The sequence below is a fragment of the Mangrovivirga halotolerans genome (assembly GCF_026241165.1).
Lineage (GTDB): Bacteria > Bacteroidota > Bacteroidia > Cytophagales > Cyclobacteriaceae > Mangrovivirga > Mangrovivirga halotolerans.
Map to the genome: position 1 here is coordinate 115,343 of NZ_JAPFQN010000010.1, position 57,671 is coordinate 173,013.

Below are 57,671 nucleotides of genomic sequence, written 5' to 3' on the forward strand. Positions count from 1 at the left end.
GGAAACTTGAAATAAACTGCCTTAATCGTGAAAATATCAATGTCAATTTATCTGATGTTATTTGTTTTTATAGCTTCAGCACAACAAAATACCACTGAATTAAATAATGAAGAATCTAAATTTCAATTCAGAGCGGTAACTGAAGTTGGTTTTATTTCTGTTCTTTCTCATAAGGTTAAACTAGGTGAGACCGGTACCTATTTTGACTATGTTGATAATGGAGGTCAGGATGTTCTTTTTCCTACCGTAAGGTTTTCCCTCGAGATGGATTGGAATAATAGAAATACCATTATTCTTCTTTATCAGCCTTTAAAAATAGAAACACAAGCACTGTTGAAGGAAGATCTTGTGGCAAATGGAACGACTTTCCCGGCTCTAACGGGTATTAAAAGCTTATATAACTTTCCTTTCTATAGAATTAGTTACCTAAGAGATTTAACTAAGAATAACGATAAATTTATTTTTGCAATAGGAGGATCTTTACAAATCAGGAACGCTACTATATCATTTGAATCAACAGATGGTACCCGTTATACGGATAACAGGGGAGTAGGCCCTGTTCCCGCTCTAAAAATCCGTAGCAGGTTAAATTTAACTGATCGATTTTATTCTGAACTAGAAGCTGATGGCATGTATGCACCGATAAGTGTTTTAAACGGTAGTGATAATGAAACAGTAGGAGCAATCCTTGATGCCAGTTTAAGATTGGGGGCCTATGTAAACAATTCAACTAATCTATTCTTTAATCTTAGATATTTAGGTGGAGGAGCTGAAGGATCAGACAACGATGAAAAATGGCCCGGTGACGGATATGTGAAGAACTGGCTGCATTTTTTTAATGTCTCAGCTGGGTTTGTTCTCCATCTTTAATCTATATTATTTTCAGGAATTATTTTAAAACTAGTTAATAGGACTTCTGTTGATTTCCTTAAAATCAGGAATGATAAATTTATCATCGGGAATAGATGTTTCTTCATATTCAACTGCTAATTGTACAATATGGCTCATCATACCTTTCTGTTCAATTTTTAGTGGTAAACATCCTATTTCATTAAGAATCTGTTCCCAATGGCCATATTTATGACCTTCATAGAAAGAAGCATCCATTTTGAAATAGTCACTGTTATACCAGATAGTCATTTGGCCCATTTTAGTTTTAACTATGATGCTCTTGCAGGGGATTCCTAAAATAGTTTCTGTCAGGTCAGATTCAATGATCTCAACAAACTCGTCCATAGATTTTTTACTATCGAGAGTGGTTGCGGTTTCAGAGTTTACCTGCCATGAATATAACAGACCATCCTCCGGATTGAATGCCTGGAAACCTTTTTCCTTTCCAGCATCGATCTCAGAAATGTAATTACCTTTTTTATAAAAATATTTTTGTAACATGTATCCTCTCTCGCCGAAAGTTTCTCTGATTCCTTTTTGCCATGCACTATCTGGAATCAATTGAGGATTAGGATTAAGTGCTTCCACTTGAAATGTAATTGAGCCTTCAAATGACTGGCCTGATATTGATAGATTTACTACAACAAAAAGAGTAAAAAGTAATTGCTTTATCATTTCCTTTAAAAAGTTATCAATTTTAATACGCAATAATAGTTTATTATAACCATTTTGAACTTAAAACACATGAAATTTTAAGTTTGAATAAAGTTTAGAATTGTTAATGCAGTGTATTAATTAGATTCAGGATTAATTTTTTTTTAAGGGTGAAATATAATGGGGCTTGAGTTTCATTTTTATCATGTGAAATTGATTATTTATTTATCTGGTTTATTGTAAGTTTTGAGAAATAATATACGGTACCGTAATCCTGTAAGGGTAGTGATTAATTCAAAGTAAAAGTTGGAATGCTTATTTTTTAACTTTAAATTATAAGAAACCTTATCACACATTATGAAAAATATTACCACAATATTTGGTATGGCTATTTTTGTCATATTAATCGCATCATGCCAATCAAAAGAAGATCAATCAGAAGATAATCAATCCGAAATGGAAGTAGATTCTATTCAGATTCAGACCGGAGGTATGATTCTGGGTGGCAAGTACGGAGGGAAGGAATTTGCTATTGCCCGGGGTAATGAAATTGATATTATGATGGATATTATCAAGAGCTATAACGAAATGGACGCTGAAAAAATCTGGAAATATTCTGCTGATAGTGTAGCCGTACTGTCATTTGACGGTACAAAAACGAAGCTTACCAAAGAAGATATGACGGGTTACTTCTCATCTCTTGATTCTGTAACATGGGTAGTTGACGCAATGGTTCCTGTTGAAATAGTTAATGAAGATGTTGTAAAGATTATCGTTTTAACTCGGGAAAAGGCCTATATGAAAAATGGCGATGTGATGAAAATTAGACTAGTCGAAGAATTTACTTTTATAGATGAAGTAATGGCAGAAGTAAGACAGTGGACTGCAGACCTTAATGAAGAAATTGAAAGTACTCCCTCCTATGGGGATCCGGGTGGTGCTATGATATTTACAGGTGAATATGAAGGGAAAGAAATGGTAATTTCTTCGGGTAATGAGATGGATCAAATGATGAAAATCATAGATGATTTTAATGATATGGATGCTTCCTCACTTTGGGAAAATTCAGAAGACACTGTCATTATGTACGCTGAAAATGGTAAAGTTATCAAGCTTACTGAAGATTATATGCAAGGTTTTTTTGATAGTGCTGATTCAATAGATTGGGCTGTTAGTAAGATAATTCCACTGGAAATTAAAGGTACTAATGTTAAAAAAGTAATTGTTGATTCCCACGAAACGATGAATTTAAAAGAAGGTGACCAATCAAAAATAAGGCTTTTTGAAGTGTTTACATTTAAAGATGGGAAGTTGGTTGCCGTAAGTCAATGGACTGGAGAATTTGAAAAAGATATGTGATGCTTTAGTAATTGAATATAAGGCTGATGAGTTTTTATCATCAGTCTTATATGTTTTTAAGATAATAATCAATTATTAAGAAAATAGAATCAGGTTTTCAAATGAAATCTTTGATTTCTATTCCTTCCATTCAATCAAGGGAGATTTATAATAATTAATATTCATTCTTTTAAGAAATTCTGCCTGATCTGCTAATCTTGATTTATAGTTTTTCCAATCCCTGTTTTCTGGTGTTGTCCATGATAGTTCTGAATATCCTATAAGTCGTGGGAAAGCAAGGTATTCCAATCCATCGGTGGAGTCAAAAGTTTCTGACCATAAAGGAGCATCAATGCCAAGAATATACTTTTCAGATAAATATTCCTCCGGGTCCCAAAGGTATGCAGAATCTACAGGAATAAGTCCTGCCCAGTCATATCCGATTTTTGTGAGAGAATCATATTTCATGTCCAGATATGCTTTATTAGCAGGAGATAAGATTACTTTCAGGTTTTTTTCTACTGCCAGTTCTGCATTCTTCAGATCATTCCAAAACTGGACTATAGATGTAGAATCCAGGTCAGCATTGGCCACTTCATCCCAACCAATCATTCTTTTATCATATTTCTGGACGATGTTTTCAACTCTATTAATAAAATAGAGATAATCCTCTTTTTTCGTCACATGGCTTTCGTCCCCACCAATGTGAAAGTATGGCCCGGGTGTTATTGATGAAATTTCCCTGATTACATCATCAATAAACGAATAAACGGTATCGCTTCGCGTATCGAAAGTACTGAAGCCTACTTTAGTGCCAGTGTACAGTTCAGGTTTCTGGCCATTTCCATTTAAAAATGGGTAAGAGGCAGATGCTGCATTAGTATGCCCTGGCATATCTATTTCTGGCACAATAGTGATATGGTGAGCTTCAGCGTGAGCTACAATATCCTTATATTGTTCCTGTGTATAAAACCCTCCTTGTCCACCACCAACTTCAGTACTTCCCCCGAATTCAGTTAATCTAGGCCAGGACTTTATTTCAATTCGCCATCCCTGGTCGTCAGACAAATGTAAATGCAAAATATTTATCTTGTAATAGGCCAATATTTCAATATATTTTTTGATATAGTCAGCTTCAAAGAAGTGCCTTGAAACATCGAGCATGGTACTTCTATATTCGAACCGGGGTTCATCTGTGACCTTCCCTCCAGGAATGATCCATATATTGTGGTTTGCCAAGGAATCATTAGGATGCTCGGGAATAAGTTGCCTCAGGGTCTGTATCCCCCGGAAAATTCCGGTAGCATTATTGGCTGTAAGTTTTATGGTGTCTCTTTTTATTTCCAGCTCATATGCTTCTTCATTATCAGATTTAATATTCGATCTATATATTTTTATAATTGACCTTGTATCATCTTTTGGAGAGGAGGGAACCGTTAAACCAGTTTTCAGATTTATTTTATTTATTAAAAATTCTGCTGCTGTTTTAAATCCAGTGTTGTCATTATCAATTATTAAAGCAGAATATTGATCCAGTGCAAAAGCTTGATCTGATGGGGTAACATCTAATGGCTTTGGAATAATTGATGCTTCAGTAATGTTAGTTTTGGGTAATGTTATTTTCTTTTCTGATGAGCAGGAAAAGATGATAGGTAAAAGAAATATGATTAGGAATCTGACTCTCATTTGATTTTTATAAATAGAATTTAACAATATCGTAATTTGACTTTTTTGAAAAAAAGAAAAACTGTACATTAAATCGATAGTTAATAATATTAACGATTTATATGTACAGTTTATAATACCTTATCTATCTTTTGAAAATTTATTCCATTGTATCTGAAGAGTGTTCATTGTTTTTTGAAAGGTCAATCATACTTTGGTTTAACATTGGAGGAGGAATAATATTCCCACTAAAATTTACCTGGTCAAAATAAATTAGAAAACCTGCTTCTTTAGCTGCTTTTTCTAATTTATCTGAACTCTCTTTATCAGGGAATTTCCATACAGCCATAAATTGATAATCCATTCTTTCATCTCCAGTATTATTATTTATTGCTGTGCCCAGTATCTCAGCTCCATTTTTTAGAGTGCTCATCAAAAGAGGATTTATTTTTTCTTCAAAAAACAGGGCTCTTTCTTTCGGACTTAACTCATACCATGCTGGTTTGGCTTTCCATATTTCTGTTAAAATATACCCCCCTTCTGTTTTTTCATTTTCCTGTGCCTGAGCAGTAATACTGTAAAAGAATAAGATTCCAAATAATAGTACTAATTGTTTCATGATTGGTTATCGGTATTTGTTGATTAATAGAAATAATAATTAAACTTATTAAGTTTTTTTTTGACTCAATTATAAATAAACTTCTATATCGTAATAATATAATTAAATTTAAATAAAAGTCAACTTTTAAAATTCAGAGTTCTATTTATAGTATTGATTCGCTTTATAAGATATTTATGGTGGCTTTATTTTTAGTGTTGGAATTGTTGCCAATAAATAGGTCTATTTCTCCCGATTCAAGAGATAATCTCCCTTCATTGTCGTAATATTTGAAATCTTCATAATTTAATTTGAATTCTATTCTTTTATTTTCTCCAGGTTTCAGTTCAATTTTGTTGAACTTTTTTAGTTCTTTGACAGGACGTGTAATTCTCCCGACTTTATCATGGGCATATAGCTGAACCACTTCTGAGGTATTTCGGTTACTGGTATTGGTAATTTTAACTGAAACAATAAAGTCCTCTCCATTTGATATTTCTTTATCACTTATAGAAATTTCTCCGTATTCAATTTCTCCGTAAGACAATCCGTATCCGAATGGGAATAAGGGTGCATAACCAAGATCAAGATAATGAGATTCATTTCCCAGGCTGCTTTGCCAGGCTCCAACAGGAATATCTTCCATGCTAACAAATTTGTCTGGATTTGCTGGTCTACCGGTTCTTTTATGATTGTAAAAATAGGGTAACTGACCTGCTGCTTTCGGCCAGCTTACAGGCAACCTTCCTGAGGGCTCGGAAATACCATATATCATATCTTTTAAAGCTGGTCCACCCATAGTTCCCGGATGCCACATCATTAAAACGGCATCCAGCTCATCAATGTAATTTGTAATATTAATAGGTCTGCCCGCCATTATTACAAGGATCAGAGGTTTATCTAGTTTATATAATTCCGTTAATAACTCTTCCTGTGCTCCGGGTAATTTAATACTTGCTCTTGAATGAGCTTCCCCCGACAAAATTGCTTCCTCTCCACCAATGAATACTATTATTTCAGATTTCCTGGCAGCGGCTATTACTTTATCTAAATTTTCTATGTTTTTATCCCGGCTATAACTCAGTCCCTCTACAAATAACGCCTCTTCCATTGCTTCTTTGGGGGTTATTGATGGTTCTCCTTCTCCATCAAAAGTCCAGGTACCTAATTGTTCACGACCTTTATTAGCAAGTGGGCCGGTTAAAAGTATTTTGGCGTCAGATTCCAAAGGTAGAATTCCGTTATTCTTTAAAAGCACGGTACTTTCAATTGCAGCTTTTTTAGCTTTTTCCAGGTTTTCTTTAGCATAGAAAGTTCCTGGGTGGTTTTCAGGAATATAGGGATTTTCAAACAATCCCATTCGGAATTTGATCCTGAGAATATTTTTCACATAAAAGTCAAGTTGTTCTTTGCTAATGATCCCCTCCTTGATTAGATCTTTTAGATATAACTCATATGCTCTGGAAGTCATTTCCATGTCAAGCCCTGCACGTGCAGCCAGCTCAGCAGCATGTTTTCTGTCTTTTGCAAAGCCATGGTCGATCATTTCAGTTACTGAATTCCAGTCTGATACTACAAACCCGTCAAATCCGAGTTCAGTGCGGAGTATATCAGTTAATAACTTTTTGTTACCTGTTGCTGGAATGCCATTCACTTCATTGAAAGAAGACATAAAGGTGGCTACATCATATTGGACAGCCTCTTTGAATGGAGGGAGATAGGTATTATAGAGTTGTTCGGTACTAATAATTGCGGTATTATAATCTCTGCCTCCAATTGCTGCTCCATAGCCAATAAAGTGTTTTGCGCATGCCGCTATTCGGGTAGGATCAGAGAGATCATCTCCCTGAAATCCCTTCACATAAGCTTTGGCTAAAACACTTGCCAGGTAGGGATCCTCCCCGGGAGATTCAGCAATTCTACCCCAGCGACTATCTCTGCAAATATCCAGCATAGGAGCAAAAGTCCATCTTATTCCAACGGAACTTGCTTCGAGGGCCGCAACTCTGCTTCCTTCTTCGACAATTTCGGGGTTCCATGATGCGGCCTGTCCAAGTGGGATTGGGAAAATTGTTTTGAATCCATGTATGACATCCCTGGCAAATATCAATGGTATTCCATGCTTGCTTTCATTGACTGCAATTTGCTGGAGCTTTCGCATATTTGCTGTGTCCATAACATTTAAGAATGCACCGATCTCTCCATTTCTTACACTAGAAAGTAATTCTTCTGGTAGTTCGCCTTTCTCACTGCTACTGGTGCCTCTTAATGCCAGTTGACCTATCTTTTCTTCGATTGACATTTTGTTTAAAATACTGTCAATCTGCAACTCAATATCATTTCTCTGTAATGATTTAATATTGGCTGAGGAGTTATTACAACCTGTAATTGATAACAAACTAAATAAGACTGTGAGTATAACTTTTAGTTCTCGAAAAGGGCTTTTCATTGCGAAGATTATTTTTATTCTGAATTTGAATTATCTTTTCCGAAAGATAGAAAGGTATCTCTGATCGAATAGTGGGCTATATATCCAAAAGGCATGGTGGATATTTCAATCTTTTATATTTTAAGAAGTATCAGGAGTGAACTTTTTGGGAAATCAGAGAGATTTTATCCACTAAGCTTAAAAATATGGGTGGTTAAAAGCGGCTTCCTGAATTACGAAAAGTGATGAGCCAAGGGTATCGGTAATCATATCATACCAGGAAAAAACCCGCCCTTCACATATACAATTGAATACATCTATTGGAGCTAGAAAGATCACACCATTTGACCCTAATACATTTTCTTATTTACTCCGGCCAGATACAAACCGTAGTAGGCAGGGTATTTTTCCACGCTTTTATATTGCGCTAAACATTAAAAGAAATAGTTATCTAAATGAAAATAAAAAAATATTTTTTTCATTTAGATAAAAAGTAAATACCCTGGAAGTTAGTTAAATATTAAATGTTATTCTTCCTCCAGTGTCGGTAAATTAAACTGACTGAAGGCACTTTCTTGTTTCATCAATGCCTCAATCTCATCACTTTTTCTTGGAGCATCGTCTGATAAAAGCTCAATGTTATCAGCAGTGATTAGATAATCATCTTCAATTCTAACCGGTATTCCCCACCATTTTTTATCACAAGGACTTCCTTCTGGAATATATATTCCTGGTTCGATGGTAATAACCATACCTTCTTCCAGTACATCATAGGTGCCCATGTCATGAACATCAAGACCGATATGGTGGCAGCACCCATGAGGATAATACCAATGTCTTCCAGTCGCAGGATTAATTAATTCTTCCTGGTTAAGGTTTTCTACAATTCCAAGTTCAAGCAAACCTCTGTTAATAACAGCTAAGGTTGTATCATAAAGTGCTTTAAAAGGTACCCCCGGCTTCGCTATTGCCATTGCAGCTTCCTGAGCTTCATATACTAGATCGTAAATTTGCTTTTGTTCTTTGGTGAATTTTCCATTTACAGGAATAGTACGGGTTACATCAGCGGTATAGCCGTGGTATTCTGCTCCTAAATCCATGAGGATTAGCTCGCCGTCTTCAATAGAAGGATTATAGTTATCGATGTAATGCAAAACACAACCATTATGACCAGCACCGACAATGCTTGGATATCCTTCGTATTCTGCTTTGTATTTCTTAAATATATATTCATGCATGCCCTGAACTTCCAGTTCCGACATTCCCGGTCGCATTGCTTTCATCACTTCTGATTGACCTAAAGCGGATATTTTAACTGCTTTTCGCAAAAGATCTATTTCTTCCTCTGTTTTTATGCCACGCATAGGGGCTAAAAGCTTATCTAATAATTTCGTGTTCAGATTGTTAGGTAAATCTTCCATATGCAGGGTAGGGGGCTGCTTATCGGGATGCTTAACCTTGGTTTTGAATTGGTCGATCAGATCATAAAGATCTCCTTCTTCCCCTGTGTTTCGTACATCATCTTTAAATTCATAGAATAAAACATGATCGAACTGACTGAAATCAATTGAAAAGTCTTTAAAGTCTGGGGTTTGTTTAACCATAGACATTTTAAGTTTTTTCTTGGCCTCTTCCGGACTGATTCTCTCCCCATCATACAATTCCATTAATGCATTTCTACCTCTTACAAACAGCAACTCATTTACTTTTTGACCATTGAACTCCTGCTCTTCTGAAAAGATCATTAAAAGTGCATGAGGTGCCCTGTGTCCGGTCAGATAATAAAAATTCGGATCCTGATGATACTTGTAATTTACATCATTAGCCCGGTTTCTTATTGGGTTGGAGAAAAAGACAGCAACACTGTTTTCAGGCATTTTCTGTCTGAGAAGCGCTCTTCTTTCTTTATGGAAATCAGAAGAAAGAAAATCTGTAGGCTTTTGCGCACTAATACTAATACTTATCAGGAAAAGAAGAAAAAAGATGGGTTTATTCATTTTGTTCATTTGGCTAATTGTATGCAGGATAAATTAAAGAGATCGAATATACCATATTATTTGAGAGGATGCAATTCCGAATTTTGGTTTTAAAGGCTGAATTTTATTTAACCGGAATCAAGCAGATGCACTCCGGTGTAAAGATGACTCTACCCAAATTTTAGAGTATTGTGGTGTTGCTATTATTTTATTAGAAACCTTGTATAGCTTGGATATGGTTGTAATAAACAATTTTGGAAGAAGAGTATTAATTAAACATTGGGTTATTGAAAAGGCAAGATTAAAATAATTTCAACTGATATATGGTAGATAGTTCTGGTAACAATACTCGAAACAGTTAGAAACTTAAGGTCAAAAGTAAATAATTAGTTAGCGTTGTTTTTAATGATTAAATGTCTGCTTTTTAGATGTTTAAATTGGATAATTTTTTATATTTATTAAATATTACCACTTAAAATCTTACCACAAATGAGCCAAAGAAAACCAAATGTCGTAATATTTGGATTAGCATTGTGCATTTCAATAATAGCATGCAATTCAAATAAAGAGGATAATGCCTCTATTGTAGAGTCATTGGAGCCTTTAGTAACGGAAACATTTAATCCGGTAGAAAGAGGGGAGTACCTCGTAAGCACTAATGGCTGTCATGATTGTCATTCTCCTAAAATTTTTACCGAAGAAGGAGTTAAGGTAGATCCGGATAGGGAGTTGTCTGGTCACCCTTCTAATGAAAAATTACCACCATATGATGAGGAGACAGCCAGGGGGTATGTTTTATTTTCTGCCGGGCTTACATCTGCCACGGGTCCGTGGGGAACATCATTCGCAGCCAATTTAACACCAGATGAAACAGGATTAGGTAATTGGACAGAAGAGCAATTTTTAACCTGCATTAAAAAGGGATTGTTGAAAGGAATGGAAGGAAGCAGACCATTATTACCACCTATGCCATGGGAGCATTATAAGAACTTTACAGATGAAGATTTAAAGTCAATATTTGCTTATTTGCAAAGTCGTAAACCAGTAAGCAATATTGTGCCTGATCCCATACCTCCTAAAGGAAAATAGACAATCTTTTTGTCCAATACGAAAAGAGAGAACGAAATTAATCGTTCTCTCTTTTATATTAAGTTAGAATGAATCTTATCTTATATTTTATTCTTCAGGTACCGGAAAACCTCTGTCTCGCATTAAAGCATCAATTTCAGCATCCCTTCCTCTGAATAGTCTGTAAGCTTCAGCAGGATCCATTGAATTTCTTGGAGCAAACAGGTATTTAACCAGTTTTTGAGCCATTCCTTCATCATAAAAACCACCCGGAGCTTCTTCGAAGGCCTCAGCAGCATCTGAAGTCAATACATCTGCCCACATGTAGCCATAATAAGCGGTAGCATATCCTTCTCCCGAAAATACATGGCCAAAATGTGGTGTGCGATGACGCATTACTAATTCTTCTGGCATATTGAGTTCTTCAAGTGTTTCTCTCTCAAATTTATCAACATCAATATTTGCCGGATCAGCGAGATGCAGTTTCATATCTATTATCGCTGAGGCTAAATATTCAGTAGTAGCAAATCCCTGGTTAAAAGTTGCAGCATTTTTAATTTTAGTCACTAATTCCTTTGGCATTGGTTCGCCTGTTTCATAGTGAACCAGGTAATTGTTGATTACTTCATCTGTTGATAACCATCGCTCTAATAACTGAGATTGAAACTCTGTATAATCTCTTACTCCGCTATTTAAAGTTGGGTATTTAACATTTGAAGAAAAGAAGTGTAATGCATGACCAAATTCATGGAAGAATGTGGTTGCATCGTCCCATGAAACCAAAACAGGTTCTCCCGGAGCTGGTTTGATAAAGTTAGAATTATTGGTTGCCAGAACATTTTCTTTTCCGTCAAAAGTAGTGTGACTTCTGAAAGTGTTTGCCCATGCGCCAGATCGTTTTCCTTCTCTGGCATAAGGATCAAGATACCAAAGGCCGATATTTTCACCGGTATCTTTATCAGTTACTTCCCATACTTTTACATCTTCGTGATAAACCGGAACTTTCCCTTCAGGAACAGGAGTGAAATTATAGTTGAATAATCTTCCAGCAACATAATGCATTGCTTCTGTAAGATTGTCTAATTGCAAGTATTGTTTTACCTCATCTGAATTTAAATCATACTTTTTCTTTCTGACTTTTTCTGCATAAAAGCGATAGTCCCAAGGTTTAATAGTGATATTATCACCTCTCTCATCAGCAATTGCCTGCATATCTGCTACTTCTTCCTCAACCCTGGCAATGGCAGCAGGCCAGACAGCCATCATTAAATCCATTGCGTTTTCTGGATTTTTCGCCATTCTGTCTTGTAACCTCCATTCTGCATAATTGTCATAACCAAGAAGTTCTACCCGCTCACGACGTAACTTTAATATTTCTGCTATGATTTCATTATTATCATACTCATCGGCATTGTCTCCTCTTGAGTAGTAGTTGGTCCATACTTTTTTACGCAAATCTCTCTCCGTTGAGAAAGTTAAGAAAGGGTCCATTGAAGATCTTGTGTTGGTGATAGCATATTTGCCTTCATGTCCTTTGTCGGCTGCAATCTTTGCTGCAGATTTAATAAATGCATCAGATAACCCACCTAATTGGTCTTCAGTAAGGTAAGTCACATAATTTTCTTCATCATGTAAGACGTTGTTTGAAAATTTAGTGTAAAGCCCTGATAATTCTTTATTTATTGCCGCATATCTTTCTTTTTTCTCAGCGTCTAATTCTGCACCATTCATTGCAAAACGAGTATAAATAAGGTCTACTACACGTTGCTGATCTTCTGGAAGCGGATCCTCCAGGGATGCATCATAAACTGCTTTGATTCGCTGGAATAGCTTTTCGTTTTGAGTGATTTTAGATTGATATTCTGAAAATAATGGAGCCAGTTCAGTTTGAATTTCTCTGAATTCAGGAGTTGACATATTGCTACTTAATATGCCGTAGTAAGCAAAAGCACGGTCTAATTCCTTGCCCGATCTTTCCATTTCTTCGATGGTATTTTCAAATGTAGGATCATCGGGATTATTGGCGATAGCCTCAATGTCTTCCAGGCTTAGTTCCATTCCTTTCAGCATGGCCGGCTTTACATCTTCTATTTTAACTTTATCAAAAGCCGGCACACCACCATAAGGCCCTGTCCATTCTTTGAGCAAAGGATTGTTAATATCGGTCATTTCTGTTTTTTCGGTTTGATCGGCTTCCTGGTTACAACTAACCATAGCTACCACACCAATTAAGATCAGTACAAGTTTTTTTAATTTGGGTAATGTAGTCATCATCTGTTTTTTTATTACAAATCCGAAAATAACATGTTTTGATTAGAAAAAAAACAATGGTGCCGGGGGTAATCCTAGTTATAGTGAAATGGGACTTGCTATTTTGAATAAAAATTTAATGGTTGAGATTTCAAAATCGGTTAATTAACCTTTAAACTTTGGTTGTCGTTTTTCAATAGTTGCTTTAAAAGCCTCAGTCAGATCATCAGAAAGTAACATGGCAGCATTCCATGTAGCCATATAATTCAATGAATCTTCCACTGAATGATCCCTTGTATATTTCAAAACTTCTTTTGTTCCGCGAATTGATAAGGGAGATTTTGATGCAATAGTATGAGCGATCTGCTTCACATATTCCATCATTTCTTCTTTTGAAGAATAGCACTGATTAACCAATCCAATATTTTGAGCTTCTTTACCCGTAACCTTTCGTCCTGTGTAGGCCATTTCTGCTACCATGCCCGGAGAAATAAGTTTGGGCAGACGTTGAAGTGTTCCGACATCAGCTACCATACCTAAATCAATTTCTTTAATAGTGAAGTATGCATCATCACTACAATATCTCATGTCACAGGCAGAAATTATATCCACACCACCACCGATACATCCTTTGTGGACAGCAGCTAAAACAGGCTTTGAGCAGTTTTCAATAGCAGTAACAGTTTCCTGAAGTGTTAGGACCATGCTTCTGATCTTTTCACTCCTTCTTCCGGAACATTCTATTTCTCTCAACTGGCTTACAGACATTAATAATTCCAGGTCTATACCTGCACAAAAGTTATTTCCTTCACCTGAAAGGATAATAGCTCTTGCATTTTCATTGCTGGATATAGAATTGAAAATATCTTTCATTTCCAACCAGGCCTCCATGTGAAGAGCATTTGACTTCTCTGGCCTGTTAAATGCTACATTAGCTATTTTGTCTTTTATTTCGACTTTAAAATATTGATGTGTCATGAAGTTATCTTTTATCCGGTTAATGTTATTTGGATTTCATTTAAAATAGTTGATTTTGATTTGTAAACAAAAAGGTCAATATAATTTGAGAGTTGATGCGTGAGGATATGAACCGGGGCTGTTCAAAACTTTTGATAGAGTCGTTCGGACAGTGAACGATCCAGGGTGTTTAGTTGACCTACTAATGTAGAGATCACTTATCTACTTAGTCAGCTGCATGATTGCTTATTTTTTTATAATCGTGTTTAATATCAGGTATAATTACTGATTTTTCTTCTAGAGTGATGAATAGGATTTTGCTTTAAAAATCAAATTTTTCCAATTTGTTTACAGTTCTGATTTTTCCAAATTCAAGAGCAAATAAAACCATAAAAGCTGTGTAATATGAATTAATGTTAACCTGAAAATCGAGTCCAAACCCAAAAAAGTTGACAGGGTTAAGTTTAAAACCTGTTTTCATTACAAATCCCACAGTAGAAAAATTATCATATGTAGTTGTTCCACCTAATAAACCTCGGCTAATATATGAATCTTCTCTTTTTACTCCCCACATTGTAGCAAATCCCCCTTGCAGTTGAAAACGAAAAAAATTCTCACCAAAATATGTTCCTCCCATAATGCCAACTTGATTGAAATACTCATCAGGTGAATCACCTAATATGATAAACTCCTTAAAATGGTAATAATCAATTGACAGCATAGTCTTTTTTAATGTCAAGTTAAATTCAATTCCCCCACCAAATCCTGTGGTTGAATTACCATAATAGGATCCGTATTTTGGACTAAAAGCATATTTATTAATTGTGTTTTGACAATAGATTAGATTGCTTGATACAGCAAATAAAATTAAGATTATTAGCAGCTCCTTAAACATGTCCCCTCCTTTGATTATTGAATAAATCAACCGAGGTAAAGATGGATTATTAAAATTTAGACATTCTCTTTATAGTAATATAATTTACAAAAATTATTTTTATTGAGCTAAAGAATTGATCTGTATAGGATCTTAAAGGAATTTGTTTCTAATAAGATTAGTAAATAACTATTGAATATTAAATGCAGCATAAAAACCTTTAATAAAACTTTCAGGTCGTTTATGCTGCATTTGAAATAATTTCCTTATTCGTCAGATTGGCTCAGTTCAACATCTGTTATTTCTGCAAAACCAGTTCTGTCATAGTATAAAAAGGCGTGAGTGATCTTTTTATTGTCATTAAACATAAATACAACATGTTGCCTTGTTGAATTTGATTTTTCACCTAGTGTCAGGTTTATATCATTATAAGCTAACACTCCTGTTCCTTTCACATTATAATAATTGTTTCCTTCATTAATTTTCAATGGTAAGAGTGAATGGTTGGTGAAACTTAATGATTGGGCTCCTGAAGTTTCTTTCCACTCTTTCCACCAGTTTATTAAGTTTTCTTTTCCTGAAATTGTTGTCCGGCTGTCCGCATTTCCATCCGGCCAATACCATTTCACATCATCAGCTAAATGATTTCCGAAAGCATCAAAATCAAAATTAGATAATAAATCAAATTGTTCTTTTACTATATCTGCATATTCTTCTGATGCCGCTTCCAGCATTGGAGTTTCTTCTTCTACAACTTCTTGATTAGCTGTTGTTTCTGTATCCCCATTATCATTATTTGGTTCTGAACAAGAAATAAGCAATAGGGTGCTGATCATTAAACCGGTAATATATACCAGTTTGTTAGTTAGTTTTTTCATGGTGTGGTCAATTTAATGGCTATTTGTTTTAATAATTTACTAAATATTTCTTTTGTATTGTTAGTTATAAATAAATTATTATCGCCTAAAACCTTTTAATTGAAGATGCGAGTTAGTTTTATTTAGCCTTTTGCTCGCTAAGAGGATATCAGCAAGCAGAAGTTAGTTTTAAGTTAAAAACTACATTATACTGACCGTTTCAAAAAAAATAACCTTGAGGTTTGAAATTTAATCTTTATTAAGATTTAAGGACAGATTTGATTGTCGCTTCCATCTTTTCCGGTTTAGTGGTGGGAGAGAAACGTTTTATGGGCTTGCCGTTTTTATCAATAACAAATTTTGTAAAATTCCACTTTATCTTGCTGCCTAAGAAGCCTCCAAGTTCTGATTTAAGGTATTTAAATACAGGATGAGTGCCCGACCCATTTACATCAACCTTAGAGAACATTGGGAAGCTTACTCCATAATTTAACTGGCAAAATTCCTGTATATCGTTCTCATTTCCGGGTTCCTGACCGGCAAATTGATTACAAGGAAAGCCAAGGATTACCAACCCATTGTCTTTGTATTTTTCGTATAGCTTTTCTAATCCTTCATATTGTGGCGTTAAACCGCATTTACTTGCTGTATTAACAACTACAACAGCTTTTCCTTCAAATTCACTCATCGATACTTTTTGTCCGTTGATGTTTTCTGCTTCGAGTTCGTAAAAAGATTTAGCCATGATTTTCTTTAATTGCTTTTTTGTTAAACAAATATTTCCATGCTCCGGTTGACCAAAGTGCCCATAAAATTAAAACTGGTTGAAAAAAGAGTCTGATAAGTCTTTTTCGGTCTGTATCTAATCCGAAGGCGTCAGTTCCATTAACATATTGAGCAATATTCCCTGGAAAGATAAGGATATAAAATATAGCTAGAGCTATTCCCGCCTCAATTCTGTATTTTTTCAGGAAGATCATTGACAAGCCAAGTAATAACTCGACTATTCCTGAAAGAATGACTACAAGGTCTTTAGATAAAGGTATCCAGTTTGGCACTTGAGCCTGGAATTCTGCCCGGTCAAATGTTAAATGCCCTATTGCTGCGAATATCATAAAAAGTCCGAGCAATATTCTAAATACTTTTTGTGTTGTAGATGTATGTATGTACATATCGCTTGCAATTATATCGTGTGCGATACAAATTTATGAAAATGGTTTTATTATATAAAGTTTTCAGGGAATTTATTGGCTGGAAATACAATTGCCTTCTCATACATTCCCATTACAAATGAGGGCGATAGACTTCGCTTTAGGGGTCATAAATATTGGTTGTTTTAATCGCTCTTGTTTAAGGAAGCGTATCGGGGGAGGTAGTGAGAAAAGAATTTGTAATGATATATTGTATATTCTTAAATAATGCAATGAAAATTATAAACGTAAAAAATGCTACACGGATAAAAGAATTTTAAGTTCACTATTTTAACATGGCTCAGCAAGGATGGCCTGGTTGCAATGACTGTAAAGCTGTAATAAGTATTATTGAATTTATTAATGTTTGTCAGATTTTATTACATACATTTCAATTTGATTATCTGAATTACGGTACAATAAAGAAGTATAAAGTTTGTTTTGATCGATTCGCATGGAAGTGTCCAATACTTTAAGTGGACTATCTTTATAATATATTTTGATGCTATGTTTTCCGGTTTTTAATGTATGTGATTCAGAAGGATGGGGGTACTTTACTTTTTTTATTGTCTTAGTTTTTCTCTCTTTATTAATTTTAGCTGAAAGATCTGTTAAACCAGGAATTGTATGAATAAATCTTATTTTAGATTTCCCTTTCTTAACTGAAAAATAGTCATTTAAAATTATTAGTTGGGGAAGATACCCATTTGAAGTTGTGCCTTCTGCCCCGGCTACTATGTTATGCATTTTTTGTTTGGAGGTTATTTTATTTGCTTTCTGTTCTTTTAAGACTTCACCTATTAAGCACAAGGTATATTTACCCTTTCCCATTCCAATTTTTTTGTTCAGTATTAAATTATTATTCTCTTTAATTGTCAGATTATATGTTCCTGGTTCTGTAGATAAATATTCTGTTACTTTTTTAAAGTTTAGTTTTCCCTTCTCAACTATTCCTTTTTCATTGGAGATAGAGTATTCAATATTATTGCTTTCAGTAATGAACTGAGCAATACGAAATTCTGATATATTCTTTTCGCTTTCACCGCCGGAACATGAAAGAAATAATAAAATGGGAATATATATTCTTAAACTTTTCATTTTCTATTTTTTGCTGCTGTTTAAAAGATAGGGCCTGCCGAGTACAATTAATATGATCAAAAACATAAGAATACCGACTGCAACAGGCTTTGAAATAATAAGACGGAATATTAATACTATACCAGTTATTATTGCCGTAATGATCCCTAAAACAGGTACCCAGCGATGTTTTTTTGATTCTTGAAATGCTAAGAAATTAACTATCCCAAAAGTGACAATAAAAATTAAACTTGCAGCCTCAACAAGTGATGAAAGGGAGCCTGTTACTGCTAGTATTCCTGAAAGAGAACCAAGAAAAATAATCGATCTGTCGGGAATACCACTATCATTTTTATGGTCAAACCACTGAGGGAGTTCATTTTTGTCAGCAATATTTTTAGCCAGGTTGGCTGTAGAAAATAAAGTTGAGTTTATCGCTGCTGCTGTCGCAAAGCCTGCTGCTATCGTCATTACTATAATTCCGGTAGTACCAAAAGTTTTCTCTGCCACAATCGATAAGGCGATTTGTTTAAAATTGATCATTGAAATAGCCCCACCCAGCATTGTAGCGCCGACTGCAACCAATATGTAAAGAAAGACCACGAAGCCAACTGCACTTAATAATACAGGCATGAAATTTTTTTCAGGTTTTTTTATCCTGTCATACTCATAGCTTAATAGCTGAAAGCCTTCGTAAGCCATAAATATAGCCGCCCCACCTATAAGTGAGGACCAGACGGGTCTGGGTTCTATTCCCGCTACCAGCTCAGCAGGATTCCATTGTGAGATTCCATAGACAGCCAATATGAGCAGAACTAGAAGGTTAACACTCACTATAGTGATCTCTACGTTAGTCATTTTTCCCACTCCGGCAAGATTTAGTATTATTAATCCTGCCACAATACCTGCTGCAAGTATTCTTATCATTATCCCACCCCCATGAAAAGAATAAGCCACATAGTGACCAAATGCATATGCATAGACTGATATAGTAAGAACATAGCCAACAATTAATAGCCAACTTAAACTTCCGGCCAGCTTATCATCATTAAATTCTTTAAGAAATGTAAAAGCACCACCACCTTCATTAAATTTATTGGAAAGGAATACATAACTATAGGCAGATGTAATGGCGATAATGCCAGTAATTAAAAAAGATAACCAGGTCCATTGTCCTGAAACTGCTATTACTACACCCAATACAGTATAAATCCCGCCTCCCACCATCCCACCAGCAGTTAATGCCCAGACAGATACAGGTTTTAATTTATTGTTTGAATCAGCCACCTGAGTTTAATTTTAAAGTATGTAAATCAGTGTTTCAGTATATTTTAATTTACTAAAACTAGTATGCTCATAAAAGCGATGTGGCTAATAAAATAAGAATCCTATTTTTAGATGATAGGATGGATATTCCTATTTTCATTCTGTTGATGTTTCATTCTTTTGCTATAAGGAAAAGCATGAAATTGGTGATTGTTAGCTTATCGAAAACATCTGACTAAGTTAAATATATATCTTATTTCTTTGTTGATTTTATTTTCTGACCCTCGTTTTCTCAAATTCTACTTTTCGAAGGTTGGTTTCAGATCAGTTTTTGTAATATTGAAACTATCTTCAAAATTATCAATTTTTAAGAATAACAATTGACACCTTAGCATGTATATAACGATTATGAAAATAATGATAAAAAATGCGATATCTACTGATACCGCATTTTACATTATATATGATTAATGAAAATTAATTTTCATCTTCAATATTTTCATCATTATTTGATGCTTCTTTTTGAGCTTCCCTTTTAGCTACCCAATCCTCTGCTGATTGTCCTGAAGACGGCATACTAGCTAATAATTGTCTGATTTTCCAATTTCCATCTTCCTTCTCCCAAGTATATGCAAACCTAAAAAACATTGGTGAAGTTTCACCGTCAACGGTTATGCTTGCGTCTGTCTCATATATTGCCGATGCAAGGTCTCCGGAAGAAGCAACGACAATTGATAGATTTTTAGGATCCTCAATTTTCATAGCACTAAAAGCCTTACTATCTGCTTCCATTTGCTTTTTCCAATCTGCTTTTGATTTCATGACTTCTGATTTGTCAGTTCCAAAGGCCATAAATTCCCCAGAAGAACTCAATTCCTTTAATGGTTCGAGATTATTTTCATTGTAGGCATTATGGATGGTCATAATCTGGTCTTTAATCGCAGCCTTTTCAGCTTCAATTTGTTCGTCTGTTAATGTTGATTGTGTACATGATCCTAGTATAAGAATAACCAGCACCAATAGGTGAAATTTTTTCATAATGATTTTATTATGGTTAGTGGTAAGTATATTAATTATAATAAATATAGGAATATTACAATTAAATGCAAATAATATAACTTTAATTCATTGTATGTATTGGTAATGGTGAAAAAACTTAAGGAGTGCCTAAATAATTTCTTATACTGATGAAATTATTATTTAATTAATTCAATAATAATTCGATACAATCGCTAATCTCACTCATCCTTTTTGCAAACGAGGATGAGTGACATGGGTTTAAATCACCGTTTGTAATGCTGATTATCCTTCTGATCTTTTTTTATTCATTGCCACTACTGCACGTTCGATCCCTGCTGGTGTCAGAGGATACATAGGAATGATTTGCTGGACTACCTGTATCGTGTATGTGTATGGCCAGTATTTTAAAGGTTCAGGATTTAGCCACACTGTTTTTTTGAATTTGTTGATAATTGACTTTAGCGTTCGAATGCTTAATGAATCCATTTCGTATGGTGCCATGGCTGCATCTCCGATAAAAAATACTCGATAGTCTTTACTATGCATTAAAAGCTGATCTATTGTAATCGACTTTGTCCTTCGCTCATCAATGTACACCCGGTCATAAATTGTATTATGAAAATAGTAGGTTTCAAGATCGTGGGCGAACCTGGTTTTCATCTTCCGGAAAAGGTTCTGCACGCTTCTAACGTAAGGTGCCATCGAGTATCCTCCGTTATCGATCAGCACGATAACTTTTAACTCCTCATTTTTTTCACTGGATAGTTCAGGTATAAATAATCCACCTCGTTTTAATCCTGATTTAATGGTTTTCGGCACATCGAGCTTTTCAAAGGCGCTTTCCTGAATGACACCTTTAATAGAAGCCAGTGCAGCATCAACATTGTTATCGTTTAACAACAGTGCATCACGATCGATAGGGAAGTAGTGTTGATCTCCCATGACTTTTCTAGCTATTTTTCCGCCACCCTGGCCACCAACACGTATTCCATTCTTGGCTGCCCCACCGTGTCCATAAGGAGAAATTCCTCCTGTACCAATCCAATGGCTTCCACCTTCATGCCTTGTTTTTTGCTGTTGCCGGACTTTTTCCATGCGCTCTAGTAACTCCTCCAGAGACAAGTCAGAATAATCAGCCATTTTGGTTAGATCTCTTCTTTCTGAATCCTGATCATTCATAGCGGTATCACTATCTTCCAGATCAGGGTTGTCTTTATCCCAGATCTCTTTTCCATTGATTACCTCCTTTATATCGTAAGAGGTGAGGTGTACTTCATCCAGAAATATATTGATGAGTTCTTCTTCGTCATAATCCCGGTCGGCCTCATCCAGAAATTCTGCTTTCCACTTAGCAAAGGTTTCTGATCTCAGTATAGCATCCTCCAGTGTTTGGCCTGGTTCAATAGGGATATGTAAAAAGTATGCATAATAGGCCTTGGTAAAAGGACCGATATCTGTTGGTTCTTTGACTATAATACCTTTTAAAACATTATGAATATCACCAAGTGTCTTTACCAGACCTTTTTGCATGGCTTTTCTTAAAAGCAATAATGTTCTGACATCAGCTTTTAATCCGTGAGAGCGAAAATGTTCGGGTAAAGAACTAAACATATTAATTTAAATTTGATCCGTAAAATGAATCATCAGCACCGATCATCCGGTTAACTTTTTCCATATCATTCTGTGTTTTTATCAGCACACCAATTCCCTGTAGGCCCTCGATTTTTTTAACAGCTTCCTCTGGAGCTACTTCACTCATATATTTTAGCCAGTTCAGAATCTCTCTGGTTGTCGGGGCACGTTCTAAACCTAATCTCCTAAGGTGGTAAAATACATCCAGTGCAACTTTTACCACTTTGTCATCTAATCCAGGGTGGTGCTTTTCAATGATCTTAGCCATCACTTCCTGGTTTGGAAAGTCGATATAGTGGTATATACAACGACCTTTAAATGCCGTTGGTAATTCCTGTTCACGATTGGAAGTGATCACAATGGCGGGCATGTCCTGTTCAGATACTTCTATCACTTCACCAGATTCAGGCATAATGAATTTTCTATGGCTCAATGCGTAGAGCAGGTCATTTGGAAATTCACGTGGTGCTTTGTCAATCTCATCGATGAGCAAAACTGAATTTGGTTTTTCGTAAGCTATTGAAGCAGGTCCCTTCACCACGTAGTCATTGAGTGATTCAGGATTTCGTCCACCAGTGGTTAATTTGCTGGTAAGGCCCTTTTCCTCACGTTGAGCATTAAGAATTTCTATTTGTGAATCACGCAGGTACTTTACATGATCAAAGCGTGCAACGAATTGCTCGACATTACTTTTAGACCCAACAGGAAAAACTTCAAGATCTAATCCACGATCTTTAGCATAATGAATAGGGAGTTCTGTCTTCCCGGTTCCCGGTTCACCTTCAATTAAAAGTGGCATTCCTAAGGTTCTCGCCATATGAAAAGCCTGGGCTAATGCCGGGTCGCATAAATATTTATCTGATCCTGTCCAAAAAGAAGTTTCTGCCATAGTAAAAAGTTGACTACTCGATTAGTGTATAATAATTAAAGAACGATTCAAATTTCTAAATGTTTGGTTAAACAATCCAGTGAAACGCAGGAACAATCATATTTTATAATAAAAATTCTCAAAAATAGGTTGTGAAGCTTTTATCTCGTTTTTTGATTGAAGGGTTTATCATAAAAATAAAATATCGCTGAATTTCAAAACAATTATTTAAAAAATAAGATATAATTAAAAGATGAATTAATTATCTTATTATAAGATTAGTCAATTGTCTTAATGTGCCAACAATTAAATATATAAAGATGAAAACAATTCAAATCTATCTGCCAGTATTATTGATCTTCTTATTTTCCTTGAATCAGGGATTTAGTCAGGAAGTCGATGTTGAAAAAGACGAAATTCTAAATGCCATGAATAAATTCGATGGATTAGGACTAAGTGCTGATAAAGAAGAAAAGCTTAAAGAAACCAATAGGGAGGTTGTTAATGATATTTTTTCAATAGCCAAAAGTTCTGATAGTCCGGAGGAGAAGACACGAAGATTCAAAAAAGCACAGGAAAAAAACTCTAAAGTATTTAAAGATATACTGGGAGAGAATGATTTTAAGAAATATAAAAAGAAGGTAAAGAAAGAATTACGCCCCTTTAAAAGAAAGGCTAAACTGGTCGGGTTTTTATTATAGGGGAGAATTGTATTTATTACTATAAATCACTTCAATTCTTATTGAAGTCTTTATTTTCGTGTTTAATAGTTTTTATAAGTACCACATTTGAACATTAAATTTCTAGGACCTCATAAATAATTCATTGATAGATTATGATATATCCCTGGATTCAGGATTTTATTGATCAGGAATGATAATAAATGTAAGGTGTTCTGTCATATCAATCTATAATAAGTTAGATTTATAATACTTCTTGTCATAGCCATTAAGGTTATTATTAATTTAATAGGATAGTATGTCAGAAAATTCCCAGAAGAATCCTGATGAAATAGTTAAAGAGCAAGCCCGGGTCGGGTTTGAAATTTATGAATTAGAGAATTGGAAGCTTTTCCTATCAGCATTAATTGCAGGGTTGGAAATTGGTTTCAGTCTGGTTCTAATGGGGTATCTGCATACGATTTTTAAAGAAATTTATCCGGATGATATTCTGGGGTTAATAGTCAGTTTTGGTTATCCAATTGGATTTATATTTGTAATTATCGGCAGGTCTGAACTATTTACCGAACAGACTGCCCTGGCGATGATCCCGGTTTTGAACCGATCAAAAGGTTTTATTAGCTTGTTGATTTTGTGGGGATTGGTGCTTCTGGGGAATCTTGTCGGAGGATTGATTTTTTCTTATTTCTTTGCGTGGTTTGGTCCCGCAAAAGGTTTTGTGCCGGTGGAAACTCTTGTTGAACTAGGTGAGAAATTTATCAATGAACCCATAGATATAGTTATGGGTAGTGCAATTTTAGCTGGCTGGATGATGGGATTATTAGGATGGTTGATAACTTCAGTTCAGGAAAGCATTTCTCGTATCATATTAATCCTTTTTATAACTATTATAATAGGTATGGCAGGGCTGCATCACTGCATAGTCGGAAGTGTTGAGGTCTTGACCGCTATGTGGGTAAGTGATTCTATTACTGTGGTTGATTATTGGCACTTTTTATGGCCATCGGTATTAGGAAACCTTATAGGAGGAGCAATATTCGTGTCAGTATTAAAATTTGGATTAACAACTAATCAGATCTCATCCACAAGAAAAAATATAAACTGGTAGAGGAGTAATATTTATATTGGCATTATCCACGATCACCAGTTGTACTATAAAATTTTTTGAATATAATTATCCATATCAAAAGGATAAAGAGGGCTTTTAGTTGGCTTATACAATGGATGGCGTGGATGTCCTTTTTTTGTCGGTGAACTAATTATCTTCCAATCCAAATTTAAATCCTCCAGGTTTTTATAAAGTTCTAACATAGAAGGTTTAAAAAGTTTTCTTGATTCAATCAAATCACCATAAGCAAGCCAGACAGTTTTAATATTTAAATCAATCAGATTTTGTCTGACGATTCTCAAGTTATCTGAAATGAGTTTTTTATCAAATTGACTGTGAATGTCTTTAGGATTAGTCGCTCTTTGAGGATAAACGTTATACATAACCCATCCATCAAAACCATTGAAATTCGCTATGCGTTTTACAAAACTTAATGTACCACTAATATCTCCCGGACGTGCCTGGCCAGGGTTTAATCCAATACAGGCTAATATTTTACTACCTTTTTCACCAAGTGTAAACCTGGCTGAGTCATCCTCATTAGTTCCGTAAATCCATTCAGTTTTTTGATCATCCATAAAATCAGGCATTTCAACTTATAAGCAAGTTACTGTCGTCAGAGGATGATTTCAATGGATAGTTCTGTTTCCTTTGATTAATTAGAAATCAGATGACTTATTTATTTTTAATAAGTTCGTGGCCGTAATAAAAAATGGCAAGAGAAGTAAGTAAACAAGGAAATAAACCACTCGTAAACCCAATTGGAAATCCATGTAAAACTATCACAGACAAAAAATAAATAATCAAACCTGACCCGAATTTCAGCATTCTGTTTATCCCACTATTCCCAATAGTTTGAGTAACAATGAATAAAGGTAACACTATACTCAATATAAAAGCACCAATACGGCTGTTTAGATTAGCTTCTGTATCTATAGTTAAATAACCGTAAATACCAGCAATAATACAATTCAATAAAATCAAGAAAGAAAGGTTAATAAACTTATGAACCCGGTTTGTTACTTTAGTGTTATTATCTGTTTTGATAATAGCTTGCGGATTTAAATCAAGTACTTCACATATAAGTTGAAGAGTTTTTCCTCTGGGTTCATTTTCACAGTTTTCTATTCTTTGAATCGTTCTGATATTTACTTTTGATTTTTCTGCTAATTCTTCCTGTGTAATTCCTTTTTCTTTTCTTGTTAAGATTATTTTTCTGGCAACTGAATTCATTTTGTTTTGATTGTTAGAATAATTGGGTTCAATTTTAATACTTTCAATTCATAAGGGAAATGACATACATCGACATTTTTACGACAAAATACATTTGTCGTTTTTGTGAATTTCTTAAATAGGCTATTAGCCATATATTCATTAATGGAGTTAACCCTTTTTATAATTGAACTTTGAAATAAAATTAATTCTGATCAATCTGAGTTAGAAAATACAGAAAAGGTGAAAAACAGTCTGTGTGAAATTCTGAGTAAGGATGTCTCGATTCAAATTAAAATTCTTTCTTCTAAGAATAATCCAGATAAAATGGAATTAGATAATGCTATTAATCTGGGGAGTAGGGGGTGATCAAAAAATTGATTATAGCTTCATTACTGATGATAAAAGATCATAAAATACTGATCTCGTTTTATTTCCAGAATCAGATCAGTCGGATAGAAACAGTTTCTTTGATCAAATTCATAAAGAGAGGGAAAATTCAGTTACGAATCCGATAATGGTAATACTTAAAACTGATAATTAGATTATTAATATGGCTTTAAGAAAATAAAAAAGGCAATACTTTTCTGAGTATTGCCTTAATTTTTAAATACGTTCTTTTATTTAGTTGTTTTCGCTGTCGCTTTCCTTTTCATCCCCTTCAAGGTCTACATCAACATCTTCAGTTTCAATACCAACTTCCTTTTCCTCTGCGTCTAACTGAACTTCTACCTTATCTTCTTCTTGTTCCGTAGAAGCAGGTTGTTCTGTTGTAGTTTCTGTTGTAGTATCATCTGTTGATTCGCTGCTTTCATTACAAGCAGTAAATGATAGAATAAATAATGTCGCTAGTAAAAAATTTAATTTTCTCATAATTAGATTTTTGGTTAAGTTTAAAATTTAAGAAAACCTGATGTCAATTAATAATATTGATTTATCAAAAAAAATATTTCTTTAAATTTTTAAATAAATCCTTTATGATTTTATATTAAAAGGGTCAATTCTTTTTTAAAATAAAAGCACAAGCATCTCCTTGCTGTTTTTTATTAAGTTCCCTGGCTTTTAATTCAAAGTCTTTTATTTGAGATTCTGTAAAAATATCTTCATAAGGTGTGCCATCATGTAAAGGCAGATCACGTTTATATTTTTCACTTCCCAAAAATTGAAAAGCAGTTGAATCGAAAACGACTTTTTCTATTGATAATGAGGCTTTATTTGCCATGTAGTTCATGCTTTCCCTGGAATGCAGAAAAAAATGTCTCGGAGCATCAAGCTGAACCCAGTTTTCTTTGTAGTGTTTCCATGCATACGATGAAACTGTAGGTACTCTTATAATACAATAGCCATCATCTTTGAGGAGTCTGGAAACAGTTACCAAAGTTTCCTGTGGATCAGGCATATGCTCAAAAGAATGATGAAACATAATCAAATCCTTTTTGTCATTAATTGAAGATAACGGGGCTTTTAATACACGTACGCCATTCTCATAATCAATGTCTTTGTCTATGTACGGATCTGTTCCAAGAAGATGTTTAAACCCTAGTTTTTGCAAAGAAAGCAGAAGGTATCCACCGCCGCATCCGACATCCAGAATTTCACTTTCCTTAGTTAATGGTATTTCAGATAAAATTGTGTGATGAGGATCTTTGTTTGGGAGATATCGATTAATAATTTTCCCTGTAAGCCCCCTTTTAAAGACTATGTAATGATCTCTTATCTTCTTGATGATCTCATTAGTCTTAGATTTGGCATAAATGAAATCTTTTGAATAGCTATAATAATCTGAAGGATAATACTTATCCATATTTTCAGGAATAGTGGCTATTTGCAGACATCCGCATTTGCTACATTCAATGTAGGTGAATTCATCTCTAAGACCGAGCATCATTTCTTTGACAGAATACTCTTTATTTGAATGACTATTATTGCAGATTCTACATTCCATTATAAATCGTCCTTTAATAAGTTTCAGGTTCAAATATAGATTTTCTTTTTGAATGTGTGGGATGAATATTAAGTGAGTTTTGATAATTGAATTAGGATAATACTTAAAGAAATATAAAGCCAGGCCTAATGCAAATAAATATGTATGGCCTCTGACTTTATCTTGATGATTAATTATGTAGAATAGCCTTGATTAAATCATTGTTTTTCTGTTCAAGGACTCTGCATCGAATAGATGTTGTTTCTCATTTAAATCATTTTAATATTCGTTTTATGTTATATTAATAGTTATTTTTTTAATTTATTTATGTAATTTTTTTTATAGTGTTTGTGTTAAATCATGCTAATTTTAGTTATCAGTAGTTTAGAGTTTTATGCCCCGTTTTATTGTAGTGTAGAGTGGTAAATAATGCTTTAATGAGATTTGGATATCTATTTATCTGCTACTTTTACAGCTGTAGAATTTGTGATATCATATTATTTGTCAAGATTATTCACATAAGCTGTTTGGTTTGTTATATGTTCTTTTATATAGAATGAATATTTTTTAATTTTTTATGATTCATTACAGTAATTAGTTGGTAATTCGGTATTGATTCTTTTATTTTACTTTATCGCGCTTTAGGGGTGTCTGATATACAGACTGAGAAATACCCTTTGAACCTGATCCCGGTAATGCGGGCGAAGGGAAAAGTAATCTGAAGACAGGATATTTATATATTCGTGTCTCCTATCTATTTTTCACTACTCTAAAGTGCCAGGTAATAAACTAAAAAATTATGGACTTTAGAATTAACAGTGAAAAGCATTCCACATCAGAAAAAGAATTATCGTTAGATCAAGCTCTGAAAATTAATGGGTTTACGAGTCGAAATGGTGTTGCTGTGGCGTTGAATAATCAGGTTATTCCACATGGTCAATGGCAATGCACTCAGGTTAATGATGGAGATAATATTTTAGTTATTACCGCCACTCAAGGCGGTTAATCTTACAATCTTAAATTCATAATCAATGAAAAAAGCTGATAAAATTCCAAGTGGAAAATCTATCACGCGTGACTCTTTTCCTAATTCAAGAAAAATTTATGTGCCAGGTAAAATCCATGACATAAAGGTTTCCATGCGTGAAATAAGTCTGAATGATACTAAAAATAACAACTCAACTGCATCTAATCCACCGGTAACTGTTTATGATACCAGCGGTCCCTACACTGATCCAAATATCAATATTGATGTAAAAAAGGGATTAGTAAGATTGCGTGAAGACTGGATAGATAGGAGAGAGGATACAAAAAATCTTAATAGTATCACTTCTGAATACGGAAAGAAACGTCTAACTGATGGTTCTCTAGATAATTTACGTTTTGATAATCAAAGAAAACCCCGGGTGGCTAAACCGGGAATGAATGTTACCCAGCTTCATTACGCAAGAAAAGGTATTATCACTCCTGAAATGGAATACGTGAGTATAAGAGAAAATCAGCGTATAGAAGAGTGGGCAGAACTAAATAATCAACATCCTGGAAATAGCTTTGGTGCCAATACACCAAAAGGGAAGGTTACCCCTGAGTTTGTCAGGAATGAAATAGCACAGGGAAGGGCAATTATTCCTGCTAATATTAATCACCCGGAATCTGAGCCAATGATTATTGGTCGTAATTTCTTAGTGAAGATCAACGCTAACATAGGTAATTCTGTGGTCACATCAAGTATTGAAGAAGAAGTTGAAAAGGCTGTTTGGGCTTGTCATTGGGGAGCCGATACTATAATGGATTTGTCAACAGGTAAAAATATTCACGAGACAAGAGAATGGGTGCTGAGAAATTCACCTGTACCTGTCGGTACTGTCCCGATTTACCAGGCATTAGAGAAGGTTAATGGAAAAGCAGAAGATCTTAGCTGGGAAATATTCAGGGATACACTTATTGAGCAGGCCGAGCAGGGTGTGGATTATTTTACTATTCATGTAGGTGTCAGACTAAAGTATATACCCCTGACCGCTAAGCGTGTAACCGGCATTGTTTCCAGGGGGGGATCAATAATGGCAAAATGGTGCCTTGCGCATCACCAGGAAAGCTTCTTGTATACTCATTTTGAAGAAATTTGTGAAATCATGAAGGCCTACGATATCTCTTTTTCGCTCGGTGATGGCCTGCGGCCAGGATCACTAGCTGATGCTAATGATAAAGCTCAGTTCGCTGAGCTTGAAACCCTCGGTGAGTTGACTAAAATCGCCTGGAAGCATGATGTTCAGGTTATGATTGAAGGGCCAGGCCATGTGCCAATGCATATGATAAAAGAAAATATGGATAAACAGCTTGAAGAATGTGACGAAGCTCCTTTTTATACCCTGGGGCCACTAACTACTGATATAGCGCCAGGCTATGACCATATAACCTCGGGAATAGGAGCAGCGATGATTGGTTGGTATGGATGTGCCATGCTTTGCTATGTTACTCCCAAAGAACACCTTGGACTTCCAAACAAAAAAGATGTAAAAGAAGGCGTAATCACCTATAAAATTGCTGCTCACGCAGCGGATTTAGCTAAGGGGCATCCAGGAGCACAATATCGGGATAATGCATTAAGTAAGGCGCGTTTTGAATTTAGATGGGAGGATCAGTTTAATCTTTCCTTAGACCCGGATACAGCTATTGAATATCACGATGAGACTTTGCCAGCAGAGGGAGCAAAAGTAGCTCATTTTTGTAGTATGTGTGGTCCTAATTTTTGTTCCATGAAAATTACCCAGGATGTTCGGGACTATGCTGAGAAAAACAATCTGACAGATGAAGAGGCGATTAATGAAGGAATGGAGAAAAAGGCGGAGGAATTTAAGGTAAAGGGTGGAGAGATTTATTTAAAGCAATGAAAGCCGGATCTAAAATAAAAGTGATTACCCCTGAACTATCTGTGAAAGAAGAATTAGAAACAGTCTGTTGTTTATTGTCATTAGGCATAGATATTCATCTTCGTAAACCCGGCTGGTCAGATGATAGGATGCGTGCATATCTTTATAAGCTGCCCGACAAACATTTATCTCAAATTTCAGTCCATGGTAACTGGAATTTGATGGAACATGGTATGGGTGGTTTACATTTAAACAGCAATCAGATTATTTGCCATAAGAATGACTTCAGATTATCTAAATCATTTCACTCTATTGAGGCAATAGAAAATTGTAATATGGAGCTTTCATACGGGTTTTTAAGTCCTGTCTTTGATAGTATTTCCAAGAAAAATTATCAGACATCCTTCAATAAATACGATTTGACCAGAAAATTAATGAGTATGAAAAAGCAGATGAAGATTTATGCTCTGGGTGGCATCAAACCAGAGAATGTTAAAGACTGTGTTCATATGGGGTTTGATGGGATCGCCGTCTTCGGATCAATTTGGGGAGAACCAGATCTGAAGACTAGAATGTTGCAATGTGAAAAGTTTTTAGCTTATGCATGATCAGGCAGTATTGTGTATCGGTGGAATGGATCCTACAGGTGGAGCAGGTACTCTTGCCGACATTAAAACCGTAAATCAATTTGGATTGCAGGGGTTTGGTGTGAATACGGCCATAACCTACCAGAACGAATCTGAATTTTATGGTCTTGACTGGCTACCGAAATGGCAAATCATTATGCAGCTTCAAAGCATCCTAAAGATGGATCATAAGATTGGGGCAGTTAAAATTGGCATAATTCAATCACTGGATTTACTGGTTTATTTATTAAACCTTCTTGAGAAAGAGTTAAACGATGTGCCTGTGATCTGGGATCCGGTTTTAAGAGCCTCAGCCGGATATAGTTTTCTGGATAAGCTTGACGTAAAATCACTTTTTGCCATATTAAATAAGGTGTCAGTGATTACTCCTAACGCTGAAGAAGGCGATAAGATTTGTCGAGTATTAGGAATAAAAAGCTTCGGAAGTCTGAAGGTTAAATCAGCAGTAGTTTTAAAAGGTGGACATTGTAAAGGCAATACAGCTAATGATATACTATTTGAAAGAGAAAATGAACCCTTTACGATAACAACCCAAAAGATTCCAAACAAGAATATTCATGGCTCAGGATGTATTTTTTCCACGGGATTAGCCTGTGGTTTAGCCTCAGGGTTCAATATTAAATGCTCATTTCTAAATGCTAAATCATATGTATATGAATTACTGAGGATTTCGGATACGGCTTTAGCCAGTCATTATAAAGTCAGGTTATGATTGATCGATTACATTATATCACTCAGGAAGGTCCTAATGGTGAGTCGCATGCTGAGATGGCTTACAGGGCTTGTTCTTCCGGTGTTCGATGGGTTCAACTTAGAATAAAAAATTCTGATTATAGAGAAGTTTACCATCAGGCTAAGGAAGCATTACAGATTTGCCATGATCATGGAGCTAAACTAATTATTAATGATTATGTCGATATCGCGTGTGAATTAGATGCTGACGGTGTCCATCTGGGGCAGCAAGATGAAGATATTGAAGTTGCTCGGAGGCAATTAAAAGGAAAAATAATAGGTGGCACTGCAAACACTTTTGACCAGGTGTTGTCACTGCTGAACAATAATGTAGATTATATCGGTCTTGGTCCGTTCAGGTTTACTTTTTCAAAGGAAAAGCTAAGTCCGGTATTAGGTCTGGATGGATACAAAGAAATCATTTCTCAATTGGCGAAAGATAGGCTGAATGTGCCAATCATTGGAATTGGGGGGATACTGCCTGATGATATTCCTCCTTTAAGATATGCAGGGGTTTATGGTATTGCTGTCGCATCATTAATCAATCAGTCTTCAGACCCAACAGGAATAGTAAAAGAAATAAATAAGAAATTAAATGAAGAAATTAGTTATAAGGGGCAAGGAATTTAATTCCAGGCTTTTTCTAGGTTCAGGAAAATTTAGCAGTAATAAACTGATGGAGAGAGCAGTGAATGCATCCGAATCAGAATTAGTTACCGTAGCACTTAAGAGAATTGATACAAATGCCAAATACGACGGCATGTTAACCGCCCTGAAAAATGAAAATATTGATCTATTACCAAATACATCCGGAGCCAGAAATGCAGAGGAAGCAGTTTTTGCTGCTGAATTAGCGCGTGAAGCATTGCAGACTAATTGGATAAAACTTGAAATTCATCCAGATCCGAAATATTTAATGCCAGATGCTATCGAATCGTTAAAAGCAACTGAAGATCTGGTTAAAAAAGGATTTGTTGTGATGCCCTATATTCACGCAGATCCGGTATTGTGTAAACGATTAGAGGAGGTTGGGGCAGCAACTGTCATGCCTCTGGGATCACCAATAGGAAGTAATCAAGGATTAAAGACAATTGATTTTTTGAAAATCATTATTGAACAAAGTAATGTACCTGTTATAGTAGACGCCGGGATAGGAGCTCCTTCTGATGCGGCTTTGGCAATGGAACTTGGGGCAGATGCTGTTTTAATTAATACTGCTATTGCTGTTTCCAAAAAGCCTGTTTTAATGGCAGAAGCTTTCAAGTTAGCAGTAAAATCAGGAAGGATGGCCTATGAAGCTAAAATTGCTGAATCTAGCCGCCTTGCCAATAATAGTAGTCCATTAACCTCATTTTTATATGACTAGTTTTAAAGAAGTATTTGAAACTTACCGATGGGAGCAGGTAAAAGAAGAAATCTATTCAAAAAGACCAATTGATGTTGAGCTTGCCCTGAGTAAAAATGTTCGGGACTTAGAGGATTATAAAGCCTTAGTTTCTCCGGCTGGTTCAGAATATCTGGAAGATATGGTCAGGTTAAGTCAGCAAGAAACATTGAGACGTTTTGGCAAGACGATCCAATTGTTTGCTCCAATGTATTTATCCAACGAATGCCAAAATATCTGCACTTACTGTGGTTTTAGTCTCAATAATAAGATAAAAAGGAAAACATTAACTAAGAATGAAATACTTAAAGAGGGAGAATGTTTAAAGGATAAAGGTTTTAAACACATCTTACTGGTAACCGGGGAAGCGAATAACATTGTAGATGTAGATTATTTTATTAGTGCCATCAAATTGATCAGGCCTCACTTTGATAATATCAGTTTGGAAGTCCAGCCATTGGATGAAGTTGAGTATCGCAAGCTAATTTCCCATGGTATTCATTCGGTATTGGTTTATCAGGAAACCTACAATGAAACAGACTATAAAAAGCATCATCCTAAAGGAAAAAAATCAAATTTTTATTATCGGTTAGATACGCCGGACAGGCTTGGAAGAGCAGGGATTCATAAAATTGGATTGGGTGTCCTAATTGGACTGGAAGATTGGCGTGTCGATAGTTTTTTTGTTGCCTTACATCTGGAATACCTCGAACGAACATATTGGAAAACTAAGTTTACCATTTCATTTCCGAGGTTAAGGCCTTTTTCGGGTGGTCTGCCTCCTAAAGTTGAAATGAACGAAAGAGAGCTCGTGCAACAGATTGCAGCCTATCGGTTGTTTAATAATGAAGTGGAGCTGTCACTTTCCACGAGAGAAACCCAACATTTTAGAAATCATGCATTTAAGCTTGGTGTTACTTCAATGAGTGCCGGTAGTAAAACAAATCCGGGAGGGTATGCGGTGGAAAAGCAATCACTGGAGCAATTTGAAATATCTGATGAACGAGGGACATCTGAAATTTCACAACTTTTAATAAATAATGGTTATGAACCAGTCTGGAAAGATTGGGATAAAGTTTTTGATGATGCTTACAAATCTTGAAACAGAACAATATAGACGTCAGATGGTTCTTCCTGAAATTGGAGAGGAGGGACAGGATAAATTAAAAAACTCAAATGTTCTTGTAGTTGGAGCAGGAGGCCTGGGGTGTCCTGTTTTATCCTACCTGGTTGCTTGTGGTGTTGGTAAAATTGGGATTATTGATGATGATAATGTGGAGGTTTCCAATCTTCACAGGCAAGTACTATATTCTCATCAGGATGTTGGCATAAATAAAGCAAAAGTAGCTGCTCAAAAACTTCGGAATCTCAATCCATCAATAGATATAGTAGCCTATAGTCAAAGATTAACTGCACAAAACGCTATCCGGATAATCAAAGATTATAATTTGCTGGTAGATTGTACTGATAACTTCAGGTCCAGATACTTGATAAATGATACATGTGTGATACTCAATAAACCATTTGTATTTGGTTCGGTATTGAGGTTTGAAGGACAGGTAAGTGTATTTAATTATCAAAATGGCCCGACTTATCGATGTCTGTTTAACACACCACCGAATCCTGAAAATTCTATTTCTTGTAATGATGCCGGAGTGTTGGGGTTAATTCCGGGAATTGTCGGTTCATTTCAGGCAATGGAAGTAATTAAAATCATCTGTGGAATAGGGGAGGTGTTATTTGGTAAATTAATGATATACAATGGATTGAAGAATGAGTACTCTTGGGTTAAGATTGATCGCGATGAGAATAAAGTGAATATTTCATCGCTTTCTGATTCTATTTACTCCAGTGAAATTATTAAGACCAAGGATATTAATCCAATTGAATTAAAGGGGAAAGTAAACGATCCGGAATGGATAATAATTGATGTCAGAGAAAAAGATGAGGTAGAAGTTTTTGGAGATTTGTTTAATGCAATTTGTATCCCTCTTAAAAATTTAAAGTCAGAGATTAATTGTATTCCAAAAAACAGGAGAATCGCGCTGGTTTGTCAATCCGGAATACGTAGTAGTCTGGCCGCAAATATTTTTATTGAAAATGGCTATGAAGAAGTTTATAACCTGAAAAATGGAATTAATTCGTTAGTAAAGAGTTAGATTATGAATAGCTTAATTACCTCTTTTATCTGAGAAAGTTGTATGGTATACAGAAAGTAAATACTTCATGTCCCGTGACAAAATAGATGACTAAATCTCCTGACTTTCCTTAAATGCAAGAGCCAGCTTAATGTCACCATAGTCATATTCCTCGCCGAGTTTTTCCTTGATGTCATTCAGTTTTAAACTCTGTATTGTTTCCACAACCTTAAGGATATTATCAATCTTTTCTTTGGGTATAAATTCTTCAGCATTGATTTCTCCCTGAGCCACATAATAACACATATGGCCTGATATCGTAGTGGGAGAAAGGTTTCTTTCTTCAGCTATTTCTTCAACTGTTAGACCATCCTTATAAAGCTCGAAAGAAATTTCACGAGTTGACTTCTTCTTAACCTTGCTTTTGATTTTATTAAGAGTAGCTCTTCGGGATTGAATTTGAGCTTCAGTATTTAGTTTGTCTCTGGTGAGAAGGTTTCCTTTTCCCGTTTCCTTGATAAACTGCAGAGCTTTGTCGAGATCTTTGATCTGAGCAAAAACGGTGGCTTCAAGCTCAATCAGTTCATTGGTATATGTTTTTACCCCGGTATGTAGTTTTAACGAATCTATTTGTTTTCCGATTTTATCCTGAATAGCTTTCAATAAGGGTTCGAAGTATTCTTTTGCCTTAGTAACCCGGTCTTGAAGCGCTGGTAATACATCACCTTCTTCAGCCGTGATCAATCTCACTTGCCTGATGAATTTATCTGCTGTCAGGCTCAGCTGTTGAGCTTCAGCAAATAATTCACTGGTCCATTGCCGGTGTGGTAATTTTTTAGAACCACTTTCAAGTTTTTCAAAGCTTGTCAGATGGTCTTTTAGTGCGAACATCATTTTTGAGAAATCAAAGGCATCTGAAGTATGAATCCTCAGATATTCTTTAAAGTCCTTTTTTAGTTGCTCTTCAAGAATTTCTAATTCAGGTTTATTAGCACTATAAGATGTTAATGCTTCATCATTACTGATCATTCGATCAGAAACAGGAGAGGAGAGAACAAGCCCTTCTAATGATCGTAATCTGGATAAGGCCACATAAACCTGTCCAGGGGCAAACGCATCTGACAGATCAAGGATTGCCTTGTCGAAGGTTAATCCCTGGCTTTTATGAACAGTTATTGCCCAGGCTAATTTTAAAGGGAATTGCCTGAAAGTACCGATTATCTTTTCGTCTACTTCGTTTGTTTCCTTGTTTAATTTGTATCTGATGTTATGCCATTCATACGGACTTACAGAAATCGGAAGTTCATCATCCGGACAAGTAATTTCAATCAGGTCGTCATTTATTTCAGTTACTGTTCCGATTTTCCCATTGAAATACCTTCTGTCTTCCCCATCATTCTTAGTGAACATCACCTGAGCACCTTCTTTTAATTGCAATTCAGGATTCACTGGAAACATACTCTCAGGGAAGTCTCCTGAGATATCAGCATTGAATGTTCTGGGTTTGGTAGTAAGCTTATTTAATGCATTCAGATTGATTGTATCAGCTTTTTGATTATGAGTAGTGACCCGAACGTGATCATCTGAAAGAGATTCATGATCGATATTTTCATAATGATTCTTGTTCAGGTAATCGATATCATCTTTGGTGACTTCATTATTTCTAAACCTGTTTAACAGGCTGACGAATTTATTATCTTCCTGACGGTAAATTTTATTTAGTTCCAGGTATACAGGTGGATATTCTTTCAAGGCATGGGCCGAAAAGAAATAGCTGTTTTGATAATAGTTGTTAAGGTGCGCCTGCTCATGGTCCTTGACAACAGGCGGAAGCTGTAAAAGATCTCCTATAAATAAAATCTGAAGTCCACCAAAAGGAATATTCTTCTTTCTCCTGGCATGTCTGAGTACTGTATCGATGCAGTCAAGAAGGTCTGCACGAAGCATACTCACCTCATCAATGATTAATAACTCAAGTTCCTGGAGAAGTTTTCGTTTTGATTTGTTCAGTCTGAATCCTGATAAAACAGTACGTGGTGTATTGATGAATTCAGCTGAAGAATAATTCTGGTCGGGAATAAATACCCCAAATGGTAATTGTAATAATGAATGGAGTGTTACTCCTCCGGCGTTAATAGCTGCAATGCCGGTAGGAGCAGCTACTGCTGTTTTTTTTGCTGTACTCTGGACCAACTGACGCAGAAAAGTAGTTTTACCAGTACCTGCTTTTCCTGTAAGAAAAATATGCCGGTTAGTATTATTTATATACCGGTTGGCTAATTCTGTAATACTGTTGGTCTGTAATTCCATTAATTCCATTTTAATTCAGGGTATAAAGTTGAAAAAACATCTGTGTATCTCAAATGAATGAGAGGAATTATGACGGAAAACTGAACTTTTATTTTGAGGATAACAAGCAATACCCGTTTGTAAACGGAAGTAAACGTTTGATTTCGATTATTTTAGATTTAAACCGGAAGTAGATTCATGGGCTTCAATGATTTTCCACCCATCTATGGTTTTTATCCAGGTCATTGATATAATGAACCTGCCCATTTTCTCTTCTCCATTCCGGGTAACTACCCAGGAAGTGGCAATATTAGTAGCTGTAAACGCTGAATCCGATAGAGGGATAATGATCTGGTTATAGATTCTGTAGTGAGCTGTGTCAACGTTATTCCACCATTCTTCTTGTCTGATTTTGATATTTTCCCAACCAAAAGCAGGATCAGCATTGAAAATAAATAATGTTGAATCACTTTTAACAAAATGATCCATAAAACCATCAAGATCTTGTTTGTTAGCAGTTCTGTTGAGGCTATTTAACCGATCTTCGATGATTTTTTCATCAACCTTTTCTTGCTCTTTCTGTTTACAGGAAATGATTATAAAAAAGGAAATTAAAATCAGGAAAACACACCTCATTATATTAAAGGCTTTGGTAAGTCTATAATTTAATGAATATTCTCTTATATCCCTTTTCTTTATTATTCAACAATATATGTAGTGTCTCTTAATATGTCAAAGGGTTCTTCATTAGCCTGGAAGCCGAATTCAGAATTAGCTCCTACAGTAAATTTAAATGTTGAATCTTTTGGTACAAGTACATCAGGACACACCTCTGAAGCAGTTTTAAATGCTGTGGCTGTAAATAGTATGCTGTTTTCTTCTACAAGATCAGCTTCAATTACCAGGTCACTATGGCAACCATTAGGAGCGACAGCTTTTATATTAATTGAAATCTCAGTATAGGCCTTAGCAGATTCGGGGACTGTCATTTCTACAATTGGTATTACAACTCTCTCACCACGATTAATCGTGTCATCATCATCGTTACATGAGATAAAAAGAAATATAATCAGTATTGGATAATAGTATTTCATGGTAAAGTTATTTTATTGCTAAATACCACAAAAACTGTTCCGTTTTCCCTTTAATAGTTCTTTCGAAAGTATTTGGTTTTATCAGGAAACCCTGACAACAAAACTTCCCTGTTTAAGTCCCTTCTCAATTTGCCTGTTTGCCTCGGGGATTTCTTCCAGGGAAAATGTTTTTCCGATTACGGGCTTAATGTTTTTATTTTCTATCAATTTTGCTACTTCCAAAAGGTCTTCATTTTTGTCTCCTGCAAGGGTAATAATCACTTTATTCGATGTGAATAGTGTTGTCATAAACCCTCTCAATAGTAACGAAAGAGAATAATCAGCAGGTATATATCGCCCGTTTGTGGCTAAAGCACTTATGCATTTTGAATATCCGGTTTTAACTGAAACATCAAATATTACATCGTATTTAGTTTTAGAAAGCCAGAAATCTTCTTTTTTATAATCTATTACTTTATTAGCACCGATTGCCTTTAGCATTTCAAGTTTTTCACCACTTTCGACAACAGTGATATGTGCCCCGGTCTTGCTGGCTAATTGAACAGCATACGTTCCTATGCTTCCACCAGCTCCAATGATCAAAACCCGGTCATTAGAGGTTATGTTTGCTTTACGAAGGTAATGCAAGGCATTTAACCCACCTAATGGAATTGTGACGGCCTCTTCAAAAGTAATTCCGGGTGGCTTGTGGATGATGCCAGTGATTTCATTTTTACACTTATATTCTGCCTGACAACCCATTTGAATACCTCCTGAACCAAAAACCAAGTCACCAATTCTGAAGTGCCGTACTCCTGCACCGACCGCAATTACCTCACCAGCAAATTCCTGTCCGAGAATTTTATTCTTCCTGGGTTTAAATAATCCTGTCATGAGTCGTAATGGCAACCAGAATAAAGGTTGAATATCAAATCTACGAACTTCACAGTCTGCTGCAGATACTGTACAAGTATGAATTTTTATCAATAGTTCGTTGTTTTCCGGAATTGGATCCGGAACTTCTTTTATTTTAATATTGTTTGCAGATCCGTATGCCGTTAGTACCGCTGCCTTCATATTTAAATTAGCTTTCTTCCTTATATAAATATAAGAATAGAATTGAATTTACATAAGGAATTTACATAAACGGCATAGTCTGCAAGTCAAAGGATCAGTAATGGAGCTAATTAAACCATAAATAACCGTTCCTGATTCTTATTTATTACGGTATTCTAATATATCTCCAGGTTGACATTCGAGAATTTCACAAAGCGATTCAAGTGTCGAAAACCTGATTGCTTTTGCTTTACCGGTTTTAAGAATAGATAAATTTGCTTCAGTGATACCTAATTCATTGGCCAGATCTTTTGAACGGATCTTTCTTTTGGCCATTATCACATCAAGATTAATTACAATGGCCATATCAAATAGTTAATTTATTTTCTTCCATTAACTTATTTCCCTCTGAAAATACTTCTGCCATAACAAATGATATTAATGCCCAAATCAGATAATTTAGTTCAAGATCAAGCTTCAGGGAAACTTCTCCATTCGAAGCATAGATTGAAATTGAAGCCAGGGCCATCATTAGGATAAATAAAAGACCGATTTTTCTGAAAGACTGGACGTTTTCTGATCTGAAGGTTGAAAGGCTTTTAATGGATTTAATTATTTTTATTGCTATCGTAACTATAAAGAAAAGAACTATATAATAAATAAGATATTTAACTGACCAAAGATAAATGTACAGGGAAGGGATATTAGATATGGGGACTCCCTTTTCCTCAAACGCTCCCGGTGATCGGTTGGTGAATGATTCTTCAACCATGCGAAAGTTTTCAAATTCGAATATTGAACTATCAATGGTATATATGATCATCATTCCAGTGACCACCACCAGTCCGATTATAAATATAATGCGTATTAGCCGTGCAGTGAATAGGGCTATTTTTAAAATGTTATTTTCCATGATTGTTGTTTATTGTTTCTCAAATATCAATAATAAATTATTGAAAAACAATAATATTTTACTGAAAAATAATATTTAAAAGAATAAACCTAATTTTAAAGAATCTACTAACCTCCTCTCAAGTAATTAAATTGCCGGTTTAAGTTGATAAACTCTGCTTTCTCCATCTTCAGGTATCCAGGTCTTAATTTCCAATTTCTCTTGTTTTAATTTCTCTTTTAATTTTTTACGAGTAGTCGGACAATGATTTACCGCTTCAAGGTGATTGGCTATTACCTGACCGGGGCTATCACTTGTAAAGCTTATGATGTCCTCAGTTTTCATTAATAAGGGTTTGAACAAGTCAAATTGAGCAGTTCCTGCAGCGATTACACTTATGTCTGGTTTATGATCTAGTAAGACTTGCTTTGCTTCCTTTGAATAGATAGTGTCTGAAGTCAGATAAACCGAAGGCTCATTCGGAAAATTCATATAGAAGCCCATTACCGGCCCCATGGGCTTGGCAATAAAACCGTATCCGTGAGTCGCATGAATTCCTTTTATTATACCATCTAAAAAAGAGTATTTTTCATTGTACTTTAATGATTTGATGATTCTGAGAGATTTCTTTATCAGACTTTTTTCGTCTTTTGTATTGCAGATAACAGGAATATTTTTCCTTTTAAGAAATTTTTCACCACTTTGATCAAGGTGATCCGGGTGGAGATGGGTGATGAGACAATGGGTTGTTTTATTGATTATTTCCCAGGCATTATCGGGTAATTCTACCGTCGGGTTTTTTCTGGGTTTACTTCTGAATAGAGTAAAAGGTGGTAGACTGCCTTTCGGGCCAAGCATGGGATCTATGAGAAGATAATTGTCATCAAATTCAATTATCATTGTTGCATTTCTAATGTGATGGACCTTCATGATTTTTTGTTTGCAATTAATAATCCATCACATATATTTTCATTGATTCAAATCAAGAAATTCTTTTTCTGATCCTGCTGAGGGTTTCCGGTGTAACTCCTAAATAGGATGCGATATGGTATTGTGGAATTTTATTCAACCACTCTTTCTTGTTCACAAGCAATTGTTCATAGAGTTGTTCGGGGTCTTTCGTGATTCGGTTGTATTCTGCTTTTTCTTTATAAGCCAGTATTTTTTCAAATTGCCTGGCTAAAAATGATTTGCCGCAATTATATTTTGAAATGAATTCCGAAAATGTGGTTTTGCTTATTGATAGTAAGGTGACAGATGTGAGGCATTCCTGGTTTTTCTTGCTAGGGATATTGTTTTGAAAAGAATTCAGGTCAGTACAAAACTGCGGAGTTGTATAGAAAAATATATTGGAATCTTTTATTTCTGTTTGGTAATAATCTCTGATGCTTCCAGAAGTGAGAAATCTTAAGGTTTTATCGCTTTGCCCTTCTTTAAGAATAATATCACCTTTCTTAAAATGGGTAACCTTAAAAGAACTTATAAAGTCTTCCAGGCCTTCGCGGTTTTCAGGATGTTCTGTACCAAAAAAATCTCTTAAAAGTTTATGAGGTTGGATGGCATTTTCGATTATGGCTCCCATGAATAGTAATTGTGTTCAGTATCTAGTTTAAAGTCTGCTTTAGGATATAGTTTGTTTCCGATAAGATTTGACTTTTCCGTCTCCAGCATTATTCCTGCTGACTCAGTATCTTCAGCTAGTTGCTTAGCACGATCGATCAGTGAAATAGATATCCCCTGACCTCTGTATTTTGGTGATACAAATAGATCATTTAACAACCATAATCTTTTCATATTAGTTGAAGAAAACAGCGGATACAATTGTACAAACCCAACTAGATTATTTGAAAGTGCTTCAGCAACATAGATCTTTGAATCCTTATTGTTTAATCTCTCCTTAAGGAAATGTTCTGCATCAGCTAAATTACTTGTCTTTTTATAGAAAACCCTGTAGGAATCAAACAAGATGCTCAAAGGTTTCAAATCATTTATATCTGCTGGTCGTATCTTCATTAATTTAATTAGTTGTTTAATTTTAAACAGTTGATAATCAGTGTTTTATTTGATATCAATGAATTTTTACTTTAAATATGATATTTGTAGATATTACTAATAAATCATTCTAAAATAATTGCATAAATATGTACATTAATAAATTTACTGTTTTTAATTTCAGAATGATAAAGTGTTCCTTCTTTTTTGAAATTTAATCTTTTTAATAAGCTCTCGCTTGATTCATTGCCTTCTTCGACATAAGCTTCTATACGATGGATATTCATTTCATTTTGTGCATAATTTAAAGCAAAAGGCATGACCTCAGACATTATTCCATTGTTCCAGAATTGAGGTAATAGCCAGAAGCCTATTTCAGCTTTTCGATGTTCTTTTTCATGGTTGTTGAATCCAACCGCACCGTGGAATTCTTTTGAGTTTATATTTCTGATTGCCCACCATTTTCCGGTACCATTTGCCTCGAGGTCTTCGTACCATTTCATTTGTTCCCGGGTTTCTGTCAATGAATTATAATTAACACCATAATACTTTATAACCCTGGGATCTGAAAGGCCTGTATAGATATGATGGATATCTTCTGCGGTTATATTATTCAGAATATAATGTTCAGTCTTGATCATTTGATTTCAAAAATGTCAGATAAATTTTCAATTAATTATGAAAATACAATTAGCTGTACAAATTTAGTAAAGAATCAAATATCAATCTGGCTGTCGTGTATTTGTAGAAGTGATAAATACGGATCTCCTTCCAGATCCAGAAGTTTGGCAAAAGCGGGCTCTGTTTTGTATCCTGTTGATTTAAGATAGAGTACTTGTTGTCTGAATTCTTCCCCTTTTTCATTAAGGATCATATATTCAGCCATCATGTGTTTGTATGCATTTTGTTGAGTAGTAGGGATGTTCTGGCCAAATATTTCAATTGAAAAATCTTTATAATTGAAGTTGGCTATGACTGTTTCAATATTATCAATGATTTTTGATCTGATGTTAAACTGATCATTTTGTCCATATCTATAAATTATTAGTTGATAAAATATATTCAGTTCTGATACATAACAGATAATGTCCAGGTCACTATCAGGCAGATCGATGTTAATAGGAATAGTGCCAGCAAGAATAGGAGAGTAGGGCTCAAGGTTTTCGAATATATTTAATTCATTTAATATCGAATAAGCATCCTTTTGTCGGGGTGTTCCCTCTTTAAGATATTCGAGGTTGGTGAAGTCAATCATTTCCGAATATATAAATAAAATTTATTTGTTCATTGTAAATCTCTTAAAATTTTAGTGATAAAAATCTGTAATTCAGTTTGTTAGTTGTTTTGTTTTTCAGGTTTGAAGTCAGGATTAAAGATCAATCCAATTACATTTCCCCAAGGATCTCTCACTGAAGCAACCATTAATTCCCCACCCACATTGGTAGGTTTTTCATGTTCTGAAGCTCCGGATTTTAACATGTGATCATATTCAGCTTGAATATCTACTACTCCCCAATAGGCGAGAACATTTTCAGAATATTCTGGTTTTTCTTTCTCTTCAGGAAGAAGACCAAGCTCATATCCTCCTATGTTAAAACCTACATAAAACGGCTCATCAAAATAAGGCTCTGTTGCAAATGCCTTACTATACCATTTCTTGCCTTTTTCAAGGTCAGGTACTTTATATATAGTTGTTCTAAGACCTAATATTGCTTTTTTTTCCATTTTAATAAGGTTTTCTTGACAGCATAGACACAAGATAGTAATAAATGTTTGAATTTATGTAGTAATAAATTTCATACTAAATGTAAAAAATATTTGACATTATGAATGATATATTTTACTTTTGATTAAAATTAAATGTTACAATCATGAATATATCTTATTTATTACCTCATCGATTTAAAAGAATAGGATGGTTTGTTTTTATACCCTCCTGTATTCTTGGTTTTCTAGTTGTTGCTCTGGATTTTGAACCGGATTGGCTGGATTTATATTTGCCAGCGATTTTTATTGATAGCTTTAGTGATTCACAAGAAAGGTTAATCGGAATTATTAAAAGCAATTTTTTAAATGAAATATTCGGAGTTTTAATTATCGTGAGTGGTTTATTTGTTGCTTTTTCAAAAGAAAATAATGAGGATGAATATATTTCAAATATTCGTCTTAATTCTCTTGTTTGGGCAACATATGTAAATTATGCTGTTCTCATAATTGCTATTTTGTTTGTTTATGACTTTACTTTCTTGTGGGTGATGATATTTAACATGTTTACTATTTTGATCTTTTTTATCATTCGTTTCAATTGGAAATTGATGAAATTGAAAAAATCCCTGAACCATGAAAAATAGTATTAAAGTTGAACGGGCCAAGAAAAATATTACTCAGGCTGAATTGGCTAAACTTGCAGGGGTAAGCAGGCAAACGATAAATGCAATGGAATTGGGGAAATATGTTCCTTCAACTGTATTGGCTTTGAAACTTTCTAATATATTTGAAACTGAGGTCAATGATATTTTTGAACTTGAAGAGGGCGATTGGCAGAAAGATTGATCTATATTGTTTGATGATCAATCCATCAATTCTTTCAATTAAAAGCCTGCATTATAAATAATTTCTTCATTATTATTTGTGAGGGTTAGGGTTACCCGATTGGAATTTCCCAAAGCCGGATTAAGATCAAAAGAAACTTGTTTTCTGATTAATGCCTCACAAAGCTCATTGTCTTTTAAAGAAAGCCGCATGAAATGCCTGGGAAGACCTTCAGGAATTGTCTTTTGCTGTCCTATCAGGTCGAATTGCCATGTAGAGCCATCACATCCTCCCGCTGAGAATGTGATGGTCAGGCAATTTCCATACAATGAGGTTGATTCAATGGTTAAAGGATCTGAGGGAGCATTTTCAAACAAATCGTCACTCATAATTATTTCCTGGTCGCAGATATTATTCGGTAATTTCATCTCTGCATCCTTGCAGGATAAAATAGTGATCAGGAAAAGAATACTAAAAATTGAACATCCTTTTTTTGCGATTGAGGCTGAACTTATCATCGACAATTCTTCTTTCTTTTTTTTTGAGCACTGTAAAGTTAACCTTTTTCAATATAAACAAAGGCCTCGGTGCCACTATTCGTCGTGATAATTATCCGTTGGTATTCATCGCCTTCGTATTCATCAGTGATCAATAATTCGTCATCTGTCAGTTCATACAGATAACCATCTATTAAATCCTGATCATTACCGGATTTAGAAATAGCAGGATAGGTAGAATAAATATTTTTACCATCAATGTTTTCAATCCATTGTATATTGTATTGCCTAAAACCACACAGACTATCCTTGATACCTTTTAAAAGCCTGGAAAAAAGCTTTTTCTGGATCGAGTCATCTCTGAGCGTTCCGTAGGCAAAAACTTTATTCATACTATGTAATATTTATCTATTAGTCTATGGATAGAAAATATCTTGTATTTCTACAATTTGGTTATCGTTGAATTTAAATAATGATTTCCCTCTAATGATTAATTTCTCATCGGCAGAAAGCTGATTTCGCATGCCTAAATTGATTATTGCTGAATAATTCACATCTACTTCAACTGTGTCTTCTTTAAAGCAAACATCGTCAATTTCTTGTTTTCTGGATTTGAACATCTCTTTTGATTTTTCAGCAATAGTTCTGAAATCATTTTTTCCATGGATATTCAGCGTGATGAAATCGTGGGTGATATTCATAAAATGAACATCCTTGCTTACTGACTTAAGCATTTTATCAATATTGTATTCGTTGTAGCCGGCAATATATTCTTCGATAATCCGGATTTTATCTTTCTCGGTAAGCATTTTAAAATTGGTTTTGGTTGTTAATGGGATCTTGTTATGCGTTTAAAGCTTAACAACCTCTAATTTAGACCTTTAAACCCATTTAAGGAATAAAAGTTTTGACCAATTGCGGGATTTGCAATTCAGATTTTAATAATATTTATTGAATTGTCCTGATCTGTGACTATTATTTGAGAATTCTTGACATTAAAAGTGCCACATTTATAATCCATCCCAATTTCTTCACCATAGGATTTTATAAGTTCCCCCTTCAAATTCCAGAGTTTTGAAGTTCCGTCTTCCGCAGATGTTAATATCATCCGACCATCAGGAGAAAACTCAGCCTGACTGATTTCATCCGTATGTCCTTTGATCAAAATTAATTTCTCTCCGTTCAAATTCCATATTACAGCTGTTTTGTCAAAACTTGCGGTAAGGATCATTTTATTATCCGGAGAAAAAATTGCAGCACTTACTCCACTGGTGTGATAATCGAAATCCCGTATTTTTTCTCCATGTATTTCCCATAATGAGGCTTTATTATCGTAACTTCCCAATAGAATCATGCTGTCATCACTCGAAAATGATCCCTGGTAAATTGTGCAGGTATGTCCCTCATAAGTTCGGATCAAATCTCCTTCAGAGGACCAGAGTTTAGCTATGTTATCGCCACCACCACTTAATATATACTTTCCATCATGAGAATACTCCACGGTTTTCACATATATTTTATCTGCTTCAACTGCTTTGATCTTTTCTCCATTAATACTCCAGATTATATAGGTTTGATCACTTCCGGCGGTAATAAATCTGCTTCCATCAGGAGAAAAAGTTACGTCGTTGACACTTCTAAGATGATCGCTTATCGTGAGGATCTTATTTCCGGTTGAATCCCACAGGATAGCTTTCGCATCATCATCTCCTGTTAGGATATATTTTCCATCAGGAGAAACGGCTAATGTTAATATGGTACTATTGAGGCTTTCAAAATTCTTTTGCTGACCCTTTGAGCTATAAGAACAAAGAAATATTAGAAGGAGAATGATTATCTTATTGTTTACGTTCATCTATTTCCTCTTTTATCTCTTCTTTTAAAATTTCATTTACATCAACGGATGCGTTTTTCAGTACCCAGATCTTCGTCTCATATTCCCGGGCCATTTCATTTTTTAATTCGCCCGATAAATAAACTTCATCAAAAAACTCTCTTTCCCGTTTTCTTTCAGGGTCTTCATCCCCCTCTGTTTTTACTAGTATTACGTGCCTGATCTCATTTTCCAAAGGAAACCAATACACGTAGTCAGCGTGGAATGTTACTGCCTGTGATCTTGTGTCTTTAGCATAATAATTGATTGCCCCGGCCTGGCCATAATTGTCGCAAAGGATTAAAGTATGTTCCGGATCATTGATTTCATTATAGGCTACTTGAGTTTTATTTGCCATTTCCTTCCAGCCAAGCATATCGGCAAAATCCTGGGGTATGTGATGGTTTTCACCGTCTTCCCATCGTAATAACCCCAGTTCTTTATACTTTTCTGAGTTTTTGATGATCGCTTCCGGACTGTAAATCGGCAGGGCATAATTCAACACAGGAAGTGCCAAAACCACTACTACAATAACCATTGCGGGTCTTAGATAGAACTTCCACTTGGTTAATGTGATCTTTTCAAGGTAAACACTACCAACTGCAATCAAAACGGGATATAATCCGATGGAGTAATAACTTTTTGCATTGAAAAAGATAAATAATCCCATGGTGAAGATAAATGACCATAAGATTACCCGTAGCTTCGAGAATAACGGGAAAATGATCAATGCTGTTAATCCGGCGATGATGATAAACAAAGCACTAAAAAAGAACAGAAACTGAGTCATAATAAAATCACCGGTACTTACATTTACCAGTTGTATCCGTGAAAGCTGATCCAGGTGATATAATACCGGGAATGAATGTGTATATTGCCAGATCAAATTTGGACTGATGATCAGCAATGCCAGGGTTATTGCAAAATAGAGATGTTTATTAGTGAATATTTTTCTTTGAGGTGTAATGATAAACGCAGGAATAAGTCCGAGCAACAGAAAAACAATATTGTACTTATTGAGAAAGCCAAAACCAAGCGACAACGCCAGGAAGTACAGCCATTTATTTTCCTTACTAAGTATGTATTTGATAATAAAGTAATAGGAAGTGGTCCACAACAGAAAGTCTAATGAATTAGGCTGAAAAAGAGTGTTAATTCGTGCAAATACTGAAAATATTATCGCAAGCGCTCCTAAAACACATGCAAACAGATTTCCTCCCAACGATTCGATAATCTTCCAGGTAACATAGAGTGTCAGAGCTCCAAAGAGGGCAGGAAAAAACTTGACCCAGAATTCACCATTACCGAGAAGAAAGATAATGGCTGAAATCCACGAGGTGACGGGTGGGAGGGACAAATAACCCCAGTCCAGATGTAACCCCTGATCTAAATGAAGAAATTCATCCCGGTGTAACTCATATACCGGATGAATAGCGAAATATTGAATGATGAATTTGAGTATAATAAAGAATAATAGGGATAGCTTTTTTTTCATAGTTCTGATCCGGTAGTTATTTGATGATGCTTTTATATTCCTCCTGTGTAAGTCGGTATTGAATGATTGATAAATATTTTCCGTCTTTTTTGACGTGATCTTTTAGCTCTGCTTCCCGAATCATACCGTTCTTTTCCATGACTTTGCCCGATGCAGGGTTCCCTTCCATATAATGGGCGTGGATCTTATGAAGATTCAACTGGTTAAAACCATAATTAAGGATGGCTCCAATCGCTTCGGTGATGAATCCGGCACCCCAAAAATCTTCTCCCAGCCAATAACCCAATTCAGCATGATTGAATCGCTTGTTAATTTTTAGTCCGATAGCACCGATAAATTCCTTATCAGTTTTAGTAGATACCTTGAATGTTACCTGGCTTCCCTCATTCCAGCCTTGATTGATCATGTTTAACCATGAAACAGCATCATCTTCGGAATATGGATGTGGGATATTTAGAGTGAATGCTTCAATTTTTTTGTTATTGGCCTGCCTGACAATATCCGGGACATCCGACACCAGCGGTTTGCTCAATATTAATCTGTCTGTTTTTAATACTGGAAATTTATTTTTGGCAGTCATTTGATTGAACTTTTCTCCTTGTCAATTTATGGATTTTGATAAAAAAATGGGTCTAATAAGCCGTTAATTTAAAATCAAGGTTCCGCTTTACTGCTGGCCATTCTGATTCAATTATAGAAAAGACAACCGTATCCCGGTAACTGCCATCCGGATTGATCCGGTCGTTGCGTAATACGCCATCTTGTTTTGCTCCTAATCGTAAGATTGCTTCCCGGGACCTGAAATTAAACCAGTCTGTTTTAAACTGAACTGCAATGGCATCTAATTTTTCAAAGGCATGCTTTAAGATCAGATATTTGCATTCAGTATTGACACCGGTTCGTTGAAAGCTGACTGAATACCATGTGTATCCCAGTGATATCCTTCGGTTATGTGGTTGAGCTTCATACAGACGGGTTGAGCCGATTATCCGATTGTTTTTTTTCTCAACTATAGCGAATGGCAAAGCAAGACCTGCATCTTTTTCATCAAGAGCTTTGCTTATATAGTTATCGACAGTTTCTTCTGATGGAATGGTGGCGTATTTTAAATTCCAGAGTTCACCATCTGTTGAAGCACTGACCAGATCTTCAGCATGATCCTTCGTTAGTGGGATTAGTTTAACGAGATTTCCTTCCAGAGTGACAGGCTTTAGCCAGGGTTCCATAATTAGTGTTCAAGTTTATAATTGACGCTAAATATAACTGGCATTCATCCAAAAAACACAACAAGAAGGTTATTTCATTAAAATGGGTATTTAATTTTTAGAACTGCTTTCAACAATGCGAACATTTTGATAAGTATACTCATCAAAAACATAATCCCAGCAACCCATTCGATGGAAAAGTTCGCCACCAAAGCCTCTTTTAAATCGATGGACACCACTTAACGGGTGATTTTGATCGAGGTTTGGAGCTGATCCGAACATGTCGTATTCTGAACAGCCATGCTCTTTTGACACCTGGATGGCCTTCCATTGTAAAGCATAGCTGGCAGGCATTTTATTTTGCATAGCAGTTGATGCTCCAAACAGATAGGTGCCACGATTTTTAGATAGGGCCAGAAACATCGATGATAGAGGATTACCTTCATGCTCAGCTATGAGTAATTTGACTTTTACTCCTTGCTGGCTGTTGTCCTGGTTTTTCCAGATTTGTTCGAAATAGTCTGGGGTTTGTTTTGGAAGGTTGCTTCTTATGGCCGTTTCAGTATATAATTTGAACCAATCGTCAATCTTTTCCACTCCGTATTCATTGACTTCGATCCCTTTTTTGCTGGCTTTTTTGATCCGGTTCCGTGTGTGATAACGCATTCCTCTCAGAAGTTCTTCATTATCTTTTTTTAGGTCAAGAAAAAATGTGTTCATTGGCAGATTATCGCCTGGGCTTTTTCTCAGCTTATAGTTTTGAGTGTTGTAATTCAACCTCATTTCCTGGATATACTCCGACGGAGGACCGGTCCAGTTTCCGTCTTCATCATAATAATCATCTTCTTTTGACCATTGGTTTTGCCACATCAGGTCATAGCGGATGAATACGCAATTTGAAGGTAGCTGTCCTTTGATTATTTCAGATAGTTCTTCAAGGAAAATTCCGTGGTTTTCAAATGCCGGCTCAATCTTCGGACCATATGGAACGTATGCAAAACAATAATTTGCATCCAGGTATTTAATCAATATGAGGAGATCGTCGTTGGTGAACTTTGTGTTTTGTGACTGTGAATTGATCAGGTCTTTTGAAACGGTTATTTCAAAACCAGCAGGTATAAAGCCCTGGTTGTTTTTGATTTTTCCCCAAAAAGAGGTTTGGGGAAGAACATTTGTTGGTTTGAGATCGTTTAATTCCTTTTTTACTACCTGGCAATTCATTGTTAAGCGTTCTTTTTACCAAAAATATCCGCAAAACAAGGAAAGATTTTTTACCTGGTAAACCTTTATGGCATAGAATTTTGAAATTTTATTATTTAAACGTTTCTGATTATATCCTTCATAAGGTCTTTGACCGTATCCGATTCATTATCACCCGTTACATTGAGCATACTGAAATTGTGATTTTCAGTATTCATATATAATCTGAAAACAGGGCGGTTACCATCGTAGCTTTTTGCTTCTTTTTTAATGGTGCTAAACTCTGAAAATGGAATGACTGTTTTTGGTTTGATCAATCTACCTAACAGGCTTTTTCTTTCAATAACAATGACCTTATAATTGAGATCAATGGAAATACTTCGATTGGAAAGGATATTATTTAAAATTACCCAAAGGTCTATTATTGTAAATAGCGAAATGAGTACTACCATGCTTAGTTCAGGATCTGTATTATTAAATAACCAGATCCATGGTGCGACCATTAAAATCGAACCTAAAACTATGGTGAAAGCCGATAGCTTTTTTTCCTGGATGATTATTTTATCTTCTGATGCTTTTAATACCTCTTCGAGTCCTAATGTTGTGGTTACCGATTGTAAATCCTCAATCTTACTGCTTTCAATATCTATCTTAAACATCCCATTTTGGTTTAGATTAAAAAATGATGTAATATCTGGAATGGTTGGTCTGCCGAAAGTAAATATTAAAATTTTTTACTCCAAATAAATGTCATGTTTTGTCAAAACGAGATCTTTTTTATTTGATTAAGCTATTTAAGATCATTTAAAATTACAATAATTAGTCAATATAGTTATAAATCAGCAGAAGGTACTGATGTATGATTACCGGAATTTGGTGTTTTGAAGGTTTCAATCAGCTGTTAACTTCATTTAAGGCAAGATCCTGGTACTGATGAAACAGATCTTCACAGAATTTATCCCAGTCAGCAGCTACTTCAACGATTGATTCATCGGGTGATACAAGTGTTGGCACAGACATGAATTTTTCCATATTTACACTAAAGTGTCTCTTTATATCCTCCGGTGAGTCTTCAATTAGGTCATTGATAAATTCTTGAGCTGGGTACCAATCCTGGGCTCTTTTCAGATCATTGAATATCTGGGTAAGTAAGACATTTCTTGGGCCTTCCCATAGCTCATTGATCACCGAATCTCTGAATAGCCGTGGAAGTGCAGAGAAATCTTCCATAACCCCATGCCCACCTAAAAATGACATGGCCTCCCGGATCACATTGGTGCAATCCTGTGTGCCGGTGATCTTCTGTAACATGATTAATTCCCTGATCCTGAACTTTCTCTTTTTATCATCAATAGATAGCGCTTTTCCGTTCTTTGATTTTTCTTTTATATCCAGAAATTCGCTGTACAGTTTAAATGCCCCGGCGGTGGTTCTTTTGGTAAAATGTTCCAGTTTTTTAGTCTGTGCCCGCACCAAAGGGAAATGACTAACCGATATACCGAATGCTTCGCGAAACTCACTATATTTCACAGCTTCTCTTACGGCGCGCGTCATATAGGCAGCAGAAGAAAGACCCACAGTTAATCTTGAGTAGGTAAGCACAATTTCCACTACATTGGCCAGACCTCGTTCCATTGGACCTACCGGGTATGCAATGGCGCCTTCAAGTGTGATCTCGCAGGTGGTGAGTTCACGGGTACCCATCTTATCTTTTAACCGGTCGATTCTAAAGCCATTTCTTTTTTCTTTTTCTTTATCTCCGGGTAGCCATGAGGGCATCACAAATAGAGCTACTTTTTCTTCACCCCGGGGTTTGGCTGTAACAACCACATAGTCTGCATGGGTAGCCGAACAAAAGAATTTTGAGCCGTATAGTTTCCATTGACCATTCTCTTTTACTGCCTCAACTTTATTGGCCGGTATGTCTGATCCGCCCTGTTTTTCAGAAATGTATTGCGCCCCGATCCCAAGTTCTCCATCAATACCTTCTTTGCAGTGTTTTAATATTCTTTTCGTTTCGGGTGAGTCAGCAAATTTATTTAATAGTTCGACAAGTCCCTCGGTGCATGTCACCGGACAGGCAATGCAGGATTCTCCATTTTCATAGATCAACATCATTTTGATCAGTCTTACCCAATCTGACTGATCATCTGAAAAAAGTTTTTCCCCATAAACTTCTCGTTCCATTTCTTCCACCTCATGCGGCCTGACGATCCGATCGATCCGATTGTGGTATGCATCGAAATGCGTTAAGAATGGTCTTTTTTCAGGCTTGCTGATCCTCTCCGAAAGATCTCTCCATCGGTAGGAGACTTTATCAGAAATTTTTCTGGCTTCTTTATCTGCTTCTTCCCAGTGTTTCCCGGAATAGTGCTTTAGGACTTTCTGTAAGAAATGATCATCGGTATAGTAATTAACCTGGTCTCGCCATGCGAGGTATTCGTCAAAACTGTATGGGTTGTTTCTATTGGGTAGGGACATGACCTTTTTTACCTATTAATATAAGGTTATTGATCAGGAAATCAAAAGGTGAAACCGGGGTGACGAATTGCAAATAGTGTATTACTCCAGTTCAATGATTGTCTTTTCCGTACGGGTGTACTCAGCGGTTTTTTGTTCGATCTCCCTGATCGAGTATATCAGCCATCCTGAATCGTGTATTCTCGAAGCCAGCCAGGTGGTATAAGCTGGATCCTTAATAGAATTTTTCGGAAATATTTTCTTCAGAAGTTCTTCGTCTGCTTTTTGTTCCTTTTGCAAAATGTAGGTGTAATCTTCCATGTCCACATCATCGAGCCAAAGGTAGGTTGTTACCAGCATTTCGTCTTCTTTATCGTAACCTGCCAGTTCACTTTCAAATTCATAAGTTTCTTTATAGATCAGTTCTGATCCGTGAAATTCATGAAACTGATTGATCTTTTCCCTTGTGTTTTTTTCTATCCGATCGGCCAGTGCCTGGTAGGATAATGAGATGTCATTTAATTTTTCGAGTGAATCCACTTTTTTGATCAGGGCTTCTTTTACTTCCTGGGTGTTGATGATCTTTCTAAGGCTGCCAAATTCATCCGTATAATATTTAAACGTTAGACCCTTCATCATCGAATCATGGACCTTGTTTTCTTTATTGCCTGGTCCGCTTTCTACATTTTGAAAATGCCAGGAAATCAGATATGAAGATTCAGAAGAATCTGTTACTGTGATTTCAACATCATACTTAATAATCAAGTAGGAGGTGGTATCCGTACCTTTCAGGCTCATCCTTTCTTCGTGGATGGTATAATTTTGAGATTCGTTCAGATCCCAATAGCTGATAACCTGTACTGAAGAGTCTGCCGGATTAATCTGGGCACTGGCAGCTATCGATGAAAAAATGAAAGAAGAAAAAAAGAAGATGTATCTCATAATTTAAAAACGGTCTTTATGTTCCGGTTATTCAAATATAGCAACAACTCTTGCCGGAGCACCAGAAGCACCGACAATCTTCAATGGAAATACAGAAACTTTGAAACCCGTAAAAGGTAAAGCATCGAGGTTTACGAGCTGCTCCATGTGACAGTATTCTTTATCCTGCCCGACAAGGTGAGCCTCCCAGAAAAGATCCGGGTCGTTGGTTTCTTTAGCTCTTTTGATCATGCATGGGAGGGGCAGGTCCCAGCCCCAGGCATCGATTCCCATCACTTTAATTCCCTGGTCGATCAGCCATTCTGTGGCTTTGGCACTCATTCCGGTTCCCTTTTTATGAAAATCTTTGGTTCCGTTGAATTTATCCCTGCCCGTTCGGATTAGTACGATCATTCCCGGCTTGATATCCAGATCATTTTTGGACAAAAACTCTTTAATGTCCTGGACAGTTATTGGATCAAAATCTTCTTTGTGTTTCATGTCAATGACGATTCCGTCACCATAGCACCATTCGAGGGGTACCTCATCGATAGTTTTTGCTTTTTGTCCGTTTACAGTAGGAGAGTAGTGCCAGGGAGCATCGATGTGGGTGGTGGAATGGATACCCATTTTCTCGATTGTGTCATCAGCCCAGCCAACGAAGTTCTTAGGAAAGAGTCTGAATGGCAATCCAAGCAGCCTGATCAACCATTTTGCCTTTTTATGAGGTTTATGTTTGATCTTGACCTTCATAAACCAGGGATCTTCGGTGTTGTATTTAATTGGCTTGGAAAGGTCTACGATTTTCATGCTTTGCTATTGATTGGGTGAAATGACAAAGATAAAGTTTTGATTGAGAATGGAAAATTTCAGGTAGAAGGTTAAAGTGTTTGCTTGAATAGACAAGAGAATTAAATGACCGGGGTACAATCCCTTCATTTCATAAAAAGTCCGAAGTTACGCTATCGCTAAACTCCTGGCAGCTGGGGATGGAAAGAAGGAGAAGATGAGCCAAGATTAACCAAAATTTAAAAAAGATTAAAAGGATTTAAATTATCCTATTAATCCTTTCACTTAGTAAATCTGAGCACTGACGACAGATGTCATCATTTTCAATTCAGACTAAAGGAACATGGGATTTGTTATAATATTAAAAACGCCAGGTCCGCAATCAGGAGAACCTGAAGTACAAAAAGTAATGTGCTGATTTTCTTTTTAAATCCATAGGCGACCAAAATTCCAATTATCATAATTAATGGAATAATGAGTCCGGATATAATCCTTAAAGAATAAACACCTTTGTTTTCAACTGTATGTAGTCTATACCAGTTTACTTCTTTAAATATTCGGGAAACTGAGTATTCAATTTTTTCATGTTCCTGAATTGATTCCGCAAAATCTTCTGCAACCGAAAAGTGATGTTTGGTTGTAAATACCTTATGCGAATAGTGGCTGTTTCCACCCGCATTGTAATATTGCTGTTGCTCACTTGTAACATCAATAATTTCATCAGTTACAACATTTCCCGGTAGAATGAAATCAATTATGATTACCAGAGAAACCAAAACAAATATTGAATATATTATTAGGCTCGATTTACTTTGATTTTTATTCATTTTATAATTCTGATAGTGATTGAAAAACCCGTTTGTTGTTTGGAGTGTTCCAAAGGAAAACTACTAATCTTTTCATGAAATGCAGAGTCTGGGACTCGAATAGTTTATAATTATATGATACCTACCTAAACCCAGTCAAACTTTTATTGAACAAAACTATTTAAATGGCCTGGAGGCAATCCCTGATTCTAAAGTTTTGCTATCTAATGACTTCGGATTAAGGTAAATTTTTTAGTTTGTCAATTACCTTTTTCATTTTTAATAGTTTGTTCTTTCTTTCAATTTGATAATCTTCAGGCCAAATACTTAACATTACAGGTGTCAAATGTCGTTGTAGAGCCTTTTCTGCTAAAGTCAGCATCTCACTGTCGATTTCACCTTCCAAATACAGCTGCCCAAATGCAATAGCTAAAATTGCTTGGTCAGTACCAAGTAAATACCTAAAGTGCATATTACTTTGACTTAAATATGGCTGAAGCTTCTCTATATCAGTTTCTAACAGATCAAATGAAGGATACCCCCATTCAGAAAGATGTTTATATAAGTATTTTTCAGGATTTATATTTCTATTATTTTTTCTCCATAAAATTAAGCCAATGTAAGTGTCGGCAGCATCATCACTACCAAATGGTCCCGTCTCATCAACTGAACTAAAATAAAAATCCTCATCTAGTATGTTCTTTGCTTTAGGATGAACATTTTCAATAACAGGTGAGTATTCAATTTCTTCTTCCCTTTTAATAGATTTAGAATTGCTGTCCTGACTTTGTAAACAGCCAAACGTAAAAGTTAATAATATTAAAGGGATTAAATTATTCATATTCCTGCCACCTTCGAAATAAATCAATTTCATAAGTCTTATTTCCATTGATGGTGTTTGTGTTGATAAATCTTTATTCAATGCCACCAAAATAGCTATACCAAATTCTATTTCAAACCTTTTCTTTTATTTATAACCGTTGGTAAAAGTTTATAAATGGAATAAATCAGGTTTGGTGCTAATCAGTAGCTGAGTACCACCATTTACCGGAATTGAAAAAGGATAAACAGGATTGAAATCGTCTTTTCATCCTTATGATTTATTTATTATGAATATGGATTTTGCCTGGTGTCAACTAAATACACAAAATAATACTCTTTAATTTTTAGCCGAAATTTTTATATGCTTTCTGAAAATGTAAAAAACATATAAATTCAAAATCCCGACAAAAGCAATTGGGAGGAGTGTAAAATTAGTGCTAAAGGAGGATTTATTATTTAAGAATG

62 protein-coding genes and 1 riboswitch (1 of these 63 cut by a window edge) are annotated in these 57,671 nt (G+C 35.5%); of the genes, 15 read left to right on the forward strand and 47 right to left on the reverse strand.

Annotation, left to right across the window (positions count from 1 at the left end):
- Positions 1 to 27: 27 nt before the first annotated feature.
- Positions 28 to 870 (forward strand): hypothetical protein, encoded by an 843-nt coding sequence (locus tag OO013_RS16685; RefSeq protein ID WP_266058111.1) that lies wholly within the window; start codon positions 28 to 30, stop codon positions 868 to 870.
- Positions 871 to 900: 30 nt separating this feature from the next.
- Here the strand turns inward: OO013_RS16685 and OO013_RS16690 are convergent, their stop codons facing one another.
- On the reverse strand, positions 901 to 1,566 hold the full coding sequence (locus tag OO013_RS16690) for a hypothetical protein (RefSeq protein WP_266058113.1): 666 nt from the start codon (positions 1,564 to 1,566) through the stop codon (positions 901 to 903).
- Between the two features lie 336 nt (positions 1,567 to 1,902).
- On the opposite strand from OO013_RS16690, the gene OO013_RS16695 reads away from it, so the two are divergent.
- Positions 1,903 to 2,904 (forward strand): hypothetical protein, encoded by a 1,002-nt coding sequence (locus tag OO013_RS16695; RefSeq protein ID WP_266058114.1) that lies wholly within the window; start codon positions 1,903 to 1,905, stop codon positions 2,902 to 2,904.
- 117 nt (positions 2,905 to 3,021) lie between these two features.
- On the opposite strand, the gene OO013_RS16700 is transcribed toward OO013_RS16695, so the two are convergent.
- The 4 genes from OO013_RS16700 to OO013_RS16715 form a co-directional block, all read right to left on the reverse strand.
- Positions 3,022 to 4,569, reverse strand: coding sequence for a beta-N-acetylhexosaminidase (locus tag OO013_RS16700; RefSeq protein WP_266058115.1), 1,548 nt, complete (start codon positions 4,567 to 4,569; stop codon positions 3,022 to 3,024).
- Between the two features lie 139 nt (positions 4,570 to 4,708).
- Complete coding sequence (locus tag OO013_RS16705; protein WP_266058117.1) at positions 4,709 to 5,167, reverse strand: DUF6616 family protein; 459 nt, start codon at positions 5,165 to 5,167, stop codon at positions 4,709 to 4,711.
- A gap of 163 nt (positions 5,168 to 5,330) precedes the next feature.
- Entirely contained in the window at positions 5,331 to 7,595 is a 2,265-nt protein-coding gene (locus tag OO013_RS16710) for a glycoside hydrolase family 3 N-terminal domain-containing protein (RefSeq protein ID WP_266058119.1), read from the reverse strand.
- Between the two features lie 506 nt (positions 7,596 to 8,101).
- On the reverse strand, positions 8,102 to 9,571 hold the full coding sequence (locus OO013_RS16715; protein ID WP_266058120.1) for an aminopeptidase P family protein: 1,470 nt from the start codon (positions 9,569 to 9,571) through the stop codon (positions 8,102 to 8,104).
- A gap of 468 nt (positions 9,572 to 10,039) precedes the next feature.
- Here OO013_RS16715 and OO013_RS16720 point away from each other — a divergent pair, with 468 nt between their 5' ends.
- Positions 10,040 to 10,639, forward strand: a complete 600-nt coding sequence (locus OO013_RS16720; RefSeq protein ID WP_266058121.1) for a c-type cytochrome — start codon at positions 10,040 to 10,042, stop codon at positions 10,637 to 10,639.
- A gap of 87 nt (positions 10,640 to 10,726) precedes the next feature.
- On the opposite strand, the gene OO013_RS16725 is transcribed toward OO013_RS16720, so the two are convergent.
- From OO013_RS16725 to OO013_RS16775, 11 genes are all read right to left on the reverse strand, one after another.
- Entirely contained in the window at positions 10,727 to 12,889 is a 2,163-nt protein-coding gene (locus tag OO013_RS16725; RefSeq protein WP_266058122.1) for a M3 family metallopeptidase, read from the reverse strand.
- Positions 12,890 to 13,033: 144 nt separating this feature from the next.
- Positions 13,034 to 13,846 (reverse strand): crotonase/enoyl-CoA hydratase family protein, encoded by an 813-nt coding sequence (locus OO013_RS16730; RefSeq protein WP_266058123.1) that lies wholly within the window; start codon positions 13,844 to 13,846, stop codon positions 13,034 to 13,036.
- Positions 13,847 to 14,147: 301 nt separating this feature from the next.
- On the reverse strand, positions 14,148 to 14,720 hold the full coding sequence (locus OO013_RS16735) for a hypothetical protein (protein WP_266058124.1): 573 nt from the start codon (positions 14,718 to 14,720) through the stop codon (positions 14,148 to 14,150).
- Positions 14,721 to 14,965: 245 nt separating this feature from the next.
- Entirely contained in the window at positions 14,966 to 15,577 is a 612-nt protein-coding gene (locus OO013_RS16740) for a nuclear transport factor 2 family protein (RefSeq protein WP_266058125.1), read from the reverse strand.
- Between the two features lie 238 nt (positions 15,578 to 15,815).
- Positions 15,816 to 16,301, reverse strand: coding sequence for a glutathione peroxidase (locus tag OO013_RS16745; protein ID WP_266058126.1), 486 nt, complete (start codon positions 16,299 to 16,301; stop codon positions 15,816 to 15,818).
- On the reverse strand, positions 16,294 to 16,728 hold the full coding sequence (locus OO013_RS16750) for a DoxX family protein (protein ID WP_266058127.1): 435 nt from the start codon (positions 16,726 to 16,728) through the stop codon (positions 16,294 to 16,296). Before OO013_RS16750 ends, OO013_RS16745 begins: the two co-directional genes overlap by 8 nt.
- A 378-nt stretch (positions 16,729 to 17,106) precedes the next feature.
- The gene (locus OO013_RS16755; protein ID WP_266058128.1) at positions 17,107 to 17,844 is read right to left on the reverse strand and encodes a DUF4397 domain-containing protein; all 738 of its coding nucleotides are present in this window, start codon (positions 17,842 to 17,844) and stop codon (positions 17,107 to 17,109) included.
- Positions 17,845 to 17,847: 3 nt separating this feature from the next.
- The gene (locus OO013_RS16760) at positions 17,848 to 19,110 is read right to left on the reverse strand and encodes an APC family permease (protein ID WP_266058129.1); all 1,263 of its coding nucleotides are present in this window, start codon (positions 19,108 to 19,110) and stop codon (positions 17,848 to 17,850) included.
- Between the two features lie 456 nt (positions 19,111 to 19,566).
- Positions 19,567 to 20,127, reverse strand: coding sequence for a nuclear transport factor 2 family protein (locus OO013_RS16765; protein ID WP_266058130.1), 561 nt, complete (start codon positions 20,125 to 20,127; stop codon positions 19,567 to 19,569).
- A gap of 264 nt (positions 20,128 to 20,391) precedes the next feature.
- Positions 20,392 to 21,720, reverse strand: coding sequence for a hypothetical protein (locus OO013_RS16770; protein WP_266058131.1), 1,329 nt, complete (start codon positions 21,718 to 21,720; stop codon positions 20,392 to 20,394).
- 1 nt (position 21,721) lies between these two features.
- A complete protein-coding gene (locus tag OO013_RS16775) occupies positions 21,722 to 22,630 on the reverse strand; it encodes an AAA family ATPase (RefSeq protein ID WP_266058132.1) in 909 nt (302 codons plus the stop codon).
- A 299-nt stretch (positions 22,631 to 22,929) separates the two neighbouring features.
- Here OO013_RS16775 and OO013_RS16780 point away from each other — a divergent pair, with 299 nt between their 5' ends.
- Positions 22,930 to 23,310 carry a hypothetical protein gene (locus OO013_RS16780; RefSeq protein WP_266058133.1) on the forward strand — a complete coding sequence of 127 codons (381 nt, stop codon included), beginning with the start codon at positions 22,930 to 22,932 and terminating at the stop codon, positions 23,308 to 23,310.
- A gap of 277 nt (positions 23,311 to 23,587) precedes the next feature.
- Complete coding sequence (locus OO013_RS16785) at positions 23,588 to 24,397, forward strand: formate/nitrite transporter family protein (RefSeq protein WP_266058134.1); 810 nt, start codon at positions 23,588 to 23,590, stop codon at positions 24,395 to 24,397.
- 44 nt (positions 24,398 to 24,441) lie between these two features.
- On the opposite strand, the gene OO013_RS16790 is transcribed toward OO013_RS16785, so the two are convergent.
- The 4 genes from OO013_RS16790 to OO013_RS16805 all read right to left on the reverse strand — a co-directional run bounded on the left by OO013_RS16790 (position 24,442) and on the right by OO013_RS16805 (position 27,554).
- A complete protein-coding gene (locus OO013_RS16790) occupies positions 24,442 to 24,975 on the reverse strand; it encodes a DUF1643 domain-containing protein (RefSeq protein WP_266058135.1) in 534 nt (177 codons plus the stop codon).
- A gap of 97 nt (positions 24,976 to 25,072) precedes the next feature.
- Entirely contained in the window at positions 25,073 to 25,630 is a 558-nt protein-coding gene (locus tag OO013_RS16795; RefSeq protein WP_266058136.1) for a helix-turn-helix domain-containing protein, read from the reverse strand.
- A gap of 603 nt (positions 25,631 to 26,233) precedes the next feature.
- Complete coding sequence (locus tag OO013_RS16800; RefSeq protein WP_266058137.1) at positions 26,234 to 26,482, reverse strand: hypothetical protein; 249 nt, start codon at positions 26,480 to 26,482, stop codon at positions 26,234 to 26,236.
- 124 nt (positions 26,483 to 26,606) lie between these two features.
- Positions 26,607 to 27,554, reverse strand: coding sequence for a class I SAM-dependent methyltransferase (locus tag OO013_RS16805; RefSeq protein ID WP_266058138.1), 948 nt, complete (start codon positions 27,552 to 27,554; stop codon positions 26,607 to 26,609).
- Positions 27,555 to 28,166: 612 nt separating this feature from the next.
- Positions 28,167 to 28,260, forward strand: a riboswitch (TPP riboswitch).
- Positions 28,261 to 28,332: 72 nt separating this feature from the next.
- Here OO013_RS16805 and thiS point away from each other — a divergent pair.
- Genes thiS through moeB form a run of 8 tightly spaced genes read left to right on the forward strand, consistent with a single transcriptional unit; the run spans position 28,333 to position 35,325 of the window.
- A complete protein-coding gene (gene thiS, locus OO013_RS16810) occupies positions 28,333 to 28,539 on the forward strand; it encodes a sulfur carrier protein ThiS (RefSeq protein ID WP_266058139.1) in 207 nt (68 codons plus the stop codon).
- 25 nt (positions 28,540 to 28,564) lie between these two features.
- The gene (thiC, locus tag OO013_RS16815; protein WP_266058140.1) at positions 28,565 to 30,424 is read left to right on the forward strand and encodes a phosphomethylpyrimidine synthase ThiC; all 1,860 of its coding nucleotides are present in this window, start codon (positions 28,565 to 28,567) and stop codon (positions 30,422 to 30,424) included.
- Complete coding sequence (locus tag OO013_RS16820; RefSeq protein WP_266058141.1) at positions 30,421 to 31,011, forward strand: thiamine phosphate synthase; 591 nt, start codon at positions 30,421 to 30,423, stop codon at positions 31,009 to 31,011. The genes thiC and OO013_RS16820 overlap by 4 nt, the downstream gene beginning before the upstream one ends.
- The gene (locus OO013_RS16825; RefSeq protein WP_266058142.1) at positions 31,004 to 31,762 is read left to right on the forward strand and encodes a hydroxymethylpyrimidine/phosphomethylpyrimidine kinase; all 759 of its coding nucleotides are present in this window, start codon (positions 31,004 to 31,006) and stop codon (positions 31,760 to 31,762) included. Before OO013_RS16820 ends, OO013_RS16825 begins: the two co-directional genes overlap by 8 nt.
- Positions 31,759 to 32,412, forward strand: coding sequence for a thiamine phosphate synthase (gene thiE / locus OO013_RS16830; RefSeq protein ID WP_266058143.1), 654 nt, complete (start codon positions 31,759 to 31,761; stop codon positions 32,410 to 32,412). The genes OO013_RS16825 and thiE overlap by 4 nt, the downstream gene beginning before the upstream one ends.
- The gene (locus OO013_RS16835) at positions 32,378 to 33,148 is read left to right on the forward strand and encodes a thiazole synthase (RefSeq protein ID WP_266058144.1); all 771 of its coding nucleotides are present in this window, start codon (positions 32,378 to 32,380) and stop codon (positions 33,146 to 33,148) included. The genes thiE and OO013_RS16835 overlap by 35 nt, the downstream gene beginning before the upstream one ends.
- Positions 33,141 to 34,268: a 2-iminoacetate synthase ThiH gene (thiH, locus tag OO013_RS16840; protein ID WP_266058145.1), complete on the forward strand. Its 1,128-nt coding sequence runs from the start codon at positions 33,141 to 33,143 to the stop codon at positions 34,266 to 34,268. Before OO013_RS16835 ends, thiH begins: the two co-directional genes overlap by 8 nt.
- Positions 34,213 to 35,325, forward strand: coding sequence for a HesA/MoeB/ThiF family protein (gene moeB, locus OO013_RS16845; RefSeq protein ID WP_266058146.1), 1,113 nt, complete (start codon positions 34,213 to 34,215; stop codon positions 35,323 to 35,325). The genes thiH and moeB overlap by 56 nt, the downstream gene beginning before the upstream one ends.
- A gap of 90 nt (positions 35,326 to 35,415) precedes the next feature.
- On the opposite strand, the gene OO013_RS16850 is transcribed toward moeB, so the two are convergent.
- From OO013_RS16850 to OO013_RS16905, 12 genes are all read right to left on the reverse strand, one after another.
- A complete protein-coding gene (locus OO013_RS16850; RefSeq protein ID WP_266058147.1) occupies positions 35,416 to 37,614 on the reverse strand; it encodes a helix-turn-helix domain-containing protein in 2,199 nt (732 codons plus the stop codon).
- A 147-nt stretch (positions 37,615 to 37,761) separates the two neighbouring features.
- A complete protein-coding gene (locus OO013_RS16855) occupies positions 37,762 to 38,229 on the reverse strand; it encodes a YybH family protein (protein WP_266058148.1) in 468 nt (155 codons plus the stop codon).
- A 62-nt stretch (positions 38,230 to 38,291) separates the two neighbouring features.
- Positions 38,292 to 38,687 (reverse strand): hypothetical protein, encoded by a 396-nt coding sequence (locus OO013_RS16860; protein ID WP_266058149.1) that lies wholly within the window; start codon positions 38,685 to 38,687, stop codon positions 38,292 to 38,294.
- A gap of 81 nt (positions 38,688 to 38,768) precedes the next feature.
- The gene (locus OO013_RS16865; RefSeq protein ID WP_266058150.1) at positions 38,769 to 39,743 is read right to left on the reverse strand and encodes an NAD(P)-dependent alcohol dehydrogenase; all 975 of its coding nucleotides are present in this window, start codon (positions 39,741 to 39,743) and stop codon (positions 38,769 to 38,771) included.
- A 138-nt stretch (positions 39,744 to 39,881) separates the two neighbouring features.
- A complete protein-coding gene (locus OO013_RS16870) occupies positions 39,882 to 40,088 on the reverse strand; it encodes a helix-turn-helix domain-containing protein (RefSeq protein WP_266058152.1) in 207 nt (68 codons plus the stop codon).
- 1 nt (position 40,089) lies between these two features.
- Positions 40,090 to 40,635 carry a DUF2975 domain-containing protein gene (locus OO013_RS16875; protein WP_266058154.1) on the reverse strand — a complete coding sequence of 182 codons (546 nt, stop codon included), beginning with the start codon at positions 40,633 to 40,635 and terminating at the stop codon, positions 40,090 to 40,092.
- A gap of 126 nt (positions 40,636 to 40,761) precedes the next feature.
- Positions 40,762 to 41,544, reverse strand: a complete 783-nt coding sequence (locus tag OO013_RS16880; RefSeq protein ID WP_266058155.1) for an MBL fold metallo-hydrolase — start codon at positions 41,542 to 41,544, stop codon at positions 40,762 to 40,764.
- A 52-nt stretch (positions 41,545 to 41,596) separates the two neighbouring features.
- Complete coding sequence (locus OO013_RS16885) at positions 41,597 to 42,196, reverse strand: Crp/Fnr family transcriptional regulator (RefSeq protein ID WP_266058156.1); 600 nt, start codon at positions 42,194 to 42,196, stop codon at positions 41,597 to 41,599.
- On the reverse strand, positions 42,184 to 42,627 hold the full coding sequence (locus OO013_RS16890) for a GNAT family N-acetyltransferase (protein ID WP_266058157.1): 444 nt from the start codon (positions 42,625 to 42,627) through the stop codon (positions 42,184 to 42,186). Before OO013_RS16890 ends, OO013_RS16885 begins: the two co-directional genes overlap by 13 nt.
- Positions 42,628 to 42,731: 104 nt before the next feature.
- Positions 42,732 to 43,247 (reverse strand): GNAT family N-acetyltransferase, encoded by a 516-nt coding sequence (locus OO013_RS16895; protein WP_266058158.1) that lies wholly within the window; start codon positions 43,245 to 43,247, stop codon positions 42,732 to 42,734.
- A gap of 74 nt (positions 43,248 to 43,321) precedes the next feature.
- Positions 43,322 to 43,861 (reverse strand): DUF4269 domain-containing protein, encoded by a 540-nt coding sequence (locus tag OO013_RS16900; RefSeq protein ID WP_266058159.1) that lies wholly within the window; start codon positions 43,859 to 43,861, stop codon positions 43,322 to 43,324.
- Between the two features lie 80 nt (positions 43,862 to 43,941).
- Positions 43,942 to 44,331 carry a VOC family protein gene (locus OO013_RS16905; RefSeq protein ID WP_266058160.1) on the reverse strand — a complete coding sequence of 130 codons (390 nt, stop codon included), beginning with the start codon at positions 44,329 to 44,331 and terminating at the stop codon, positions 43,942 to 43,944.
- 146 nt (positions 44,332 to 44,477) lie between these two features.
- Between OO013_RS16905 and OO013_RS16910 the strand changes: the two genes are divergently transcribed.
- Both OO013_RS16910 and OO013_RS16915 read left to right on the forward strand, forming a co-directional pair.
- Entirely contained in the window at positions 44,478 to 44,957 is a 480-nt protein-coding gene (locus OO013_RS16910; protein ID WP_266058161.1) for a hypothetical protein, read from the forward strand.
- Entirely contained in the window at positions 44,947 to 45,159 is a 213-nt protein-coding gene (locus OO013_RS16915) for a helix-turn-helix transcriptional regulator (protein ID WP_266058162.1), read from the forward strand. The genes OO013_RS16910 and OO013_RS16915 overlap by 11 nt, the downstream gene beginning before the upstream one ends.
- 38 nt (positions 45,160 to 45,197) lie before the next feature.
- Here the strand turns inward: OO013_RS16915 and OO013_RS16920 are convergent, their stop codons facing one another.
- From OO013_RS16920 to OO013_RS16990, 15 genes are all read right to left on the reverse strand, one after another.
- The gene (locus tag OO013_RS16920) at positions 45,198 to 45,656 is read right to left on the reverse strand and encodes a hypothetical protein (RefSeq protein WP_266058163.1); all 459 of its coding nucleotides are present in this window, start codon (positions 45,654 to 45,656) and stop codon (positions 45,198 to 45,200) included.
- A gap of 38 nt (positions 45,657 to 45,694) precedes the next feature.
- Entirely contained in the window at positions 45,695 to 46,027 is a 333-nt protein-coding gene (locus OO013_RS16925) for a gamma-glutamylcyclotransferase family protein (protein WP_266058164.1), read from the reverse strand.
- A gap of 24 nt (positions 46,028 to 46,051) precedes the next feature.
- The gene (locus OO013_RS16930) at positions 46,052 to 46,444 is read right to left on the reverse strand and encodes a nuclear transport factor 2 family protein (protein ID WP_266058166.1); all 393 of its coding nucleotides are present in this window, start codon (positions 46,442 to 46,444) and stop codon (positions 46,052 to 46,054) included.
- Between the two features lie 122 nt (positions 46,445 to 46,566).
- Positions 46,567 to 47,490 carry a WD40 repeat domain-containing protein gene (locus OO013_RS16935; RefSeq protein ID WP_266058167.1) on the reverse strand — a complete coding sequence of 308 codons (924 nt, stop codon included), beginning with the start codon at positions 47,488 to 47,490 and terminating at the stop codon, positions 46,567 to 46,569.
- Complete coding sequence (locus tag OO013_RS16940) at positions 47,474 to 49,003, reverse strand: glycosyltransferase family 39 protein (RefSeq protein ID WP_266058168.1); 1,530 nt, start codon at positions 49,001 to 49,003, stop codon at positions 47,474 to 47,476. The genes OO013_RS16935 and OO013_RS16940 overlap by 17 nt, the downstream gene beginning before the upstream one ends.
- A 16-nt stretch (positions 49,004 to 49,019) precedes the next feature.
- Entirely contained in the window at positions 49,020 to 49,583 is a 564-nt protein-coding gene (locus tag OO013_RS16945; RefSeq protein WP_266058169.1) for a GNAT family N-acetyltransferase, read from the reverse strand.
- A gap of 52 nt (positions 49,584 to 49,635) precedes the next feature.
- Entirely contained in the window at positions 49,636 to 50,229 is a 594-nt protein-coding gene (locus tag OO013_RS16950) for a GNAT family N-acetyltransferase (RefSeq protein ID WP_266058170.1), read from the reverse strand.
- A 90-nt stretch (positions 50,230 to 50,319) separates the two neighbouring features.
- Complete coding sequence (locus tag OO013_RS16955; RefSeq protein ID WP_266058171.1) at positions 50,320 to 51,429, reverse strand: lipid II:glycine glycyltransferase FemX; 1,110 nt, start codon at positions 51,427 to 51,429, stop codon at positions 50,320 to 50,322.
- A 95-nt stretch (positions 51,430 to 51,524) separates the two neighbouring features.
- The gene (locus tag OO013_RS16960; RefSeq protein WP_266058172.1) at positions 51,525 to 52,067 is read right to left on the reverse strand and encodes a hypothetical protein; all 543 of its coding nucleotides are present in this window, start codon (positions 52,065 to 52,067) and stop codon (positions 51,525 to 51,527) included.
- 235 nt (positions 52,068 to 52,302) lie between these two features.
- Positions 52,303 to 53,889: an acyl-CoA dehydrogenase family protein gene (locus OO013_RS16965; RefSeq protein WP_266058173.1), complete on the reverse strand. Its 1,587-nt coding sequence runs from the start codon at positions 53,887 to 53,889 to the stop codon at positions 52,303 to 52,305.
- 81 nt (positions 53,890 to 53,970) lie between these two features.
- Entirely contained in the window at positions 53,971 to 54,810 is an 840-nt protein-coding gene (locus OO013_RS16970; RefSeq protein WP_266058174.1) for a hypothetical protein, read from the reverse strand.
- 27 nt (positions 54,811 to 54,837) lie between these two features.
- The gene (locus OO013_RS16975) at positions 54,838 to 55,599 is read right to left on the reverse strand and encodes a cyclase family protein (RefSeq protein ID WP_266058175.1); all 762 of its coding nucleotides are present in this window, start codon (positions 55,597 to 55,599) and stop codon (positions 54,838 to 54,840) included.
- A gap of 332 nt (positions 55,600 to 55,931) precedes the next feature.
- Positions 55,932 to 56,405, reverse strand: coding sequence for a hypothetical protein (locus OO013_RS16980; RefSeq protein ID WP_266058176.1), 474 nt, complete (start codon positions 56,403 to 56,405; stop codon positions 55,932 to 55,934).
- A gap of 217 nt (positions 56,406 to 56,622) precedes the next feature.
- A complete protein-coding gene (locus OO013_RS16985; RefSeq protein ID WP_266058177.1) occupies positions 56,623 to 57,306 on the reverse strand; it encodes a hypothetical protein in 684 nt (227 codons plus the stop codon).
- 237 nt (positions 57,307 to 57,543) lie between these two features.
- Positions 57,544 to 57,671, reverse strand: the 3' portion of a protein-coding gene (locus OO013_RS16990) for a hypothetical protein (protein WP_266058178.1). It continues 427 nt past the right edge of the window; only the last 128 of its 555 coding nucleotides appear in the window; its start codon lies off the right edge, out of view — the gene reads right to left on this strand; it ends in the stop codon at positions 57,544 to 57,546.

Bases quoted from the DNA above. Each gene is read 5' to 3' on its own strand.
- OO013_RS16690 (WP_266058113.1), bottom strand. From the start codon at position 1,566: ATGATAAAGCAATTACTTTTTACTCTTTTTGTTGTAGTAAATCTATCA.
- OO013_RS16695 (WP_266058114.1), top strand. From the start codon at position 1,903: ATGAAAAATATTACCACAATATTTGGTATGGCTATTTTTGTCATATTA.
- OO013_RS16700 (WP_266058115.1), bottom strand. From the start codon at position 4,569: ATGAGAGTCAGATTCCTAATCATATTTCTTTTACCTATCATCTTTTCC.
- OO013_RS16705 (WP_266058117.1), bottom strand. From the start codon at position 5,167: ATGAAACAATTAGTACTATTATTTGGAATCTTATTCTTTTACAGTATT.
- OO013_RS16710 (WP_266058119.1), bottom strand. From the start codon at position 7,595: ATGAAAAGCCCTTTTCGAGAACTAAAAGTTATACTCACAGTCTTATTT.
- OO013_RS16715 (WP_266058120.1), bottom strand. From the start codon at position 9,571: ATGAATAAACCCATCTTTTTTCTTCTTTTCCTGATAAGTATTAGTATT.
- OO013_RS16720 (WP_266058121.1), top strand. From the start codon at position 10,040: ATGAGCCAAAGAAAACCAAATGTCGTAATATTTGGATTAGCATTGTGC.
- OO013_RS16725 (WP_266058122.1), bottom strand. From the start codon at position 12,889: ATGACTACATTACCCAAATTAAAAAAACTTGTACTGATCTTAATTGGT.
- OO013_RS16730 (WP_266058123.1), bottom strand. From the start codon at position 13,846: ATGACACATCAATATTTTAAAGTCGAAATAAAAGACAAAATAGCTAAT.
- OO013_RS16735 (WP_266058124.1), bottom strand. From the start codon at position 14,720: ATGTTTAAGGAGCTGCTAATAATCTTAATTTTATTTGCTGTATCAAGC.
- OO013_RS16740 (WP_266058125.1), bottom strand. From the start codon at position 15,577: ATGAAAAAACTAACTAACAAACTGGTATATATTACCGGTTTAATGATC.
- OO013_RS16745 (WP_266058126.1), bottom strand. From the start codon at position 16,301: ATGGCTAAATCTTTTTACGAACTCGAAGCAGAAAACATCAACGGACAA.
- OO013_RS16750 (WP_266058127.1), bottom strand. From the start codon at position 16,728: ATGTACATACATACATCTACAACACAAAAAGTATTTAGAATATTGCTC.
- OO013_RS16755 (WP_266058128.1), bottom strand. From the start codon at position 17,844: ATGAAAAGTTTAAGAATATATATTCCCATTTTATTATTTCTTTCATGT.
- OO013_RS16765 (WP_266058130.1), bottom strand. From the start codon at position 20,127: ATGAAAAAATTTCACCTATTGGTGCTGGTTATTCTTATACTAGGATCA.
- OO013_RS16770 (WP_266058131.1), bottom strand. From the start codon at position 21,720: ATGTTTAGTTCTTTACCCGAACATTTTCGCTCTCACGGATTAAAAGCT.
- OO013_RS16775 (WP_266058132.1), bottom strand. From the start codon at position 22,630: ATGGCAGAAACTTCTTTTTGGACAGGATCAGATAAATATTTATGCGAC.
- OO013_RS16780 (WP_266058133.1), top strand. From the start codon at position 22,930: ATGAAAACAATTCAAATCTATCTGCCAGTATTATTGATCTTCTTATTT.
- OO013_RS16785 (WP_266058134.1), top strand. From the start codon at position 23,588: ATGTCAGAAAATTCCCAGAAGAATCCTGATGAAATAGTTAAAGAGCAA.
- OO013_RS16790 (WP_266058135.1), bottom strand. From the start codon at position 24,975: ATGGATGATCAAAAAACTGAATGGATTTACGGAACTAATGAGGATGAC.
- OO013_RS16795 (WP_266058136.1), bottom strand. From the start codon at position 25,630: ATGAATTCAGTTGCCAGAAAAATAATCTTAACAAGAAAAGAAAAAGGA.
- OO013_RS16800 (WP_266058137.1), bottom strand. From the start codon at position 26,482: ATGAGAAAATTAAATTTTTTACTAGCGACATTATTTATTCTATCATTT.
- OO013_RS16805 (WP_266058138.1), bottom strand. From the start codon at position 27,554: ATGGAATGTAGAATCTGCAATAATAGTCATTCAAATAAAGAGTATTCT.
- thiS (WP_266058139.1), top strand. From the start codon at position 28,333: ATGGACTTTAGAATTAACAGTGAAAAGCATTCCACATCAGAAAAAGAA.
- thiC (WP_266058140.1), top strand. From the start codon at position 28,565: ATGAAAAAAGCTGATAAAATTCCAAGTGGAAAATCTATCACGCGTGAC.
- OO013_RS16820 (WP_266058141.1), top strand. From the start codon at position 30,421: ATGAAAGCCGGATCTAAAATAAAAGTGATTACCCCTGAACTATCTGTG.
- OO013_RS16825 (WP_266058142.1), top strand. From the start codon at position 31,004: ATGCATGATCAGGCAGTATTGTGTATCGGTGGAATGGATCCTACAGGT.
- thiE (WP_266058143.1), top strand. From the start codon at position 31,759: ATGATTGATCGATTACATTATATCACTCAGGAAGGTCCTAATGGTGAG.
- OO013_RS16835 (WP_266058144.1), top strand. From the start codon at position 32,378: ATGAAGAAATTAGTTATAAGGGGCAAGGAATTTAATTCCAGGCTTTTT.
- thiH (WP_266058145.1), top strand. From the start codon at position 33,141: ATGACTAGTTTTAAAGAAGTATTTGAAACTTACCGATGGGAGCAGGTA.
- moeB (WP_266058146.1), top strand. From the start codon at position 34,213: ATGAACCAGTCTGGAAAGATTGGGATAAAGTTTTTGATGATGCTTACA.
- OO013_RS16850 (WP_266058147.1), bottom strand. From the start codon at position 37,614: ATGGAATTACAGACCAACAGTATTACAGAATTAGCCAACCGGTATATA.
- OO013_RS16855 (WP_266058148.1), bottom strand. From the start codon at position 38,229: ATGAGGTGTGTTTTCCTGATTTTAATTTCCTTTTTTATAATCATTTCC.
- OO013_RS16860 (WP_266058149.1), bottom strand. From the start codon at position 38,687: ATGAAATACTATTATCCAATACTGATTATATTTCTTTTTATCTCATGT.
- OO013_RS16865 (WP_266058150.1), bottom strand. From the start codon at position 39,743: ATGAAGGCAGCGGTACTAACGGCATACGGATCTGCAAACAATATTAAA.
- OO013_RS16870 (WP_266058152.1), bottom strand. From the start codon at position 40,088: ATGGCCATTGTAATTAATCTTGATGTGATAATGGCCAAAAGAAAGATC.
- OO013_RS16875 (WP_266058154.1), bottom strand. From the start codon at position 40,635: ATGGAAAATAACATTTTAAAAATAGCCCTATTCACTGCACGGCTAATA.
- OO013_RS16880 (WP_266058155.1), bottom strand. From the start codon at position 41,544: ATGAAGGTCCATCACATTAGAAATGCAACAATGATAATTGAATTTGAT.
- OO013_RS16885 (WP_266058156.1), bottom strand. From the start codon at position 42,196: ATGGGAGCCATAATCGAAAATGCCATCCAACCTCATAAACTTTTAAGA.
- OO013_RS16890 (WP_266058157.1), bottom strand. From the start codon at position 42,627: ATGAAGATACGACCAGCAGATATAAATGATTTGAAACCTTTGAGCATC.
- OO013_RS16895 (WP_266058158.1), bottom strand. From the start codon at position 43,247: ATGATCAAGACTGAACATTATATTCTGAATAATATAACCGCAGAAGAT.
- OO013_RS16900 (WP_266058159.1), bottom strand. From the start codon at position 43,861: ATGATTGACTTCACCAACCTCGAATATCTTAAAGAGGGAACACCCCGA.
- OO013_RS16905 (WP_266058160.1), bottom strand. From the start codon at position 44,331: ATGGAAAAAAAAGCAATATTAGGTCTTAGAACAACTATATATAAAGTA.
- OO013_RS16910 (WP_266058161.1), top strand. From the start codon at position 44,478: ATGAATATATCTTATTTATTACCTCATCGATTTAAAAGAATAGGATGG.
- OO013_RS16915 (WP_266058162.1), top strand. From the start codon at position 44,947: ATGAAAAATAGTATTAAAGTTGAACGGGCCAAGAAAAATATTACTCAG.
- OO013_RS16920 (WP_266058163.1), bottom strand. From the start codon at position 45,656: ATGATAAGTTCAGCCTCAATCGCAAAAAAAGGATGTTCAATTTTTAGT.
- OO013_RS16925 (WP_266058164.1), bottom strand. From the start codon at position 46,027: ATGAATAAAGTTTTTGCCTACGGAACGCTCAGAGATGACTCGATCCAG.
- OO013_RS16930 (WP_266058166.1), bottom strand. From the start codon at position 46,444: ATGCTTACCGAGAAAGATAAAATCCGGATTATCGAAGAATATATTGCC.
- OO013_RS16935 (WP_266058167.1), bottom strand. From the start codon at position 47,490: ATGAACGTAAACAATAAGATAATCATTCTCCTTCTAATATTTCTTTGT.
- OO013_RS16940 (WP_266058168.1), bottom strand. From the start codon at position 49,003: ATGAAAAAAAAGCTATCCCTATTATTCTTTATTATACTCAAATTCATC.
- OO013_RS16945 (WP_266058169.1), bottom strand. From the start codon at position 49,583: ATGACTGCCAAAAATAAATTTCCAGTATTAAAAACAGACAGATTAATA.
- OO013_RS16950 (WP_266058170.1), bottom strand. From the start codon at position 50,229: ATGGAACCCTGGCTAAAGCCTGTCACTCTGGAAGGAAATCTCGTTAAA.
- OO013_RS16955 (WP_266058171.1), bottom strand. From the start codon at position 51,429: ATGAATTGCCAGGTAGTAAAAAAGGAATTAAACGATCTCAAACCAACA.
- OO013_RS16960 (WP_266058172.1), bottom strand. From the start codon at position 52,067: ATGTTTAAGATAGATATTGAAAGCAGTAAGATTGAGGATTTACAATCG.
- OO013_RS16965 (WP_266058173.1), bottom strand. From the start codon at position 53,889: ATGTCCCTACCCAATAGAAACAACCCATACAGTTTTGACGAATACCTC.
- OO013_RS16970 (WP_266058174.1), bottom strand. From the start codon at position 54,810: ATGAGATACATCTTCTTTTTTTCTTCTTTCATTTTTTCATCGATAGCT.
- OO013_RS16975 (WP_266058175.1), bottom strand. From the start codon at position 55,599: ATGAAAATCGTAGACCTTTCCAAGCCAATTAAATACAACACCGAAGAT.
- OO013_RS16980 (WP_266058176.1), bottom strand. From the start codon at position 56,405: ATGAATAAAAATCAAAGTAAATCGAGCCTAATAATATATTCAATATTT.